This window comes from Neisseria lisongii (genome assembly GCF_028463985.1).
Lineage (GTDB): Bacteria > Pseudomonadota > Gammaproteobacteria > Burkholderiales > Neisseriaceae > Neisseria > Neisseria lisongii.
On record NZ_CP116766.1, the window covers coordinates 516,009 to 571,758 of the forward strand.

Annotated in this window: 56 protein-coding genes and 1 pseudogene (1 of these 57 running past the window's edge); 26 read left to right on the forward strand and 31 right to left on the reverse strand. The window is 53.6% G+C overall.

All coding sequences use genetic code 11. From position 1 onward, the window contains the following. Window positions 1-334, reverse strand: the 5' portion of a protein-coding gene (locus PJU73_RS02305; protein WP_371871487.1) for an NfeD family protein. It extends 98 nt beyond the left edge of the window; 334 of the gene's 432 nt are visible here — the first part of the coding sequence; it begins with the start codon at window positions 332-334; its stop codon lies beyond the left edge, outside the window. A gap of 66 nt (window positions 335-400) precedes the next feature. Further along, complete coding sequence (locus tag PJU73_RS02310; RefSeq protein WP_237090829.1) at window positions 401-1,018, reverse strand: LysE family transporter; 618 nt, start codon at window positions 1,016-1,018, stop codon at window positions 401-403. Between the two features lie 72 nt (window positions 1,019-1,090). On the opposite strand from PJU73_RS02310, the gene PJU73_RS02315 reads away from it, so the two are divergent. Then, window positions 1,091-1,609, forward strand: a complete 519-nt coding sequence (locus PJU73_RS02315) for a hypothetical protein (protein WP_371871489.1) — start codon at window positions 1,091-1,093, stop codon at window positions 1,607-1,609. 183 nt (window positions 1,610-1,792) lie between these two features. On the opposite strand, the gene PJU73_RS02320 is transcribed toward PJU73_RS02315, so the two are convergent. Beyond that, window positions 1,793-2,245, reverse strand: a complete 453-nt coding sequence (locus PJU73_RS02320) for a c-type cytochrome (protein ID WP_237090873.1) — start codon at window positions 2,243-2,245, stop codon at window positions 1,793-1,795. Between the two features lie 136 nt (window positions 2,246-2,381). Between PJU73_RS02320 and PJU73_RS02325 the strand changes: the two genes are divergently transcribed. Beyond that, the gene (locus tag PJU73_RS02325; protein WP_237090830.1) at window positions 2,382-3,206 is read left to right on the forward strand and encodes an SDR family oxidoreductase; all 825 of its coding nucleotides are present in this window, start codon (window positions 2,382-2,384) and stop codon (window positions 3,204-3,206) included. Here the strand turns inward: PJU73_RS02325 and PJU73_RS02330 are convergent. After that, entirely contained in the window at window positions 3,199-3,354 is a 156-nt protein-coding gene (locus PJU73_RS02330) for a hypothetical protein (RefSeq protein ID WP_237090831.1), read from the reverse strand. The two genes, PJU73_RS02325 and PJU73_RS02330, sit on opposite strands and share 8 nt — an antisense overlap. A 40-nt stretch (window positions 3,355-3,394) precedes the next feature. Between PJU73_RS02330 and PJU73_RS02335 the strand changes: the two genes are divergently transcribed. From PJU73_RS02335 to trxA, 8 genes are all read left to right on the forward strand, one after another. Then, window positions 3,395-3,868, forward strand: coding sequence for a Fur family transcriptional regulator (locus tag PJU73_RS02335; protein WP_237090832.1), 474 nt, complete (start codon window positions 3,395-3,397; stop codon window positions 3,866-3,868). Next, window positions 3,856-4,785 (forward strand): CobW family GTP-binding protein, encoded by a 930-nt coding sequence (locus tag PJU73_RS02340; RefSeq protein ID WP_237090833.1) that lies wholly within the window; start codon window positions 3,856-3,858, stop codon window positions 4,783-4,785. Before PJU73_RS02335 ends, PJU73_RS02340 begins: the two co-directional genes overlap by 13 nt. An 84-nt stretch (window positions 4,786-4,869) precedes the next feature. Beyond that, window positions 4,870-5,916 (forward strand): ABC transporter permease subunit, encoded by a 1,047-nt coding sequence (locus PJU73_RS02345; RefSeq protein WP_237090874.1) that lies wholly within the window; start codon window positions 4,870-4,872, stop codon window positions 5,914-5,916. Between the two features lie 93 nt (window positions 5,917-6,009). Continuing rightward, window positions 6,010-6,183 carry a hypothetical protein gene (locus PJU73_RS02350; RefSeq protein ID WP_237090834.1) on the forward strand — a complete coding sequence of 58 codons (174 nt, stop codon included), beginning with the start codon at window positions 6,010-6,012 and terminating at the stop codon, window positions 6,181-6,183. Between the two features lies 1 nt (window position 6,184). After that, window positions 6,185-7,210, forward strand: coding sequence for an ABC transporter permease (locus PJU73_RS02355; protein WP_237090835.1), 1,026 nt, complete (start codon window positions 6,185-6,187; stop codon window positions 7,208-7,210). Between the two features lie 179 nt (window positions 7,211-7,389). Next, on the forward strand, window positions 7,390-8,934 hold the full coding sequence (locus PJU73_RS02360; protein ID WP_237090836.1) for a fatty acid--CoA ligase: 1,545 nt from the start codon (window positions 7,390-7,392) through the stop codon (window positions 8,932-8,934). A 21-nt stretch (window positions 8,935-8,955) separates the two neighbouring features. Beyond that, entirely contained in the window at window positions 8,956-10,500 is a 1,545-nt protein-coding gene (locus PJU73_RS02365; RefSeq protein WP_237090837.1) for an ABC transporter ATP-binding protein, read from the forward strand. A gap of 97 nt (window positions 10,501-10,597) precedes the next feature. Next, entirely contained in the window at window positions 10,598-10,930 is a 333-nt protein-coding gene (gene trxA, locus PJU73_RS02370; protein WP_237090838.1) for a thioredoxin TrxA, read from the forward strand. Window positions 10,931-11,189: 259 nt separating this feature from the next. Here the strand turns inward: trxA and dsbD are convergent, their stop codons facing one another. Beyond that, window positions 11,190-12,983: a protein-disulfide reductase DsbD gene (gene dsbD / locus PJU73_RS02375; protein ID WP_237090839.1), complete on the reverse strand. Its 1,794-nt coding sequence runs from the start codon at window positions 12,981-12,983 to the stop codon at window positions 11,190-11,192. Window positions 12,984-13,183: 200 nt separating this feature from the next. Further along, entirely contained in the window at window positions 13,184-13,957 is a 774-nt protein-coding gene (gene folE2 / locus PJU73_RS02380; RefSeq protein WP_371871488.1) for a GTP cyclohydrolase FolE2, read from the reverse strand. 365 nt (window positions 13,958-14,322) lie between these two features. Between folE2 and PJU73_RS02385 the strand changes: the two genes are divergently transcribed. From PJU73_RS02385 to kdsA, 5 genes are all read left to right on the forward strand, one after another. Then, window positions 14,323-15,480 carry a trans-sulfuration enzyme family protein gene (locus PJU73_RS02385; protein ID WP_237090841.1) on the forward strand — a complete coding sequence of 386 codons (1,158 nt, stop codon included), beginning with the start codon at window positions 14,323-14,325 and terminating at the stop codon, window positions 15,478-15,480. Window positions 15,481-15,786: 306 nt separating this feature from the next. Beyond that, the gene (locus PJU73_RS02395) at window positions 15,787-16,566 is read left to right on the forward strand and encodes a ferredoxin--NADP reductase (protein ID WP_237090842.1); all 780 of its coding nucleotides are present in this window, start codon (window positions 15,787-15,789) and stop codon (window positions 16,564-16,566) included. 287 nt (window positions 16,567-16,853) lie between these two features. After that, window positions 16,854-19,118, forward strand: coding sequence for a DNA internalization-related competence protein ComEC/Rec2 (locus PJU73_RS02400; RefSeq protein ID WP_237090843.1), 2,265 nt, complete (start codon window positions 16,854-16,856; stop codon window positions 19,116-19,118). A gap of 330 nt (window positions 19,119-19,448) precedes the next feature. Then, window positions 19,449-19,832, forward strand: coding sequence for an aspartate 1-decarboxylase (gene panD / locus PJU73_RS02405; protein WP_237090844.1), 384 nt, complete (start codon window positions 19,449-19,451; stop codon window positions 19,830-19,832). Window positions 19,833-19,872: 40 nt separating this feature from the next. Further along, on the forward strand, window positions 19,873-20,715 hold the full coding sequence (gene kdsA / locus PJU73_RS02410; protein WP_237090845.1) for a 3-deoxy-8-phosphooctulonate synthase: 843 nt from the start codon (window positions 19,873-19,875) through the stop codon (window positions 20,713-20,715). Between the two features lie 205 nt (window positions 20,716-20,920). Here kdsA and PJU73_RS02415 read toward each other — a convergent pair whose 3' ends face one another. From PJU73_RS02415 to PJU73_RS02425, 3 genes are all read right to left on the reverse strand, one after another. Next, complete coding sequence (locus PJU73_RS02415) at window positions 20,921-21,517, reverse strand: hypothetical protein (protein WP_237090846.1); 597 nt, start codon at window positions 21,515-21,517, stop codon at window positions 20,921-20,923. A gap of 124 nt (window positions 21,518-21,641) precedes the next feature. Next, on the reverse strand, window positions 21,642-23,117 hold the full coding sequence (locus PJU73_RS02420) for a S41 family peptidase (protein WP_237090847.1): 1,476 nt from the start codon (window positions 23,115-23,117) through the stop codon (window positions 21,642-21,644). A gap of 104 nt (window positions 23,118-23,221) precedes the next feature. Next, window positions 23,222-25,054, reverse strand: a complete 1,833-nt coding sequence (locus PJU73_RS02425) for a murein hydrolase activator EnvC family protein (protein ID WP_237090848.1) — start codon at window positions 25,052-25,054, stop codon at window positions 23,222-23,224. 194 nt (window positions 25,055-25,248) lie between these two features. Between PJU73_RS02425 and PJU73_RS02430 the strand changes: the two genes are divergently transcribed. From PJU73_RS02430 to ruvX, 3 genes are read left to right on the forward strand one after another with little or no spacing between them, the layout of a single operon-like run. Beyond that, a complete protein-coding gene (locus tag PJU73_RS02430) occupies window positions 25,249-25,794 on the forward strand; it encodes a CreA family protein (RefSeq protein ID WP_272903535.1) in 546 nt (181 codons plus the stop codon). An 8-nt stretch (window positions 25,795-25,802) separates the two neighbouring features. Then, a complete protein-coding gene (locus PJU73_RS02435) occupies window positions 25,803-26,351 on the forward strand; it encodes a YqgE/AlgH family protein (protein ID WP_237090849.1) in 549 nt (182 codons plus the stop codon). Continuing rightward, a complete protein-coding gene (ruvX, locus tag PJU73_RS02440) occupies window positions 26,344-26,802 on the forward strand; it encodes a Holliday junction resolvase RuvX (RefSeq protein ID WP_237090850.1) in 459 nt (152 codons plus the stop codon). Before PJU73_RS02435 ends, ruvX begins: the two co-directional genes overlap by 8 nt. 222 nt (window positions 26,803-27,024) lie before the next feature. On the opposite strand, the gene PJU73_RS02445 is transcribed toward ruvX, so the two are convergent. The 3 genes from PJU73_RS02445 to PJU73_RS02455 form a co-directional block, all read right to left on the reverse strand. Then, window positions 27,025-27,513 carry a DUF456 domain-containing protein gene (locus tag PJU73_RS02445; protein ID WP_237090851.1) on the reverse strand — a complete coding sequence of 163 codons (489 nt, stop codon included), beginning with the start codon at window positions 27,511-27,513 and terminating at the stop codon, window positions 27,025-27,027. Between the two features lie 149 nt (window positions 27,514-27,662). Continuing rightward, window positions 27,663-29,201, reverse strand: coding sequence for a phospholipase D family protein (locus PJU73_RS02450; protein WP_237090852.1), 1,539 nt, complete (start codon window positions 29,199-29,201; stop codon window positions 27,663-27,665). 282 nt (window positions 29,202-29,483) lie between these two features. Then, on the reverse strand, window positions 29,484-30,887 hold the full coding sequence (locus PJU73_RS02455; RefSeq protein WP_237090853.1) for an MFS transporter: 1,404 nt from the start codon (window positions 30,885-30,887) through the stop codon (window positions 29,484-29,486). A gap of 290 nt (window positions 30,888-31,177) precedes the next feature. Between PJU73_RS02455 and PJU73_RS02460 the strand changes: the two genes are divergently transcribed. From PJU73_RS02460 to PJU73_RS02470, 3 genes are read left to right on the forward strand one after another with little or no spacing between them, the layout of a single operon-like run. After that, entirely contained in the window at window positions 31,178-31,957 is a 780-nt protein-coding gene (locus PJU73_RS02460; protein WP_237090854.1) for a (Fe-S)-binding protein, read from the forward strand. Next, complete coding sequence (locus PJU73_RS02465) at window positions 31,954-32,655, forward strand: LutC/YkgG family protein (protein ID WP_237090855.1); 702 nt, start codon at window positions 31,954-31,956, stop codon at window positions 32,653-32,655. The genes PJU73_RS02460 and PJU73_RS02465 overlap by 4 nt, the downstream gene beginning before the upstream one ends. Then, entirely contained in the window at window positions 32,652-34,091 is a 1,440-nt protein-coding gene (locus PJU73_RS02470; protein WP_237090856.1) for a LutB/LldF family L-lactate oxidation iron-sulfur protein, read from the forward strand. Before PJU73_RS02465 ends, PJU73_RS02470 begins: the two co-directional genes overlap by 4 nt. Window positions 34,092-34,173: 82 nt before the next feature. Here the strand turns inward: PJU73_RS02470 and PJU73_RS02475 are convergent, their stop codons facing one another. The 9 genes from PJU73_RS02475 to PJU73_RS02515 form a co-directional block, all read right to left on the reverse strand. Further along, on the reverse strand, window positions 34,174-34,893 hold the full coding sequence (locus tag PJU73_RS02475; protein ID WP_237090857.1) for an SDR family oxidoreductase: 720 nt from the start codon (window positions 34,891-34,893) through the stop codon (window positions 34,174-34,176). A 161-nt stretch (window positions 34,894-35,054) separates the two neighbouring features. After that, on the reverse strand, window positions 35,055-36,401 hold the full coding sequence (hpnE, locus tag PJU73_RS02480; RefSeq protein WP_237090858.1) for a hydroxysqualene dehydroxylase HpnE: 1,347 nt from the start codon (window positions 36,399-36,401) through the stop codon (window positions 35,055-35,057). Between the two features lie 2 nt (window positions 36,402-36,403). Then, window positions 36,404-37,261: a presqualene diphosphate synthase HpnD gene (gene hpnD / locus PJU73_RS02485; RefSeq protein WP_237090859.1), complete on the reverse strand. Its 858-nt coding sequence runs from the start codon at window positions 37,259-37,261 to the stop codon at window positions 36,404-36,406. A 144-nt stretch (window positions 37,262-37,405) separates the two neighbouring features. Then, entirely contained in the window at window positions 37,406-37,723 is a 318-nt protein-coding gene (locus tag PJU73_RS02490) for a DUF2322 family protein (RefSeq protein WP_237090860.1), read from the reverse strand. A 112-nt stretch (window positions 37,724-37,835) separates the two neighbouring features. Continuing rightward, window positions 37,836-38,462: a uracil phosphoribosyltransferase gene (upp, locus tag PJU73_RS02495; protein WP_237090861.1), complete on the reverse strand. Its 627-nt coding sequence runs from the start codon at window positions 38,460-38,462 to the stop codon at window positions 37,836-37,838. A gap of 128 nt (window positions 38,463-38,590) precedes the next feature. After that, window positions 38,591-38,899, reverse strand: a complete 309-nt coding sequence (gene grxD, locus PJU73_RS02500) for a Grx4 family monothiol glutaredoxin (protein ID WP_237090862.1) — start codon at window positions 38,897-38,899, stop codon at window positions 38,591-38,593. Window positions 38,900-38,991: 92 nt separating this feature from the next. Continuing rightward, window positions 38,992-40,254 (reverse strand): RsmB/NOP family class I SAM-dependent RNA methyltransferase, encoded by a 1,263-nt coding sequence (locus PJU73_RS02505; RefSeq protein ID WP_237090863.1) that lies wholly within the window; start codon window positions 40,252-40,254, stop codon window positions 38,992-38,994. A gap of 31 nt (window positions 40,255-40,285) precedes the next feature. Next, a complete protein-coding gene (locus PJU73_RS02510) occupies window positions 40,286-41,185 on the reverse strand; it encodes a DUF1853 family protein (protein WP_237090864.1) in 900 nt (299 codons plus the stop codon). A 71-nt stretch (window positions 41,186-41,256) separates the two neighbouring features. Further along, complete coding sequence (locus tag PJU73_RS02515; RefSeq protein WP_237090865.1) at window positions 41,257-42,066, reverse strand: RNA methyltransferase; 810 nt, start codon at window positions 42,064-42,066, stop codon at window positions 41,257-41,259. Between the two features lie 197 nt (window positions 42,067-42,263). Here PJU73_RS02515 and PJU73_RS02520 point away from each other — a divergent pair, with 197 nt between their 5' ends. The 4 genes from PJU73_RS02520 (at window position 42,264) to PJU73_RS02535 (ending at window position 45,545) form a co-directional block, all read left to right on the forward strand. Beyond that, on the forward strand, window positions 42,264-43,046 hold the full coding sequence (locus PJU73_RS02520; protein ID WP_237090866.1) for an inositol monophosphatase family protein: 783 nt from the start codon (window positions 42,264-42,266) through the stop codon (window positions 43,044-43,046). A gap of 190 nt (window positions 43,047-43,236) precedes the next feature. After that, on the forward strand, window positions 43,237-44,340 hold the full coding sequence (locus tag PJU73_RS02525; RefSeq protein ID WP_237090867.1) for a conjugal transfer protein: 1,104 nt from the start codon (window positions 43,237-43,239) through the stop codon (window positions 44,338-44,340). Continuing rightward, window positions 44,337-44,798 carry a low molecular weight protein-tyrosine-phosphatase gene (locus PJU73_RS02530; protein ID WP_237090868.1) on the forward strand — a complete coding sequence of 154 codons (462 nt, stop codon included), beginning with the start codon at window positions 44,337-44,339 and terminating at the stop codon, window positions 44,796-44,798. The genes PJU73_RS02525 and PJU73_RS02530 overlap by 4 nt, the downstream gene beginning before the upstream one ends. A gap of 93 nt (window positions 44,799-44,891) precedes the next feature. Continuing rightward, entirely contained in the window at window positions 44,892-45,545 is a 654-nt protein-coding gene (locus PJU73_RS02535) for a cytochrome b/b6 domain-containing protein (RefSeq protein ID WP_237090869.1), read from the forward strand. Window positions 45,546-45,651: 106 nt separating this feature from the next. On the opposite strand, the gene PJU73_RS02540 is transcribed toward PJU73_RS02535, so the two are convergent. Together PJU73_RS02540 and PJU73_RS02545 are read right to left on the reverse strand one after the other, a co-directional pair. Then, a complete protein-coding gene (locus tag PJU73_RS02540) occupies window positions 45,652-46,896 on the reverse strand; it encodes an NAD(P)/FAD-dependent oxidoreductase (RefSeq protein WP_237090876.1) in 1,245 nt (414 codons plus the stop codon). A 190-nt stretch (window positions 46,897-47,086) separates the two neighbouring features. Continuing rightward, window positions 47,087-47,305, reverse strand: coding sequence for a tautomerase family protein (locus PJU73_RS02545; protein ID WP_237090870.1), 219 nt, complete (start codon window positions 47,303-47,305; stop codon window positions 47,087-47,089). A 139-nt stretch (window positions 47,306-47,444) separates the two neighbouring features. On the opposite strand from PJU73_RS02545, the pseudogene PJU73_RS02550 reads away from it, so the two are divergent. Next, a pseudogene (locus tag PJU73_RS02550) lies at window positions 47,445-48,176 on the forward strand (IS30 family transposase). 47 nt (window positions 48,177-48,223) lie between these two features. On the opposite strand, the gene PJU73_RS02560 reads toward PJU73_RS02550, so the two are convergent. The 8 genes from PJU73_RS02560 to PJU73_RS02595 all read right to left on the reverse strand — a co-directional run bounded on the left by PJU73_RS02560 (window position 48,224) and on the right by PJU73_RS02595 (window position 55,633). Continuing rightward, on the reverse strand, window positions 48,224-49,357 hold the full coding sequence (locus PJU73_RS02560) for a glycerate kinase (protein ID WP_237090944.1): 1,134 nt from the start codon (window positions 49,355-49,357) through the stop codon (window positions 48,224-48,226). Window positions 49,358-49,498: 141 nt separating this feature from the next. Next, window positions 49,499-50,389 carry an NAD(+) kinase gene (locus PJU73_RS02565; RefSeq protein ID WP_237090879.1) on the reverse strand — a complete coding sequence of 297 codons (891 nt, stop codon included), beginning with the start codon at window positions 50,387-50,389 and terminating at the stop codon, window positions 49,499-49,501. Window positions 50,390-50,420: 31 nt separating this feature from the next. Next, window positions 50,421-50,990: a ubiquinone biosynthesis accessory factor UbiJ gene (locus tag PJU73_RS02570; protein ID WP_237090880.1), complete on the reverse strand. Its 570-nt coding sequence runs from the start codon at window positions 50,988-50,990 to the stop codon at window positions 50,421-50,423. Window positions 50,991-51,024: 34 nt separating this feature from the next. After that, complete coding sequence (locus tag PJU73_RS02575; RefSeq protein ID WP_237090881.1) at window positions 51,025-51,798, reverse strand: NAD-dependent epimerase/dehydratase family protein; 774 nt, start codon at window positions 51,796-51,798, stop codon at window positions 51,025-51,027. After that, window positions 51,795-52,400, reverse strand: a complete 606-nt coding sequence (locus PJU73_RS02580) for an LOG family protein (protein ID WP_237090882.1) — start codon at window positions 52,398-52,400, stop codon at window positions 51,795-51,797. Before PJU73_RS02580 ends, PJU73_RS02575 begins: the two co-directional genes overlap by 4 nt. A 45-nt stretch (window positions 52,401-52,445) precedes the next feature. After that, window positions 52,446-53,093, reverse strand: a complete 648-nt coding sequence (locus PJU73_RS02585; protein ID WP_237090883.1) for a TetR/AcrR family transcriptional regulator — start codon at window positions 53,091-53,093, stop codon at window positions 52,446-52,448. Window positions 53,094-53,181: 88 nt separating this feature from the next. After that, the gene (gene murB / locus PJU73_RS02590; RefSeq protein WP_237090884.1) at window positions 53,182-54,213 is read right to left on the reverse strand and encodes a UDP-N-acetylmuramate dehydrogenase; all 1,032 of its coding nucleotides are present in this window, start codon (window positions 54,211-54,213) and stop codon (window positions 53,182-53,184) included. A 43-nt stretch (window positions 54,214-54,256) separates the two neighbouring features. Beyond that, the gene (locus tag PJU73_RS02595; RefSeq protein ID WP_237090885.1) at window positions 54,257-55,633 is read right to left on the reverse strand and encodes an MATE family efflux transporter; all 1,377 of its coding nucleotides are present in this window, start codon (window positions 55,631-55,633) and stop codon (window positions 54,257-54,259) included. Window positions 55,634-55,750: the final 117 nt, after the last annotated feature.

Below are 55,750 nucleotides of genomic sequence, written 5' to 3' on the forward strand. Positions count from 1 at the left end.
CAGCCTGCGCCTGCCAATGCGTGCCGCGGTAGGCAACTTCGTAGCGGCCGTCGTGCAGCCGCTGCAGAATTTGGACGCTTTGTCCGATATCCAAATCATTGTCGGCCTGTTTCTCTGTCGGGCGGCGGCGTTTCAGCCAAGTGTGGACGCAGGCGATGCCGAGTGCGGACAACAGGGCGGCGGTAAACAGCGGTATGGACACGCTGTCGCTAAAGAAGGCGGCAACCAGCCCTGCGCCTGCAGCAGCCAAGCTGACCACCAGCAGATAAACCGTGCCGAGAAACAGTTCGGTAATCAGGATTGCGGCGGCAATCACCAGCCAAGTCGTCATCATCTCTCTCACTTCTGTTGGTTGCAACAGCTAATCATAGCATATTCGTTGGGTGAGGCCGTCTGAAAATCAGGCAAATGTCCGAAAAATCAAGTAAATCCCGAAACCGATAAAAAAGCATCCGGACACATTGTCCACATAGCGGCCGTAGCGGCTGTAAAACCGTTTGACCGCTCCGCCTGAAAACAGAAAGGCGATTAGGGCAAAATAGGCGGCGGTTTCCACCAAAAGCAGCAGTAAAACGCCCGCCATCTGCTGTTCGGAAGCCATATCTGCCAACACCGCCGACATCACGCTGCCGAAATACACCACCACTTTGGGGTTGGACAGATTGACCAACAGCCCTTTTTTCGCTTCCTGCCACGGGCGGACGGTTGCGGCGGCATCGGGCGCATATTCCTGAAACTGCACGTTTTCACGGGTTTTCAGCATTTTGCTGCCCAAATACATCAAATAAGCAGCACCGAGGCACACCAAAACGGCATTGAGCAGCGGAAACGTGTTGAACAGCAGCGACAGCCCGAGCATGGTGGCACATGCCCAAAACATCACGCCGCAGACGATTCCGGCGACGGCAAACAATGCCGTTTTGCGGCCGTAAAGCGCCGCCGTGCGGGCAATATAGAAAAAATCGGGGCCGGGACTCATCAGCCCGAGCAGGTGGACAATCACAATATTCCAAAGCATGGTTTTCAAAAACAGTTCAACAAAGGGCAAAGGATTGAATATAATAAGCGGCTGTTTATCATGTCAATCACAATCAATATGAAAAAATACATTATTTTACCGGTGGCGGCATTGCTCGCAGCCTGCGGCGGCAAAACCGACGGCGAAGCCGCAGCGCAGCTTGCGCCCAAGCCCGTGTTTCGTGTGAAATACATCGATACCGCCGCCCTGCAGGGTTTGGCGTTGGAGCAACCCGAAAACGGGCAAGACGAAGCGGGCAAGCCGGTGGCTGATTATCTGATTGCCGGCATGGAGCAGCCCAACCATATCCGCCTGACCGGCAAACACAGCAACGATTTGGAAGCGATTAGCGGAAAATGTTTGGAAGCGGGAAAAACCGACTGGCAAGCGCAAAGTGTGTGCCGCACATTATTTGAGCAACTGGTTGCCAACATTGCCGAAGATGCCGATAAATTAAGCGATTATTTAATCGGCCATGCGGGATTGCAGCCGCAGCAGAGCGGAAGCGGTTATGCGGCGGTGCAAAACGGGCGTTATGTATTGGAATTGGACAGCGAAGGCCGGTTTACGTTCCGACGGCGGCATTATTAAAAATTGTATGGTGAAATAACCTCAAAGCACGCCATCGTTGGCTTCGGCTTGCCGACTTGTATTGCTTTGGCGTTATTTCACTATAAAACGCTTGTTTCTTATCAACAAGGCCGTCTGAAAACGGGGATTGGTTAGCGAACCCCGTTTTCAGACGGCCTGCGTTATCCGCAATATTTGTCGGAATTACTGTTTCGGCATACGGAAACTGTCGTGGCAACTTTTGCAGCTTGCGCCGACTTCGCCGTAGGCGGCTTTGATGACTTGCAGATCGGCGGTTTGGGCGGCTTCGCTGAGTTTGGCGACGGCGGCTTCAAACTGCTGTTGCGCAGCGGTGAAATCGGCCGGTTTTTCCCAAATCGCAGGCAAGGCTTCGCCGTTGCCTTGCGGGTCGGTTTGGAAGAAGTCAAACGGCTTTTTGCTGTTGGCGGCAAAAGTGGCGGCGGCCTGTTTGAATTTTTCCACTTCGTAGGTTTCTTCGCCTTTGACCATTTTGCCCATGGTCATAAAGTCGGGCATCATGGATTTGAACGCAGCAGAGCGGTCTTCGGAAATCGGGCCTTTGGGCTGTTCGGGCTGGCTGTTGCCGCAGGCGGCCAAAAGCAGCAGGGCGGCGCTGAGGAGAATCGGGGTTTTGATGTTCATGGTTTGTTCCTTATCGGGATGGCTTGTTTTCTGTGATATGATGTTTTCAGACGGCTTTGCAAGCAACAGGCCGTCTGAAAAAAAACCTAATCATACCTGAAAACCGTGTTAAAAAACGAAAGGAAAAATTATGGCGATTCTGATTACCGGCGCTTCGGCGGGTTTCGGCGAGGCGATGTGCCGCACCTTTGCGGCGGCCGGTTATGCCGTTATCGGTGCGGCCAGACGGGTGGAGAAACTGAATCAGCTAGCGGCGGAATTGGGCGGTAATTTTTATGCTTTGCAGATGGATGTTGCCGATACGCAGTCGGTGCGTTCGGCTTTGGACAGCCTGCCCGAGCCGTTTCGGGAAATCGATTGCCTGATCAACAATGCTGGTTTGGCCTTGGGCTTGGACGCTGCCCACGAAGCGGATTTTGCCGACTGGGAAACCATGATTCAGACCAATATTGTCGGGCTGGCGTTTCTCACCCGCCAAGTGCTGCCGCAGATGGTGGCGAGAAAAAGCGGCTATATTATGAATCTGGGTTCGATTGCGGGAACGTATCCTTATCCCGGCGGCAATGTGTACGGCGCAACCAAAGCATTTGTGCGCCAGTTCAGCCTGAATCTGCGTGCCGATTTGGCGGGAACGGGCGTGCGGGTGAGCAATATCGAGCCGGGTTTGTGTGGTGATACCGAGTTTTCCCAAGTGCGGTTTAAAGGTGATGGCGAACGGGCGGCGAAAGTGTATGAACATACGCAGTTTATCCTGCCGCAGGATATTGCCGACACGGCGTTGTGGCTGTATCAGCGGCCGGCGCATATGAATGTGAACACGGTTGAAATCATGCCGGTATCGCAGAGTTTCGGCGCATTGCCGGTGGCAAAAAATCCGCCGCCGACAGAAAAAGTGCAGGATTTTGATAAACAGAGTACGTCGCTGTTTGCCAAAATCAAAGCGTGGTTTAAATAATGCCGATGGGAAATATCAGCAAGGCCGTCTGAAAACCCGCTTCGCTCGTTTTGGTGAAACCTTCGGTTTTAGCTGCGCAGAAACCCGCTTCGCTCGTTTTCAGACGGCCTTGTGTCGGCGGCAAAGGCTGCGTGTTATAATGGAACATCTCACAAAATGCTTTACCGGTTCACAATCCACCAATGCTTATGAATAAATTCAAACAGAAAATTCTTGCTCAGGCGCAGCACAACGGGGCGCAGGTAACGGCTTTGCGCGAACAGGTGCTGGACATTATTTTGCAGCAGACCGGCGTGATTAAAGCCTACCATGTTTTGTCGCAGATGCAGCAGCAGAGCGAGGGCGTGGTTGCGCCGCCGACGGCATACCGTGCCTTGGATTTTTGGGCGGAGCAGGGCGTGTTGCACAAAGTGGCGGCGGTCAACGGCTATGTATTGTGCAGCCACGCCCAGCACGAATGCAGCGACCATTGCCACGCCCATGACGAACAGTCGCACCACCATAGCGCATTTATTTTGGTCTGCACCGAATGCGGCACGGTGGACGAGCAAACCCTCAGCAGCGAATGGGCGGCATTGTGCCGCGGCGTTGCTGAAAGCGGTTTTGTCCTTAAAGAAGAACATGTTGTTTTAACAGGAATCTGCAGCAAATGCCGACAATAAATAAAACCAAAGTCCACCTGATTTCCGGTTTTTTGGGAACAGGCAAAACCACCGCCCTCAAAAGCCTGATGGCACAAAAAGACCCTGACGAAAAATGGGTGATTATTGTTAATGAGTTCGGCGAAATCGGCATTGACGGTGCTGTGTTGAGTGATGACGGCATTCCCGTGGCGGAAATCGCCGGCGGCTGTCTGTGTTGCACCGCCGGGTCGCAAATGGGGGCGACCGTTCAAAAAATGCTGCAGGAAGCCCAACCCGACCGCCTGATGATTGAGGCCAGCGGCTTGGCGCACGCCGCCAGCGTGATTGACGAATTGAAAGCCAAACCTTTGGGTGATCTGCTCGAAGTGGCGGCGGTGTTTACCGTGGTCGATCCCCGCCAGTTTATTTCGCCCGATTATGCAGGACAGGCTTTGTATAAAGACCAAATCGGCGTTTGCGATGTGTTGGTGGCGAGCAAAACCGATTTGTGCAGTCCCGAACAGTTGGCGGAATTTCACGAAAAAGCGGCCAAGCTGTTTCCGCCCAAAGCCAAAGTGGTGGAAGTGCAAAATGCCCGATTAGACATTCAGTGGCTGGATATTCCCGTTACCGAAAAATCCCGCTACCGCCTCAAAGCCTTGCCAGATAACACGATGGGTTATCAGTCGGAAGGGTTTACATTCCCCGCCGGACAGGATTTCGACGGCGAAAAGCTGACCCGCTTTTTTGACGAGTTGCCCAATATGACCGAAGGCTTGGTGCGTGCCAAAGGCGTGTTCCAAGTATTGGGAACATGGGTATGGCTCAACTGGGTGGACGGCCGCTGGGGCGCAAGCCAAGTATCATGGCGGCGGGATTCCCGTTTCGAGCTGATTGCCAAATCGTTTGATGCCGATTTGATTGAGCAAACCTTAAACGAGGCGCTGGAAAAATAAAGCAAGGCCGTCTGAAAAATGAGTGAACCCGATTTTCAGACGGCCTGTCGTGAATTCACCATCGTCGATAAACAAAGGCAGGCTATGTGGCGTTATATCCTACAACGCTTATTACTCTTAATCCCCACGCTGCTCGGCATTTTGGCGGTAACGTTTGCGATTATCCAATTTGTCCCCGGCGGACCGGTGGAACAGATGGTGCAGCAACTGACCCAAAGCGGCGCAGTCGGCGAAGCGGCAGCGGGTTCGGCGAATGTGCTGAAAAACGGCGCACTCAGTGCCGACGATTTGGCGGCGCTCAATGCGCTCTACGGTTTCGACAAACCGCCGCTGACCCGTTTTGCCGATATGGTGGTGCGGTTTGCCCGTTTTGATTTGGGCGAAAGTTTTTTCCATCATCAAACCGTATTCGAGCTGATCAAAGAAAAAATGCCCGTGTCCATGAGTTTGGGCTTGTGGACATTTGTTTTGACCTATCTCATCTGCATTCCCTTGGGCATTGCCAAAGCCGTGAAAGACGGCAGCCGTTTTGATGCACTTACCGGCGTGGCGGTGCTGGTCGGCTATACCGTGCCGCCGTTTGTTTTAGGGCTGGTGCTGCTGGTGTTGTTCGGTGGCGGCAGCTTTTGGGCATGGTTTCCGCAGGGAGGCTTGGTCGGCGACGATTTCGACACATTGTCGCAGGCAGGAAAAATCAAAGATTATCTGTGGCACATCGCTCTTCCGATTACCGCTTCGGTAGCGGGTAATCTGGCCGTGATGACGCTTTTGACTAAAAACGTTTTTCTCGAAGAAATCCGCCGCCAATACGTCTATACCGCCCGAGCCAAAGGCTTGCCCGAGCGGCAGATTTTGTGGAAACACATTTTCCGCAACGCCATGATTCCGCTGATTACCGGTTTCCCCGCCGCCTTTATCGGCGCATTTTTTACCGGCAGCCTGCTCATCGAAACCCTGTTTTCGCTCGACGGCTTGGGGCTGCTTTCCTACGAAGCGGTGATGAAGCGGGATTATCCGGTGGTAATGGGAACGCTGTATGTGTTCACCCTGATGGGGCTGCTGGCCAAACTGTTGTCGGATATTTCCTATTCGTGGATTGACCCGAGGATTCACTTTGACGGACAGAAATAGATTGCGGCGATTTGCGTGCTGTTGTGAGCATTGCAGAACCCCGCTTTGTTTATTTTCAGACGGCTTACGATATTTGATGGAGTAGTTTTAAGAATGAAACGTTTAAAAGACATTTCAGCCGAAAGTCGGGAATATCAAAAAGAAGCAAATAAAGTGGTCGATATTCATTTTCAAAATGATGAAGCAACCAAACGGCTGGTGATGCGCAGCGCCAAAAGGGTAATTGCTGCACATAAAGCCGAATTGGAAAAGTTGGCTTATAAATGATATGAACAATCTTTCCCAAAACACGGTATGGCAGGCATTTAAGCGGCACAAGCGGGGGCGCTGGGCGTTGAATCTGTTGCTGCTGCTGTTTGCGGTTGCCCTGCTTGCGCCGCTGTGGAGCAACGACAAGCCTTTGTGGGTGCATTATCAGGGCAAAAACTATTTTCCGCTGGTTCACGATTATCATGAAACCGTGTTCGGCGGCGATTTTGCCACGCCTGCAGATTATCTCGATCCGCTGATCCGCCGCAATATTACCGAGGGCGGCAATTTTGCCGTGTATCCGCCCAATCCTTATGCGGCGGATACTTTAAACGATTTCGATACCGCCCCCAATCCCGACAGGCCGTCTGAAAAACATTGGTTGGGAACGGACGACCACGGGCGGGACGTGTTGGCACGGCTGGTGTACGGTTTTCGGGATTCGCTGCTGTTTGCGCTGCTGCTCACCGCCGTAACCACCGCCATCGGCGTGGTGGTCGGAGCGGTGCAGGGTTATTTTGGCGGCAAAACCGATTTGCTGATTCAGCGTTTTCTCGAAATCTGGAGCGGATTGCCCGAACTGTATCTGCTGATTATTCTGTCGTCTTTTTTTAATCCGAGCCTGCTGATTTTATTGGTTTTACTGTCACTGTTCGGTTGGGTCGGGCTGTCGGACTATGTGCGGGCGGAGTTTTTGAAAAACCGTCAGGCGGATTATGTGTTGGCGGCAAAAAGCATGGGCGTGGGGCCTGCTGCAATTATGTGGCGGCATATTTTGCCCAACAGTCTGACACCGGTGCTGGCGTTTTTGCCGTTCCGCATTTCCGGAGCGGTTTTGGCGCTCACCAGCCTTGATTTTCTCGGCTTGGGCGTGGGCGCTTCGCAGGCCAGTTTGGGTGAAATGCTCTCGCAGGGCAAAGACAATCTCGATGCGTGGTGGATCGGCTTGCCGACCATAGCCGTGCTGACGCTGATGCTGGTTTTGCTGGTGATGATCGGTGAGGGCGTGCGGCTGGCTTTTGACGTACGGGCGCGAAAAGGGTAGCATGACGGGCTTTTGATGCCGTCTGAAAACCGAGTATATTGTGAATTCACTTTAAATTCACTTTAGCGGATTTTTTGCGCAACTTAATTTGTATCAATCGGAAACGGGCAGAAACGATATGGACCGCCGGAACACGCCGGTATGAAAAGTGTTTCAGCGACATTTGAATTGAGAATAAAATGAATTATATTTATAACAATTTATATGAAATGCTCAATGCCGCTTGCCGCAAAAACGGCGGCGGTGTGGCGTTGTTTGACGATAAAACCAAAATCCGCTACCGCGAATTAAAACAGGAAGTCGATTCGGTTGCCGCCTATCTGCAGGATATGGGGGTCGGTTTCGGCGACAAAGTGGCGATGTTGGTGAGCAATTCCACCGAATTTATCTCGGCATATTTTGCGGTTACGGCGCTGGGTGCGGTCGCCGTGCCGATGAATATCTTTTTGAAAAACGAAGAAATCGTTTACATTCTCAATAATTGTCAGGCGCAGTTTCTGCTGGCTTCGGCGGGTTTGGCAAAAGAGCTGAAAGGCGTGAAGCAGCAAACCGCCCTGCAGCGTACTGTTTGGATCGGCGGCATGGAAGCGGCGGAAACCGGTGATGTAGATTTTGCCGAAGCGCAGCGTTACGCCAAGCAGCCGGATTTGAGCCGTCAGCCGCAAATCGATGATTTGGCACATATTATCTACACTTCCGGCACCACCGGACACCCGAAAGGCGCTTTAATCAGCTACCGCAACCTGTTTGCCAATCTGCACGGCGTGGAGCAGGTGTTTAAAATTTCCAAAAAAGACCGTTTTGTCGTCTTTTTGCCGATGTTCCACAGCTTCACGCTCACGGCGATGGTATTGTTGCCGGTATTCTCGTCCTGCTCGATTATTCTGGTGAAATCCGTATTCCCGTTTTCCAATGTACTCAAACAGGTATTGTTCAAGCGGGCAACCGTCTTTTTGGGCGTACCCGCCATTTATACCGCCATGGGCAAAGCGCATATTCCGTGGTATTTCCGCTGGTTCAACCGGGTACGCCTGTTTATCAGCGGCGGCGCACCGCTGGCGGAACAGACCATTACCGATTTTAAAGTCAAATTCCCTAAAGCCACGCTGGTCGAGGGTTACGGCTTGAGCGAATGCTCGCCGGTGGTGGCTGCAAACACTTTGGAAAAACAGAAAGTCGCCAGCGTCGGCCGTCCGTTGCCGGGCTATCAGGTCAAAGTGGTGGACGAAGAATTGGTCGAATTGCCGCACGGCGAAGTGGGCGAATTGATTGTCAAAGGCGATTCGGTAATGCAGGGCTATCTGAATATGCCCGATGCCACCGATGAAGTGATGAGCAACGGCTGGCTGAAAACCGGCGATTTGGTTACCGTGGACGATGAGGGTTTTATCTTTATCGTTGACCGCAAAAAAGATTTGATTATTACCAAAGGCCAAAACGTTTATCCGCGCGAAATCGAAGAAATCATCTACAAACTGGAAGCAGTGGAAGCTGCAGCGGTAATCGGCGTGAAAGACCGTTATGCCGATGAAGAAATCGTGGCGTTTATCCAACTGAAAGACAAAGCCGAGCTGGACGAAAAAACCGTCCGCAATTATCTGCGTCAGCACTTGGCGAATTTCAAACTACCCAAACAGATTGTGTTTGAACAAGAATTGCCCCGCAACGCCACCGGCAAAGTATTGAAACGGGTATTGAAACAGCAGCTTGAAGCCCAAAGCTGATTTTCAGACGGCCTGCTCGATATGGAAACCATTTTAGAAATCCAAGGCTTAAACGCCGCCTTTCCCGACAAACAGGTGCTGCACGACATCAACCTGAAGGTAGCCGCCGGCAGCCGTTTGGCAGTTGTCGGCGAGAGCGGCAGCGGCAAAACCGTATTGGCGCAGGCAATCATGCGGCTTAATCCGGCGGTGCGCCTGCAAGGCCGTCTGAAATTCGCCGGCGAAGATTTGCTGAACCTGTCTGAAAAAGCCCTGCAAAAGCGGCGCGGGCGGGAAATCGGCATGGTGTTCCAAGAACCGATGACGGCACTCAATCCGGTGATGACTGTCGGCAAACAGATTGCCGAAGTGCTGACCCTGCATTTGGGGCTGAATGCCAAACAGGCGTGGTTTCGTGCCGTTGAATTGCTTGAAGAAACCGGCATTCGGGACGCAGCCGAAAAAGCCAAAGCCTATCCTTTCCAACTGTCGGGCGGGCAGCGCCAGCGGGCGATGATTGCCATGGCGGTGGCGGGCGAACCCAAACTGCTGATTGCCGACGAACCGACCACCGCCCTCGATGCCGTGGTGCAGACCCAGATTTTAGATTTGTTGGCACGCCTGCAACAGCAGCGCAATATGACCCTGATTTACATCACCCACGATTTGAATCTGGTGCGCCGTTTTGCCGACAGCGTTGTCGTGATGCAGCAGGGCAGAATTGTCGAGCAAGGCAGCGCACAAAGCCTGTTTGCCGACCCGCAGCACGAATATACCCGAATCCTGCTCGGCAGCGACCAAACCCGCCACGCCGCCCCGTTGCCCGACAATGCGCCGATACTGCTGGAAGCACGACAGCTTGCCGTTGCTGTCAAAGAATCCGCCGGTTGGTGGAAAAAACGCAGCAAAACCCTGCTCGAACCGTTGGACTTTACCCTGAAAAGCGGCGAAACCTTGGGCATTATCGGCGAGAGCGGCAGCGGCAAAACCACCTTGGCAAAAGCCGTTTTGCGGCTGATACCGTTTGCAGGCCGTCTGAAAATGCACGGTCAGGATTTAAGCAGACAATCCCGCCGTGCCGTGCAAATCGTGTTTCAAGACCCGTTTGGCGCATTCAATCCGAGAATGAATATTTTTGAAACCGTATCCGAAGCCCTGCGGATACACGAACCCTCGTGGACAGCGGCGCAAAAACGGCAGCGGGTAGCGGAAGTATTACAGCAGGTCGGTCTGGACGAAGAAGCCATGCAGCGTTTCCCCCACGAATTTTCCGGCGGCCAGCGCCAGCGTATCGCCATCGCCCGTGCATTGGCCGTACGTCCCGAAATCTTGGTTTTAGACGAACCGACCAGCGCACTGGACAAACAATGGCAGCAGCAAATCATCGACCTGCTCGCCGAATTACAGCAGCAATACCGCCTGAGCATGATGATTGTCAGCCACGATTTAAACGTGATTCACGCCCTGTCGCACCGGGTGATGGTGCTGAAAGAAGGCAGGGTTGTCGAAGCGGGGGATTGCCGAAATGTGTTTGCCAATCCCCATGCGCCCTATACACAAAAACTATTATCCGGCTTCACCCCTTGAAATTTCGGGCATTTGCCCTTATTCTAGCCGACAGTCAGCGCCGGACAGACAAGATCACCGGCCGCAACACCCATCTCCATTTTAAAAAGGAAAGAACATGAGCAGCGAATTGGTTTTACACACTACCGACGCAGATTTCGAACAAGACGTTTTAAAATCCGAAGTTCCCGTATTGCTGGACTTCTGGGCGCCATGGTGCGGCCCTTGCCGCATGATTGCCCCGCTGTTGGACGAAATCGCCGCCGAGTTTGAAGGCCGTCTGAAAGTGGTCAAAATCAACATCGATGAAAACGAACAAACTCCGGTAAAATTCGGTGTACGCGGTATCCCAACGCTGATGGTGTTTAAAAACGGCGAAAACGTCGCTACCAAAGTCGGTGCATTGGCAAAAGGCCAACTGAGCGCATTCGTTACCGCTTCCATCGCCTAACCGGCGGATTGGAAAGACAGCAGGATAAACGGTTGGTTGCCGTTTATCCTGTTTTTATATGGTAGGTTTACTATACACAAAAATCAGGAAGAAGATGTGAACAGCTTGTGGAAAAGCTGATTATCGGATTGAACGGAAAAGGTAAATCGGTATTGATGAAAAACTAGGCAGTGGGTTGTTGCGGGGAAAAACGTTAAACATAAGCCGTCTGAAAACGAGCGTCGTGCGTTTTCAGACGGCTTATGTTTTTCATACCAACTTAACGGCTGTTTTGTTTGTACCACTCGATAAACTGTTCGGGTGGTACAAAGCCTAATAAGGCTTCGCTGTGGCTACCGTCAGGATGAATAACAAATACGCCCGGCGGGCCGAAGAGGCCGAAGGATTTCAGCAGCGCCCGATGTTCGGGGGTGTTGGCAGTTACGTCGATTTGGAAGAAGCGCTGCATATCGACGGCTTCATGCACTTGCGGCTGGTTGAGGGTGTAGGCGGCCATTTCTTTGCAGGATACGCACCAGTCGGCGTAAAAGTCGAGCATCACCGGTTGGTCGGGTTGCTGTGCAAAAGCCTCGGCAATGGCCTGTTGCAGTTCGGCGGTGTCGGTAAAGACTTTGCCGTAGTGGGCGGTTTCTCTGCTGCTTGGCGGACTCAGGGTCAGGAAATGGTGCAGGGCGGTGGCTTGGCTGCGGTAGCTTTGCCAGCCGAACCAGCCGCCGCCTGCAAGCAGAAAAATGCCCAACACGGCGCAAACGGTTTTCAGACGGCCTTGCTCGCGGGACATTTGGCGCAGCAGCAGGGCAGCGGGTACGATAAGCAGCAGGGTGTAGAGTGCGGCAGTCAGAGCGTAGGGCAGGTGCGGTGTGGCAAGATATACGGCAACGGCGAGCAGGATAAAGCCGAAGGCGTATTTGATGCCGATCATCCAGCCGCCGGCACGGGGCAGGATATGGCCGCCGAAGGTGCCGATAATAATCAGCGGCACGCCGGTGCCGAGTGCTAAGACATACAGCGCCAAACCGCCGAGTACGGCATCACCGGTCTGGCCGATATAGCCCAAGGCAAATGCCAGCGGCGGGGCGACGCAAGGGCCGACAATCAGCGCCGAGAGCATACCCATAATAAAGACCGAGGCGATTTTGCCGCCGGAGAGTCGGTTGCTTTGGTTTTGGAAATAAGATTGGACGGAGGCGGGCAGTTGGATATCAAACAGGCCGAACATCGACAGCGCCAGCACCACCATCAGCGCAGCGGCGGCAAGGACAATCCACGGCTGCTGCAGCCAGACGGTAAGCAGAGCGCCGGTAAGTCCGGCAATCACGCCGACCAGCGTATAGGTCAGCGCCAAGCCCTGCACATAAACATTGGAGAGCAAAAAGGCACGGCGTTTGTCGGTATTTTTATCGCCGACAATAATCCCCGACACAATCGGCAGCAGCGGATACATGCAGGCGGTAAAGCTCAAGCCCAAGCCGGCGAGAAAAAACGCCAACAGGTTGGCGTTTAAAGTGTCCCAAGAAAGTTTGAAACGGCTAGAAGAGGCAGCAGGTTTGCTGGCGGGGCGTGCCGAATCAGGTTGGGTAAAACGCTCTTTGGCGGAAGCAGCATCTTCACCCGGCGGCTGATACAGCCCGTTGCCCTGAATATCAAATTCGGTCGTTACCGGCGGATAGCACACGCCGACTTCGGCGCAGCCCTGATAGTTCAAAACCAGTTTGTAGGCGGCAGACGGGCGGTTTGTGTAGGGCCATGCGGCTTCGGCATTGTGGTGGAACACGGTTTGTTTGCCGAAAAATTCATCGTTTTTCTCTTCGCCTTGGCTGAAAGATGGTTCGCCCAACAAAGCAGCAGGTTCGGTTTCAGCAGTGATTTTGGCTTGGTAGAGATAATAGCCGTCGGCGATTTTGAAACGGGCATGGACACCTTGGTCGCTGACTTCAAGCAGCGGCGAAAAGGCTTCTTCGGGCGGCAGCAGCTGGGAAGCGTCCACCGTATCCGCCAAAACCGGAGCGGAGAGGGAGAGCAGTGCGGCGAGAAAATAGAGGATTTTTTTCATGTAAGTTTCCTAGTGATTTCTGTTTCCTGTTGCAGGTGGGCCGATACGCTGCGGCCGTTGTTATAGTGAATTAAACGCAAAACAGGCGGGCTTGTCTTTGTTCGGACGCAAACAAGGCCGGTTTACCTGCTTTGTGTTTAAGCCACTATGGACAATGCCGTCTGAAAACGCAAAATCCGGTTTTCAGACGGCATTGCAGCTTACGGATAAGCAATATAGGCGTAAGCGGAATGGTTGTGGATGGATTCGAAGTTTTCGCTTTCCACCACGAAGCGTTCAATGCGTTTGTCCGCCATCAAAACCGTTGCCGTATCGCGTACCAAATCTTCGACAAACTTCGGATTTTCATAGGCTTTTTCGGTAACGTATTTTTCATCCGGGCGTTTGAGCAAACCATAAAGCTGGCAGCTTGCCTGTGCTTCGATATAATCGATGATTTCTTCGATGCCGATTTCGGCGCAGGCATCGAGGCTGACGGTAACGTGCGAACGCTGGTTGTGTGCGCCGTATTGCGAGATTTCTTTGGAACACGGGCAGAGGCTGGTAACCGGCACCATTACTTTCATGCTGTAACGGTAAGCGCCTTTTTCGATTTCGCCGACCAAGGTAACATCATAATCCAGCAGCGACTGAATGCCCGAAACCGGCGCTGTTTTCTTGCGGAAAAACGGAAACGAAACTTGGATTTTGCCCGAATGCGAGTCCAGCAGCACCAGCATATTTTCAGTCATGCGGCGCAATTCGGCAAACGACAGCGCCGCTTCCTGCTGTTCCATCATCGCCACAAAGCGGGACATATGCGTGCCTTTTTGCTCGGCGGGCAGATAAACCGTCATCGTCAGGCGGGCAACGGTTGCCTGTTCGCCCTCGGCAGTATTCAGGCGGATTGGGAAGCGTAAATCTTTGATGCCGACCTGATTAATCGGCAGGTTGCGTAAATCACGGCTGGATTGCACGTCTGCAATGGCGTTCATGCGTATTTTTTCCTTCATTTAATGCTATCGTGAATTCACTTTAAAAGTATTACGGCGTTGGCTCGCCTAGCCGTACTACCTGTACTGTCTGCGGCTCGCCGCCTTGTACTACTTTTAAAGTGAATCCACTATTAAGATGCGGTGTTTCAGGGCGGGAGCAGCCGTCTGAAAAGGATTGATAACCAGTTCGGTTTCTTATTTTAAGGTTTCCGATTATACCACTTGTGCCGGAGAAGCCAAAAGCCAAATCGGCGATTTTAATTGATTGTTACTATTTTAAAGATAGTGATAGAATAAGCAGCATTCACCCGCCCGACAGAGCCATTTTTAAATCAATATCTTATTGTCTGAAAAAGGAATAGACGATGGAATTTTCCACCAAAGCCATACATTCCAGCTACGACTGCGACGAACACAACCGAGCCCTGATGCCGCCGATTTACCAAAACAGCATGTTTGCCATGCACGGCATCGGCGAACAGACACCTTACCGCTATTCCCGCCTGAGCAATCCGACCCGCCAAGTCTTGGAAGACACCGTTGCCGACTTGGAGCAGGGCGTAGCGGCGTTTGCCTTTTCCAGCGGCATGGCGGGCATTGATGCCGTGTGGCGCACCTTTCTAAAGCCGGGCGATACCGTGGTTGCCGTATCCGATATTTACGGCGGCGCTTACGATTTATTGGTTGATGTGTATGCCAAATGGGGCATCAATGTCGTATTTGCCGATTTGAGCAATCCCGCCAATTTAGACGATATTCTTGCCAAACAAACTGTCAAACTGGTATGGCTGGAAACGCCGTCTAACCCGCTCTTGCGGCTGGTGGACATCAAAACACTGGCAGAAAAAGCCAAAGCCGCCGGTGCGCTGGTCGGCATCGACAACACCTTTGCCACCCCGTATCTGCAACAGCCGCTGACGCTGGGCTGCGATATTGTGTTCCACTCCGCCACCAAATACCTGTGCGGCCATTCCGACGTATTGATGGGCGTGGTAGTGGTGAAAACCCCCGAATTGGCCAAACCGCTGCACAACATGATGGTCAATACCGGTGCCATTGCTGGTCCGATGGACTGCTGGCTGGTGTTGCGCGGCATCAAAACCCTTGCCCTGCGGATGCAGGCACATTGCCGCAACGCATTGGAGATCGCCAAACGGCTGGAAAGTCATCCCGCCATTGAGCGGGTGTTTTACCCCGGCTTGCCGTCGCACGAACATCACGAACTGGCAAAAGCCCAAATGCCCAAAGGCATAGGCGGCGTAGTAACCGTTTACCTGAAAAACGACAGCAAAGCCGCCGCCGACAGCGTGATTCAAAACATGAACATCGTCAAAATGGCCGCCAGCCTCGGCGGCGTGGAAAGTCTGGTCAATCACTGCTATTCCCAATCCCACAGCGGCGTGCCGCATGATGTAAAAATGCAGATGGGCATCAAAGAAGGCCTGCTGCGCTTCTCCATCGGCGTGGAAGACGTAGAAGACATCTGGCAGGACATTTCCACCGCCTTAAACAGCACACTGTAAACCCGCCGTGCAAGCAAGGCCGTCTGAAAATCAGTTTTCAGACGGCCTGAGACCTTTGCAAAACCCTAGATTTGAGTACAGTTCGAAGTTATAGCAGCACAAAAATCGAAGATATATCATAAAGATAGTCAAGATTTTGAGCAGCGCATAACGAAGAAATGTACCAAAGATAGGGAATTTGCAAAGATCTCGGCCTTTGATGATTGTATTGTGGGAGGCAACGAAACAGCCAACCTTGCCGAACATTCCGCAATAGTGAATTCACGGTATAATAAACCCGTTTAAAATTCTGATTGGAACACAGACATGGCAGCCGCCCCCGAAGCCAAATTTACCGAAGAGCAAGTGTTGTGGGTCAAACAGCATACGCCCAAACTGATGACATTTGCCATCACCCGCCCCGAAGCCTACCGCTTTTCCGCCGGACAGTTTTCCCGCTTGGGCTTTCGGGACGGCGAAGGCTTCATCTGGCGCGCTTACTCAATCGTATCCGCCGAATACGCCGACACGCTCGAATATTTCGCCGTCTTAATTGAAAACGGCCCGATGTCGGCAAAATTCGCCGAAATGAAAACCGGCGATACTATTTTGCTCGACAAAACCGCCACCGGCTTTCTGTTGCCCGAACGTTTCCCCGACGGCAAAGACTTACTGATGCTCGCCACCGGTTCCGGCATCGCCCCGTTTTTATCGATTTTAGAACAACCCGAAATCTGGCAACGCTTCGACCGCTTAGCGCTGGTACATTCCGTATCCTATGTCGGCGAACTGATTTTCAACGACCGCTTGGCAGCGCTGGCAGAACACCCGCTTATCGAAGAATATTTCCACAAATTCCACTTTATCCCCGTAACCACCCGAGAACAAACCGGCCACACCCTCGGCGGCAAACGGATTCCCGAATTGCTCAAACAAAACATCTTAGCGCAGCAACTGGGCTGGCAGTTCAACCCGACAGACACCCGCTTTATGGTCTGCGGCAACCCCGAAATGGTCAAAGACACCCTGCAAACCCTGCTCGATCTAGGCTACACCATGCACCGCAACCGCTTACCGGGCCAGATTTTATTGGAAAACGGGTTTTAATTCGACCACAATCAAAAACACTGTAGCGTGCTTGCCTCAGCATGCACGCGCTGTAAATATTATGCTAAAGCCGTCTGAAAATTAATTTTCAGACGGCTTGTTTTTATGATTATTTGCTAAACTTCCTTTATTATTTTTATAATTCAAAATAAAAACAAAATGATAATATCGTGAATTCACTTTAAAAGTATTACAGCGTTGGCTCGCCTAGCCGTACTACCTGTACTGTCTTCGGCTCGCCGCCTTGTACTACTTTTAAAGTGAATCCACTATAAAGGAGAGAAATCATGCTGATGCCGTATCTGCTGCCGTGTTGGGTGTTGGGGGTGGCGGTTTCGTTTGCGTTGCCGTTTGTGCCGCATTGGGCGGTATGGGCGGTGGTTTTGTTTGGGCTGGCGGGATTGGCGCTGCGTTTTCGTTGGCTGATTTGGGTGTTGGCGGCGGTGGCGGGCATGGCTTACGGGGTGTGGCGGACGGAGTCGGCTTTGGCGGAGCAGTGGCCGCTGGTGCAGCGGGAGGCGGCTTTGACGGTGGAGGTGGTGGATTTGCCGTATGCGGATAGCCGCAAAACGCAGTTTCTTGCTCGGGCTTGGTGTGATGATGGGCGGGTGTTTCAGTTGTTGTTGTCGGATTACGGGAAACGGGATTGGCCGGTGGGCAGCCGCTGGCGGGTTGGGGCGAAGCTGCGTCCGGCGGTGGGGGCGGTGAATATTCGGGGTTTGAACCGTGAAACGTGGGCTTTGGCAAACGGTATCGGCGGGGTGGGAACGTTGGCAAAGGGGCGGCAGCGTTTGGCGGCAGGTTCGGCTTCGGTTTGGGCTTTGTGGCGGGAAAGGATACGCCGGAGCTGGCAGCGGTCGGTGTCGCCGGAATACGGGTTTTCAGACGGCATGGCGTTGATGCGGATGTTGAGTATCGGTGAACAGTCGGCGCTGCGGCCTGCGGTGTGGCAGGCGTTCCGGCCTTTGGGGATGACGCATTTGGTGAGTATTTCGGGGCTGCATGTTACGATGGTGGCGCTGATGTGCGGCGGTTTGATGAAGATGTTGCTGCGCTGCTCGCCATATTTGCCGCAGCGGCCGAAGCGTTGGGTGTTGGTCGGCGGTTTGTTGGGGGCGGCGGCGTATGCGGCCTTGTCGGGGTTTTCCGTGCCGACGCAGCGCAGTGTGCTGATGTTGGCGGTGCTGGCTTGGGCATGGCTGCGGGGACGGGGTGCAACGGCGTGGTCGGGCTGGTGGGCGGCGCTGGCGGCGGTGTTGCTGTTTGATCCTTCGGCAGTATTGGGCGTGGGAACGTGGCTGTCGTTCGGTTTGATTGCGAGTTTGATTTGGGTGTCGGCAGGGCGGCTGGGCAGGGCTTCGGGAGCGGAAAAGAATATTTATGCGGGTTTTCAGACGGCCTTGCACGGGCAATGGGCGGCAACGGTGGGATCGTTGGTGTTGCTGGGCAGTATTTTTGCTTCGTTGCCGCTGATCAGCCCTTTGGTGAATGCCTTGGCGATTCCGTGGTTTTCGTGGGTGCTGACACCGTTGGCGCTGCTGGGTTCGCTGTTGCCGCTTGCGCCGTTGCAGATTTTGGCGGCGGCTTTGGCGGAATATACGCTGCGGGCGCTGATGTGGCTGGCGGATTTTGCGCCGGAATGGGCGGTGGCCGTGCCGCCTGTGCCGCTGCTGGCGTTGGCGGCGGTGGCTGCTGCGGCCGCCTTGTTGCCGAGGGGCAGCGGTATGCGGCTGTGGGCGTGGCTGGTGTTGGCCGGATTTGTGTTTTATCGTCCGCCGCCGCTTGAGGAAGGCCGTCTGAAAATGGCGGTATTGGATGCCGGACAAGGCTTGTCGGTGTTGCTGCAAACCAAGGATCATGATTTATTGTTTGACACGGGTACGGCCGCTGCGGCGGCGACGGGCATTGTGCCGAGTTTGAACGCTTTGGGCATACGCCGTTTGGACAAACTGATTTTGTCGCACCACGACAGCGACCATGACGGCGGTTTTCCCGCCGTGCGCCGAAATCGGACAATCGCCGATTTGGCGGCGGGGCAGCCTGAATTTTATGCGGCGGCGCAGTTGTGCGGCGAAACGTCGTGGTGGTGGAACGGCGTGTATTTTGAATTTTTGCGGCCGGCGGGAAAAGTGAGCAACGATGATAACGACCAAAGCTGTGTGCTGCGTGCCGTAGCGGGCAATCAGGCGGTGATGATTACCGGCGATTTGGGGCAGAAGGGCGAGGCGGCGCTGGTGGCGAAATACGGCGAAGCCTTATACAGCAGCGTGTTGGTGTTGGGACACCACGGCAGCAGCAGCGCTTCTTCCGGCGTGTTTCTCAATGCCGTATCGCCCCGTTATGCCGTGGCTTCCAGCGGCTATGCCAACAGCTACCGCCACCCGACGCAGGAAGTGCAAAACAGGGTGCGGGCGCACGGCATTAAATTGCTGCGTACCGATTATCAAGGTGCGTTGCAGTTTGAACTGGGCGGCAGCGGAGAAATCTTTCAGGGCAGCATGAGGCCGTACCGTTTTTATTGGCAGAAAAAACCGTTTGCCGCTGTGCCGTAGCGTCGGCGGTTTGAGCGTATCGCCGTAAATCAGGTTATAATGCGGGGCTTTAATGTTTACCTGAATGACCGGAGTGTGTTATCTATCGGTTCCCTGTCTCATCGGCGGGACAGGGTTCGTTGCCGATGACTTCGGGTTGTTCCGCTACTAAACGAAACGCTCTGTTTTCAGACGGCATGCCGTCTGAAAATCCTGTCAGACCTACTATAGTGGGTTCACTTTAAAAGTAGTACAAGGCGGCGAGCCGTAGACAGTACAGGTAGTACGGCAAGGCGAGCCAACGCCGTAATACTTTTAAAGCGAATTCACGATAAGATTTAAAGGAAACCCATGTTCCGTACCCTGTTGGGCGGCAAAATCCACCGTGCCACCGTAACCGAAGCCGATTTAAACTATGTCGGCAGCATTACTATTGACGAAGATTTGCTGGATGCCGCCGGTATCTGCGTCAATGAAAAAGTCGCCATCGTCAATAATAACAACGGCGAACGCTTGGAAACCTACACCATCGCCGGCAAACGGGGCAGCGGTGTCGTGTGCCTCAACGGTGCCGCTGCAAGGCTGGTGCAGAAAGGCGATATTGTGATTATCATGTCGTATGTGATGCTTTCCGAACCCGAAATCGCCGCCCACCAACCCAAAGTCGTATTGGTGGATGGGCAAAACAAAATTCGTGAAGTGATTGCTTACGAACCGCCGCACACCGTTTTATAGCCGCAATTCCCCCAATCCGTCCCATAATGAAAGGACAGCCATGAATATCCAAATCAACCATCTGAATGTCGGCAACGATTTACCGTTTACCCTGTTTGGCGGCATCAACGTCTTGGAAGACCTCGATTCCACGCTGAAAGCCTGCGAACATTATGTTGCCGTTACCCAAAAACTCGGCATTCCCTATGTGTTCAAAGCCTCGTTTGACAAAGCCAACCGCTCGTCTATCCACTCATTCCGAGGTGTCGGCTTGGACGAAGGCCTGAAAATCTTTGAAGCGGTGAAGCGGGAATTTAATGTTCCCGTGATTACCGATGTTCACGAACCGTACCAATGCCGCCCCGTTGCCGAAGTCTGCGACGTTATCCAACTTCCCGCCTTTTTGGCACGCCAAACCGATTTGGTGGTCGCCATGGCGCAAACCGGCAATGTTATCAACATCAAAAAACCGCAGTTTCTCAGCCCGTCGCAAATGAAAAACATCGTGGAAAAATTCCAAGAAGCCGGTAACGACAAACTGATTTTATGCGAACGGGGCGCAAATTTCGGCTACGACAATCTGGTAGTCGATATGCTCGGCTTCGGCGTAATGAAACAAAGCTGCGGCGGCTTGCCGATTATCTTTGACGTAACCCATTCCCTGCAAACCCGTGCCAGCGGCGCAGCCGCTTCTGGCGGCCGCCGCACACAGGCCTTGGATTTAGCACAGGCGGGCATGGCCACCCGCTTGGCCGGCCTTTTCCTCGAAGCCCACGCCAACCCCGACCAAGCCCGCTGCGACGGCCCCAGCGCCTTGCCGCTGGCGCAACTCGAAGATTTCCTGATTCGGGTCAAAGCCGTGGACGACACCGTAAAATCGTTTGCACCGATGGTGATTGAATAAATTAAGTAATGGAATCAAAACCATGCCGTCTGAAAAGTGATTTTCAGACGGCATGTTCTAGTTAAAACATCAAATTTTCTGTACAAACCTGTAAGCTACTGTCATTAATCTACTTAATTTTTATACAATTTCCCTTGTCATTCTCACACAGGCGGGAATGAGAGTCGAGTTAAATGTAGAGTGTGCTAAAAATTTGGTTAATTCACTATGGTTTTTGTACTGTATCTTCCAGAGTGTTGAGGAATTTTTCTAAATCTTGCTTGAGATAAGTCATCCGATCGCCGCTTTCCTCATCGGTCAGTTCCAACATACCCGGCTTGTTATCTACAACAAGCATCTTGACTTTAGCCGTACTTTTCTTCCCGATTTCTTTCTTGTCCTGCTGTTCTCTGCCATCTTTCACAACCCGATAATCGGCAATAGTCTGCTGAAGAGCCTGCCGCTTTTCATCAAATGTCCAAGTGAATTCCTGTTTGATGATAATGGGTTTTCCTTCGGCCTTCACTGTCAAGAGCATGATGTCCACACCTGTGCCGTCGGGGTACATAGCTGTCGTGTTAATCAGCGAACCTTCTTCATTTGCTTCCGCATCACCCCAAAATCCGTATAAATCATTTTGTCCGACTTTGTCGGCAATGTACATCCTGTCGGCCTGCTCTGCGGTGGCGGAGTTTTGTTTAGGTTCGGCGGATGCGGACGGACTGAGGAATATCAGGCTTGATGAAACCATTAAGGCGGGCAAGATACTTTTTAAAATCTTCATGTTGTTTTTCCGGTTAAAATAGGGGCGGATATTTTCCATATCCTCAACCTGTTTAATGAAAAACAAGGTGAGGGTTCTAAAGTCCGGCACGCGGACAAGAGACCATCTGAAAAACGGTTCGGCGTTTTCAGACGGCCTTTTTTTTTAAGGATGTGGATGTGGCTTATTTATCGTCATCTTTATCGTCTTTCTTGTCTTTTTTCACTACCGGTTTTTTGGCTGCCAGACCTAAAGACTTCTGCCATTGGGCGGGGTCTTTGACCAGTTCCAAGGCTTTGCGCAGTTGGTCGTCTTTGGCCGGATTCGGGGTGCGGCGGGCGATGATGTCTTCTTCTTTTTCTTTGTCGGTTTTCGGTTTTTTTGCTTCGACGGTTACTCGGTCGGCGGCATCTTCGTTGCTGCTGTTTACGTCTTCGCCGCCGAGCGGATTGCCGATATGGCCGACCAGATCGGCTTCACGGCTTTCGTAGGTGCGCTCTTTGTCTTTGACTTCTACATCGGGAACGATGCCTTGTGCCTGAATCGAGCGGTCGTTCGGGGTGTAGTAGAGGGCGGTGGTGATTTTCATGGCTGTGCCGTTGGACAGCGGAATGACGGTCTGCACCGAGCCTTTGCCGAAACTTTGGGTGCCGACAATCACTGCCCGTTTGTGGTCTTGCAGTGCGCCGGAAACGATTTCGGAGGCGGATGCGGAACCGGCGTTAATCAATACGGTCATCGGAATGGTTTTCAATTCTTGCGGCAAGCCGGTGAGCGGGTCGGATTCGCCGAAGATGGTGTAGTCTTCCGGTGTGGCTTTCAGGCTCATGCCGGCTTTGCCGTCCCGCCCTTTGGTGCTGACAACGGGGGCGTTGTCTTTCAGGAAGGCGGCGGAAATGCCGACTGCGCTGTTGAGCAGACCACCGGGGTCGTCACGCAGGTCGAGGATGATGCCTTTGAGCGAGCCTTTGTTTTGTTTGATCAAATCTTGGGCGGCTTTGTTGAGGGCTTCGACGGTTTGCTCTTGGAACTGGGTAATGCGGATATAGCCGTAGCCCGGTTCGAGCAGGTGGTGGCGCACGCTTTTGACTTTGATGATGGCACGGGTCAGATTGACGACAATCGGTTTGTCGGCGTTTTTGCGGGACAGGGTGAGGGTGATTTTGGTGCCGGGTTTGCCGCGCATTTTTTTCACGGCTTGGCTGACGGTCATGCCTCGGGTGGATTCGTTGTTGATTTTAACGATAAAGTCGCCGCTTTTCACACCGGCACGTTCGGCGGGAGTATCTTCAATCGGGGCAACGACTTTGACGAAGCCGTCTTCCTGTCCGATTTCCATGCCCAAGCCGCCAAATTCGCCTTTGGTGGATTCTTTCAGGTCGGCATAGCCTTTTTTGTCCATATATTCGGAATGCGGATCCAGCCCGCCGACCATGCCTTTCATTGCGCCTTCAAATAATTCGCTGTCGGCTTTGTCTTGATAATAGTTGGCTTTGATCTGGCCGTACACTTCGGCAATCGCTCGGATAGACTGCACCGGAAACGGTTCGTCTTTTTTCTCTTTTCCGGCGGCGAAACTTTGTACGCTCAAACTCAGTGCAATGCCGCTGAATGCGCCGAGGGTGTAGATGGCAACTTTTTTCAGGGTGGGTTTCATCATATCGGATGGAGCTTTCTGTGTGTCGTTCCGCCGTTTGGGCGGAATAGTTGTTGTGCAGATTTTCAGACGGCCTGATGCCGTCTGAAAAGTGTTTGTCGGGCGGGTTAATTAATCCACGAGAGCGGATTCATATTGCGGCCTTTGTTGCGGATTTCCAGATACAGGCCTTCTTCGCCGCTCGGAAGTGTGCCGCTGGTGCCGAGTTTGTTGCCTGCGCCGACATTATAGCCTGTGGATACGTTAATTTCATTTAAACCGGAATACACGCTGACATAATTGTCGCCGTGGTCGATTACCACCACATTGCCGTAGTCTGCCAGTTTGTCGGCATAAACCACGCTGCCGGCGGCAATGCTGCTGACGGTGCTGTCTTTCGGTGCTTGGTAGAACACGCCCCGCCATACTTCGCCGCCGCTGTCCCGGGTTTGGCCGAACAGGCCGGCCGGTGTGCCGTTAATCGGTTTGCCCAAACGCCCCTGCATACGGCTGAAGCTGTTGGCGGCGGTTTGTGCCGCCGCTGTCGGCGCTTTCAGTTTCATGTCTTCTTCGGTCAGATTGGAAAGGGCGGCCTGTTCGGCTTTGCGGGCTTTCTCGGCGGCCTCCAAACGTGCCTGCGCCGCTTTTTTGCGGGCAAGGGCTTCCTGTTTGCGTTGCTCGGCTTTGCGTTGTTCCAAATCGCTCAATAAATTATTCAAACGCTGGTCGTTGGCTTTCTGCTGCACGACTTTTTGCGCTTCTTTCGCCATTTGGGCATTCTGGCGGCGGCTTTCGACTTGTTCCGCCGTATTGCTTGCCCCCTGTTTTTTCAACGCCGCCTGCGCTTTGCTTTGCAGGTTTTTCAGACGGCCTAATTCGGCGTTGAGACGGTTTTCCTGCGCCGCCAGCGCTTTTTGCTGTTTGTTTAAATCCGCCATTACTTTTTCATTGGCCTGATTGATGTAGCGGGTGTAACGCAGGAAGCGGGTTTTCTGACCCGGTTCGGCATTTTTCAGAAACAGTGCCACGGCGTTGGGGCTGCTGTTTTTGTAATTTCCGGAAACAAAACGGGAAATCTGCGCCCGTGTGTTGGCGATTTCGGTTTTCAGACGGTTGAGTTCGGCATTGGTTTTTTGGAACTTCGCCCATGCGTCCCGCTGCTGGCGGTTGACATCGGCCAGATTGATTCTGGCCTGCTGCAATTCTTTCAGATTGGTGCTGACTTTGATCAGCAGGGCTTCCGATTGGCGCAGCAGCGCTTTTTTCTCTTCCGCATCACGGGTAGCGGCGGCAACGGCGGCACGCAATTCGGCGGAATCTTCGGTTTTGGCGGCGGCATTTTTCGTTTCCGCTTCAGCGGCTTGGGCCTTGCGGTTTTTCACATTTTTGGCGGCCGATGTTTCTTTGGCTGCTTGGTGTTTTTCAGCAGCCGCTTCTTTGGTATTTTGACGCTTGTCGGCTGCGGTTTTTTCAGCCGGATTTTTTTTGCCGTTTTTGGTATGGGTTTTGCCGTTGTCGGCGGTTTTTTCACTGTTTTTGGCTGCTTCGGCATTTTTTTCGGCACGGGCGGAGCGTTTGCCGTTTTTCTCGTTTTTCGGCTCGGCTGCGGCTTTGTCTCGGGCGTTTTTAGCGTTTTTGCTTTTGTCCGCTTTGTTGTCGGCCTGATTGTTTTTTTTCACAGCATCGGCTTTTTTTTCTGCTTGAGCTTTGCTCTGCTCGGCGGCTTTGCCTTTTTTAGCAGCGGCATTATCCGTGCGGCTGTTTTTGGCGGCACGTTCTTTGGCCGGTTCTTGGGCTTTTTTGGTTGCGGCATCTTTGCCTTTTTTCGGTGCTGCTTTTTCAGCTTGCGCCGCCGCTACGGCTTTTTTGGCGGGAGCTTTTTTGTCTTTGGTGTTGTCGGCGGCGTAGCCTTGGGCGGAAAAACACACGAGCAGGGCGAGCAGAAGGGATTTATAGCGCATGATGGATTCTGTTTCGGGCGAAATAAGATAATGCTGGGATTATACTGTCCGTAAGGCCGTCTGAAAACCGGATTGTGAAATTCTTCGGTATTGTTTTCACGTGAATTTGCGATATGTTTGCGATATGCTTGTAATCCGCCGAAACGGCCTTATATTTGAAAATATTTACCGCAATGTCTTGAGGAAAACGAACGATGATAAAAAAACTGGCTTTGATTGCTGCGCTGGCTCTGGCCGGCTGCGGCGGCGATTCGGATAAAATCGGTACGGCGAGTACGGTGTTCAATATGCTCGGCAAAAACGACCGTATCGAGGTGGAAGGTTTTGACGACCCCGATATCAGCGGCGTGTCCTGCTATATTTCCTATGCCAAAAAAGGCGGCCTGAAAGAGACGGTGAATCTGGAAGAAGATGCCAGCGATGCGTCGGTGGCGTGTGTGCAGACGGCGGAACATATCCGCTATCGTGAAGCCGATGTACTTAAACCCAAACGGGTGTTCAAACGCAGCGCCAGCGTGGCCTTTAAGAGCCAGCAAATTATCCGTTATTACGATGCCAAACGCAAAGCCTTTACCTATCTGGTTTACAGCGACAAAATCATCAACGGTTCGCCGAAAAACGCTCTGAGTGCCGTATCCTGCTACGCCAATGCTCCGGCCGATGCCAAACAGATTACCGGTATGCCGGACCACAGCATTTTCGGCACCTGCATCGTGGAAACCGCAGCGGCGAAATCATAAGGAACGCTATGGATTTAACCAATCATTTTCTGATTGCCATGCCCGACACCGACGATCTGTTTTTCGCACAAAGCGTGGTTTATCTTTGCCGGCATGACGAAGACGGCGCAATGGGCGTGATTATCAACAAGCCTTCGCCGATTACGATGGACATGATTTTCAGTGCCAGCAACCGCAATATTCCGCTGCGTATGCAGCACGAAAACGTGATGATGGGCGGGCCGGTGCAGATCGATCGGGGCTATGTTGTGCATACACCGGTGGGCAACTGGCAAAGCTCGGTTACGGTTTCCGACGACATCGCCCTGACCGCTTCGCGAGACGTGATTGAAAACTTGGAAACGCCCGAAAAAGTCGGCAAGGCATTGATCAGCATCGGCTATTCGAGTTGGCATAAAGGCCAGTTGGAAAAAGAACTCGCAGACAATCTGTGGTTGGTGGTCGAAGCGGACGAACAGATTTTATTCGATATGCCCTACGAACACCGCTATGCCGCCGCCTTTGCCAAACTCGGCATTTCCCCTTCCGCCTTGGTTCAAGGAGCAGGCCATGCTTAATGCACCCGAAGGCACGACGCTGGCATTCGATTTCGGCGAAACCCGAATCGGCGTAGCGCAGGGTGATGTCCGCCTCGGCATCAGCCACCCGCTGGCAACCGTTACCGGCGCAAGCAACGATGCCAAATTCGATGCCATCACCAAACTGATTCAGGAATGGCAGCCCAAACAGCTGCTGGTCGGCTTGCCGACCCACACCGACGGCAGCGAACACGAACTCACCCGCCTGAGCCGGAAATTCGGCCGCCGCCTGCACGGACGTTTCGGTTTACCAATTTACTGGGCCGACGAACGCATGTCGTCCCTCTACGCCGAAAGCCTGCTTTCCGAAGCCCAAGTATTCGGCAAAAAACGCAAAGCCGTATTGGACCAAGTCGCCGCCCAAGCGATTTTGCAGGTGTTTTTCGACAACGGCGCTTTGGAATATTTCAACGGCAGGGAAGAAGATTAACGTCTTGCAGCGATTGGCAAAGCAAAGGCCGTCTGAAAATCAGATTTTCAGACGGCCTTGGTTTTATATAGTTAAAACACCGAATTTTCTGTACAAATCGGCAAGCTAAGTTGGCCCACCTGCACTTTGTTCCCCGTCCCGCTGGCGGGAAGGGGTTAGGGGAAGGGTGGCTCGCTGTGGTGTCATATTTTTTCGGTTGATTTACTATAGTGGAAAAATCCATTAAAACCAGCTTGCCACCCACATCATCAGCAGTGTTAAAACAATGGTCAGGGCGCAGCCGACTTTGGCAACTGTACCGATAATAAAGCCGATAAACGTACCAATACCGACTTTACCCGCTTGCCAAGTATCTTTTCGGGCGATCAGTTCGCCGAGCGCAGCACCAATCATCGGGCCGAACAAGAGGCCGGGCAGAGAGAAAAATGCCCCCGCAACGCCCCCGATAAACGCCCCCCAAACGGCGGGTCTGCTGGCACCGGTGTATTTTGCCCCCAACATACCGGCAACATAATCCATCGCCGTACCGATAATGGCGACGATGGCGAGAAACACAATGCTTGCCGTGCCGTAGATTTGGTAATCGGTCGCATAAGCCAGCAGCCATGCACCGCCAAACATCAGCCCCAAACCGGGAATGGCGGGGTAAACCGTACCGGCAAGGCCGAGAGCAACGGCAAGCAGAGCGAGGATAATCAGGGCGGAAGTCATGTTCGGTGTGTTCCTTAGTCAATCGGTAGTGTGCAATATGCGGTTTTCAGACGGCTTTATCAAGGTTCGAATGGCAGTTAGCGGGAAATTTATTGTGCAGGTTTGGGCAGAGGCCGTCTGAAAATCATGATTTTCAGACGGCCTCGGTGTTACAGCAGTCCTTCAATCGGTAGGTAGGACAGGATTTTGGCGGTTACCCGTTTCCAGAAACCGGCTTCGGGTTCGGTGGTGTAGTGTTTTTTGTCGTCCGGATGTTGCCAGTGCAGGCGGCGGTTTTGGTCGAGGGTAACTTTATAGGCATAATCGGGGGTGGTGTTGGCGAGGGTGCGGTACATAATGCCGGCGATTTTGGGGCTTTCGATGACAACGCCCATTTCGGTGTTGAGCCGTTCGGAACGGGGGTCGAGGTTGAATGAGCCGATGAAAACCCGTTTTTGGTCCACGATAAAGGTTTTGGCGTGCAGACTGGTGGCGGAATTGCCGGTCAGACCCCGGTCTTTGGTTTTGGGAACGGCATGATTGGGCTTGAGTTCGTAGAGTTCGATGCCGGACTGCAGCAGCGGTTTGCGGTATTTGGCGTAACCGGAATGCACGGCGGCGACATCGGTTGCTTGCAGCGAATTGGTCAATACGGTTACGGCTACGCCTTCTTTTGCCAATTCGGAAAGGGTTTCGACACCGGATCGGGTTGGTACGAAATAGGGCGACACCAGATACAGGCTTTTTTCAGGTTTTTGCAGAGCGGCAAACAGGCGTTCGCCGAGCGGCTCTTGATGGCGGGAACGGTTCAGGCCTTTAGCGGGGTCGTCGCTGATGAGTTCGGTTTGTGCGTCAAACCATTTGATGCTGTTGTTTTGCAGCGAGCGAAATAAATCGGATGCCTGTAATTCTTGGCGGTAGCGCTCCAAAATGTCTTTTTTTTCTTGCGCGCTGTATTCCAGCTCTTGAATGCCTTGTTCGATATTGCCTTTTTTGATGATGTCGGCGGCGGGGTAGGACGAGCCGCTGGCCCAGTAGCGGTCGAAATCTTCCGACACTTCGCCGACCACCCGGCCGACAGCGAGAATGTCTAAATCGGCGAAAACGGTGTCTTGGTGGACTTTGAAATATTCGTCGCCGATATTGCGGCCGCCGACAATGGTGGCACGGTTGTCGGCGGTGAGCGATTTATTGTGCATACGGCGGTTGAGGCGGGGAAAGTCGGTCAGGTAGCCCAAGGCTCGCCATTTGCGGTTGGTAAACGGGTTGAACAGGCGGATTTCGATATTCGGGTGGCTGTCGAGCGCCAGCAAAACATTGTCTAGACCGTTGGTGTTGTTGTCGTCCAGCAGCAGCCGCACCCGCACGCCCCGTTCGGCGGCACGGTGCAATAAGTTGAACAACATTTTGCCGGAATAGTCGTTGTGCCAGATATAATATTGCAGGTCTAAGGTGTAATCGGCGCTTTCAATCAGGGCGGCCCGTGCCAAAAAGGCTTCGTGGGCATCATTGAGCAGGTAGATTCCGGATTTTCCGCTGTTTTGACTGTTTTGGCGGTAGGTGTTCAACACCCCGTCCAAACGGGGGGCGGAATCGATTTTGAGGTAGCTGCTTTCGCTGCGGCCTTCCAAAGACGGCAGCGAGGCGCAGGCAGTCAGGCCGGTGCAGACGGCGGTATAAATCAGGAAACGGGAAGAATATTTTTTCATATCAATCGGGTTGGGATTTTTCGGAAACCTGACTCGGCATAGGCCGGCTGCAATGGTTTGGGCTGAACAGAAACCCGCTGCGCTTATTTTTATAGTTCATTCATTTTAAAATGGATTAACTATAGAGAAACTTCGGTTTTCAGACGGCCTCAGTACTTTATCCGCCCGCTAAGGCCGTCTGAAAACTGCAGGTTTCGCCAAAACAAGTAAAAAAGCGGGTTGCTGCGCCGCCCAAACCGGTTTGTTCGAAATCGGCTGGGAAACATCACGCCGCATTGTACCTTATTTTTGGCTGCGTACCGTCAAATTGCGGCCGTCTGAAATGTGCAGGCGGCTGAAAATGAAACCGGCGGCAAAGGTGATGATGCCGATGCCGATAAAGGTCAGCCGAAACGCCCAATGCAGATCGCTTTGCCCGATGTCGCTTTTGCGCCACGCCTGCAGCATCAGTGCGCCGACGGCAATGCCCAAACTGATGGCAAGCTGCTGATTGACCGCCATCAGGCTGTTGCCGCTTCCGGTTTGATAGGGGCGCAAATCGGCGAGCGTGAGCGTGTTCATGGCGGAAAACTGAATCGAGTTACATGCGCCCAAGGTCAGCAGCAATACCGCCCATACTGCAACCGGCGTATTCGGGTCGGGCAGCGCCAGCAGAATCATCAAAATGCCCAAAATCCGAGTGTTCCAAATCAACACCTTGCGGTAGCCGAAACGTGCCATCAGCGGTTTGACCGCAGGTTTGATCAGCAGCGAGGCGAGGGCAATCGGTGCAATCAGCCAACCCGACAGGCTTGCACCCAAGCCGAATGCCACTTGAAACATCAGTGGCAGCAGAAACGGCACCGAGCTGATGCCCAAGCGGCTGAACAGGTTGCCGAACAGCCCTAGCCGGAAAGTGCGCACTTTGAACAGATGTCCGGCATAAATCGGTTCGGCAACGCTTTGCGCATGGCGGCAATACAGCCACATCAACGCAGCGCCGCCCGATGCCAGCAGCGCCGGAAACAGCGATACGCCGGTATGGGAAACGATTTCCACCGCCAAAGTCAGCGAACAGGCGGCACCGGCAAACAGCAGAAAGCCGCCGACATCCAAACTGGTTTTGTCGCCCCGAATATCGGGCATAATCCGCCAGCCGATAACCAGCCCCAGCACGCCGATTGGTACGTTCAGCAGAAAAATCCAGTGCCACGAAGCGTATTCCACCAGATAGCCGCCTGCCAGCGGCCCCAATACCGGCCCGATTAAGGCCGGCATCACCGCATAATTAATGGCGTTGAGCAGGCGGGATTTGTCGTATACCCGTAAAATTGTCAGTCGGGGAACGGGAACCAGCATCGAGCCGCCCAAACCCTGCACCATGCGTGCCAGCACCAACATCGGCAGGTTCACCGCCGAGGCGCACAGCAGCGAACCGAAAACAAACAGCCCGACTGCGCCGAAAAAGATTTTTTTCGTGCCGTAACGATCGACCAGATAGCCGCTCAGGGGAATCAGCAGCGCCACCGTCAGCGTATAGACAATCACCGCCGACTGCATATTCAGCGGCGATTCGTTCAAATCCTTGGCAATCTGCGGCAGCGCCGTGTTGAGAATGGTCGCATCGAGCATCTGCATAAAAATCGCCACCGCTAGCAGCAGCGGCAGCCAGCGCGAGGGCGTGGGCATATTGGGGGAAGCGGGCATAATCGGTTCTTTCCGGCAGATGAGGCCGTCTGAAAATCGGCTTGGGCGTTTCCGGTGCGGAAACGGCAGATTAATGCCGTATTTTTCCACTTTCGCAATATATTTTCAAATTAGACTTGACCACCTACAGGCAATTACTTAAAGTACGCTCTTTGTATTTTACCGAAATACGGTAAATAAACATGATAACCGTTTGTATTTTAAACAGATGTGAATGCAGCAGCGCCTGAGCATTTTCCGACAAACGGCTGTCGGATATACCTAACCATTCAAAAATAAGTCAATGCAAAATGAGCACAAGAAACCCTACCCCAATCATTCGCTATGACAGCGTCCCGACCGATGCTTATTTCTTCGGAACCTGCGTTTTGGACATCTTTATGCCCGAAGCAGGTATGGACGCAATGACGTTGATCGAACAACAAGGTATCCGTATGCACTTCCCGATGGGGCAAAGCTGCTGCGGCCAGCCCGCCTATTCCTCAGGCCGCCCGAAAGAAGCGTTTGACGTGGCCAAAGCCCAGCTCGATTTGTTTCCCGAAAACTGGCCGATTGTCGTACCGTCCGGCTCTTGTGGCGGCATGATGAAACACCACTGGCCGACCCTGTTTAAAGGCACGCCTTACGAACAGAAAGCCATTGAGCTTTCCGAACGGGTGATTGAGTTTACCCATTTTCTGCTTGCCATCGGCTACCAGCCGCAGGACAAAGGCGAACCGGTCAAAGTGGCCGTTCATACTTCCTGCGCCGCACGCCGTGAAATGAACGTCCACCTTTCCGGCTGGCAGCTGATTGACAGCATGGAAAATGTCGAACGGATTGTTCACGACCACGAAAGCGAATGCTGCGGTTTCGGCGGTACATTCTCGGTTAAACACCCCGACATTTCCGGCGCAATGGTTACCGACAAAGTCGCCGCCCTTAAAGCCACCGAAGCCACCGAAATCATCAGTGCAGATTGCGGCTGTATGCTCAACATCGGTGGCAAAATTGCCAAAGACGAGCCGGATATGCCGGCACCGAAACACATCGCCACCTTCTTATTGGAACGCACCGGAGGCAAAGCATGAGCGCACGCGACAATATTCTGGCCAAGCTGAAAAAAGCCGATGCCTATCCGATGGCCGAACCCGATACCTTTGGCTACTATCAAACCCACGAAATGACTTGGGACGACGAAGTAAGCCGTCTGAAACACTGGGCTGCGACCATGCGGGCGGTCAAAACCGAAATCTACTGGGTGAACGAACACAACTGGCAGGAAGTGTTCCGCCAAGCCGCCGAAGAAAAAGGCATCCGCAACATCGTTTTGCCGCACCAAACCGGACACGGTCAAAAAGCCAAAGCCGCCCTTGAAGGTACACAGATTGAAGCCTTGGATTACGATCGGGTGATTGACGAGTGGAAAGACGAATTTTTCACCCAAGTCGATGCCGGTTTCAGCGGCTCGAAATGCGGCATTGCCCGCACCGGCACCATCATGCTCGAATCCAGCCCGCAAGAGCCGCGCAGCCTGAGCCTTGTACCGCCGATTCACTTTTGCCTGTTTGATGCTGCAAAAATGTACGGCGAGTTCCACCACGCATTGGCAGGTGAAAAATTATTGGAAAACGGCATGCCGACCAATCTGATTCTGGTTTCCGGCCCATCCAAAACCGCCGACATCCAACTCACACTGGCATACGGTGCACACGGCCCGCGCGATTTAGTCGTATTGGCCCTGTTGCCCGCACACATTTCCCCAGCCGACTTGGAGGAACAAGCATGACCCAAACCATTCAATTCCACATGAAACCGGAAACCTTCAAGCAAAACAGCGCCATTTCCCTGCAAGACCAACCGCTGCGCAAAAGCCTGCGCACGGCAATGGACATGCTGATGACCAAGCGCAAAGCCGTTTTGACCGATGAAGAAGAACTGCAAAATCTGCGTGATTTGTGCGAACACGTCCGCCAACGCTCGCTGTCCAAATTACCGGCGCTTTTAGAAGAGCTGGAAGCCAACCTGACCCGCTTGGGTGTCAAAGTCCACTGGGCGGAAACTCCGGCCGAGGCTTGCCAAATCATTCACAACATCGTAACCGCCAAAAACGGCAAACTGGTTGTCAAAGGCAAATCCATGGTCAGCGAAGAAATCGAGCTGAACCACTATCTCGAAGACCAAGGCATCAAAGCCATTGAAAGCGACTTGGGCGAATTCATCGTCCAAATGGCGGGCGAAAAACCGACCCATATCGTGATGCCGGCGATTCACAAAACCAAAGAGCAAGTCAGCGAACTGTTCCACAAAAACCTGAATACTCCGCTGACCGACGACGTGGACCAACTGACCGGCTTTGCCCGCCAAGCCCTGCGCGATATTTACCGCACCGCCGATGTCGGCTTGAGCGGCGTTAATTTCGCCGTCGCCGAAACCGGCACCCTGTGTCTGGTCGAAAACGAAGGCAACGGCCGCCTGTCCACAACCGTGCCGCCGGTACACATTGCCATTACCGGTATCGAAAAAGTAGTGGCGAAACTGTCCGACATTCCGCCGCTTTACAGCCTGTTGCCCCGTTCCGCCATCGGCCAGAACATCACCACCTATTTCAACATGATTACCGGCCCCCGCCGCAGCGAAGAATTAGACGGCCCGCAGGAAATGCACCTCGTTTTGCTCGATAACGGCCGCAGCCAAGCCTATGTTGAAGAACAAATGCGCCGCACCCTGCAATGTATCCGCTGCGGTGCCTGCATGAACCACTGTCCGGTGTACACCCGCATCGGCGGCGCAGCCTACGGCACCACCTATCCCGGCCCGATCGGCGAAATCATCTCGCCGCACCTGCTCGGCTTGGACAGCACCCGAGACTTGCCGACCGCCTGCACCATGTGCGGCGCTTGTGTCGAAGTATGTCCGGTACGCATTCCGATTACCGAACAAATGCAGCGCCTGCGTGTCGAAGCCCAACGCCCGCCCGAAGAAAACGTCCCACACCCGATTCGGGGTCAAGGCGCATCGCACACCTTCGGCGAACAACTCGCATGGCGCACTTTCGACGGCATTTTCAGCGGCAAAAAAGCCTACCGTGCCTTCGGCTGGGCAGTCAGCAAATTCCGTTCGTTTACACCGAGCAAACAGCTGGGCTGGACGGATAACCACGTCCCAATGAAACCGGCGAAGAAAACCCTGCACGAACTGGTTGCAGAAAAGCGTAAACAGTAATTTTTACTGACACAAACCGAGGCCGTCTGAAAATCACGATTTTCAGACGGCCTCGGTTTCATTTGTAGCAACGGTTTACAGTTTACAAATAAACGATTTCGCCGCTTCTGCCTTGGCTTTCTTGGCTTACCCACCAGATAAACTGCGGTAATACGTCTTCGTAGTTTTTGCGTTCGTTTTTGGTTTCGCCGGGGTGGGATTTGATGCGTTGTGGGGAGTTAATCGGGCCGGGGACGAGGACGTTGGCGCGCAGGTTGGGGAAGCGTTCCCATTCGTCGGCGATGACTTTGCACAGGTAGTTGAGTGCGGTTTTGGAAGCGCCGAAGCCGCCCCAGTAGGCTTTGGGGGTTTCGCCGTGGCTTTCGCCGACGAAGATGACGGAGGCGTCGGCGGATTCTTTCAGCAGGGGGAGCATGGCACGGGTCAGGCCCATGGGGGCGACGGTGTTGATGCGGTAGAGTTTGACCCAGTCGGCAACGGTTTGGAAATCCAGCGGTGAGAGGGCGTTGAAATAGCTGGCGCAGTGGACGATGCCATCGAGTTTGCCTTGTGTGGCTTCGGCGATGGTGGCGGCGAGTTGGTCGAACTCTTTGTCTTCGGCGCTTAAGAGGTCGAAGCAGATGGCAAACGGTTCGGGATAACCGGCGGCGACGATGTCGTCATAGACTTTTTCCATGCGTTTTTGGTGGCGGGCAATCAGGACGACGGTTGCGCCGGCGGCGGCGTAGGCTTTGGCGGTTTGTTCGCCCAGACCTTGCGAAGCGCCGGTAACGATGATGGTTTTGTTGTGTAAGGCTGACATGTTTTTTCCCTTTGGCTTTGCTGTAACAGGTGGTATTGGTTTACTGGATTGTATATAAAATTCAGTGATTTAACTATATTTTGGCGTTGGCTTGTTTTGTCCTATTTTTAGTGAAACCCGCTATAAATCTTTTAGTTGCGCAGAAACTTGCTTTGCTTGTTTTAGCTTCGCAGAAATTCGCTTCGCTCATTTTCAGACGGCATGGTGTTGTATAAATCGTTTAAACACAATTCGGCGGCACGCATACCGGATTGTACCGCAGCTTCTAAGGTTGCGGGATAGTATGGATGCAGATAATCGCCGGCGGGGTAGATATTGCGGTGTTTGAGCCATGCGGTGTCGTAATTCGGGCGGTGGACGCTTGCGGCGGCGGTGGCCCGTTTTTCGGTAATCACCTGCACGGCTTGCGGCTCGCCGATATGCGGGAACAGGCGTTGTATGTCGGCATGGACTTTTTGCGCCCACTCTTGGCGGCTGAACGGATATTGTTCGGAAACGCTGATCACAGCGGCGATTTCGTTGGGCGGTAAGCCGAGTGCGCCCCGTTCGATCAGCCAGTGTGCCGTGCCGTCGGCAAGGCCGGTCATGGCGGCGGGGAGTTTGACGGCTTGCGGATAGCGCAGGTAAACGGTGGTAATCGCATGATAGGCGGTTTGGGCATAGGCCGTCTGAATTTCGGGCGGGGTGTCGCTCGGCAACAGGGCGGCGGCGTGATAAGGGGCGGTTGCCAGAATAACGGCATCGAATATTCGGCCATCCACACCGACTGTACCGTTTGCCTGCGGTTCCAGTTTGGCGACACGGGTGGCCAGATGAATGCCGCAGCCGTGCCGTTTGAGATAATTCAGGGCGGGGCGGACGGCGATGCTGCTTAAATCCTGCTTGGGCAACAGATAATCGCTGTCGCTTTTTGCGGCATTGATGCTGTCTTGCAACACTCGGGCGAGCAGCCGGAGCGAGGCGGTATGCAGCGGGGTATTGAGTGCGCCCAACACCAGTGGCTGCCAGAATTGGCTGATCAGCAGGCGGGGCGTGCGGCGTTGTGCAAGCCAGTGGGCAACGTTGATGTCGGCTTGGTCGGAACGTCGGCGCTGCAGGGCGTGCATATCGGCCAGCAGTTTGAGTTTCAGCCGCAGCGGTGTGTTTTCGGCACGCAGTATGCCGGACAGAATGTGCCACGGTTTGGGCAATGGTGAGGCCGTCTGAAACTGCAAACCGTCGGAGATATGCCATTGCAGCGGCTGCCGCAGGAAAGCATCTGTTTCCCGTACGCCGATTTTCTGCAGCAGTGCTAATGTGCTGCGGTATGCGCCGATTAAAATATGTTGGCCGTTGTCTAAAAAGGAAAAACCGTGTTGTTCGCCGGTGAGCGTACGCGCTCTGCCGCCTGCCTGCCGTCCTGCTTCAAACAGGCTGATGTCGGCGTGTTCTGCCAGTGTAACGGCGGCGGACAAACCTGCCCAGCCTGCGCCGATAACGGCAATTTTGGGGCGGGAGATATGATTCATTTTCAGACGGCCTCGGGGTGGAAACCCAGCATCCAGGTTTTCAGGGCAATGCGTTTTTTGCGGGGCGAGGGGATGGCGATTTTGTAGCGCAACACATTTTCTGCGCCGTCCCGCTCGATTTCCTGCAGCAGGGCATAATAAATCGCCGCCATCACCAAACCGGCTTTCTGCCGTTTTTTGTCGATTTTGGGCAATGCAGACACGGCTTGGTAATAAATGCTTTTGGCCCGTTTGATTTGAAACGCCATTAGTTCGGCAAATTCCGGCGTGGGGCGGCTTTGCAGGATCACGGCGGCGGGAACGTTAAACTGCTGCAATTCCGCCATCGGTAGGTAAATCCGTCCGCGGCGGGCATCTTCGCCTACGTCCCGAATAATGTTGGTCAGCTGCAAAGCCAAGCCGGTTTGGTCGGCAAACAGCAGCGTACGCTCGTCGCTGAAACCCAAAATCCGGGCAATCAGACAGCCAACCACGCCGGCGACACGGCGGCAATAGCGTTTCAGTTCGGCAAAATCGGCATAGCGTGCCTGCTGCAAATCCATCTGCATACCGTCTATCAGTTCCGCCAATTCGCTATGCGGAAGCTCAAACTGCGTACGCACGGTTTGCAGGGCTTGATTGACGGGGTGTTCGGGCGTGTGGCCGCTAAAGACTTTGTCTAAATCCTGCCGCCACCATTCCAGCGTAATGCGGGCGATTTCGGCTTGACTGCATTCATCGACCACATCGTCCAATTCCCGGCAAAAGGCGTACAGCACCGTCATGGCATCCAGCTGCGCCTGCGGTAGGAAGCGGAAGCCGGAGAGAAAACTCGAGCGGCTTTGAAAAGCCTTTTGGCGGCAATAGTCGAGGGCGGACACGGTGGTTTCCAGTGGGTAATCGGTAAGACTGGGTCTCAGCCGGATGGGAAAGGCCGTCTGAAAAACTCGCTTCGCTCGTTTTGGCGAAACCTTCGGTTTTAGCTGCGCAGAAACTCGCTTCGCTCGCTTTCAGACGGCATGGGGTCATGCGGTTTGCGGTTGCAGCAGCAGGGTTTGGTTTTCAGCTTTGACTTGAAACAGCAAATCGATATTCGGGTGTTTGCCGGGGTTGGCTTGGGCATCGGCAACGTGTTCGGCAAACAGCTGTAAACCCCGCTCGGCGGCTTGGGCGTTTAATACGCCGTCAAATTCCTGCGACAGGGCGTGGTAGAGTTTGAGCGAACCGAGTTTGCCGGGGGCGGCGGGAATATGGTGGACGGTTTCGCCTTGCTGATTGCAGATATTCAGGCCGCTCAAGTGGTCAATGGCGGGCATGGCGGCGAGGTTTTCTTGAAAAGTCATGGTTTTTTCCTGTTGAGAGGGTTTGAGGCCGTCTGAAAATCAGGTTTTAGCTGCGCAGAAACTCGCTTCGCTCATTTTCAGACGGCCTTGTGATTGAGGGGTTTCATGTTACTCAGCGGGTGCCGAAGATTTTGTCGCCGGCATCGCCCAAGCCCGGAATGATGTAGCCTTGTTCGTTGAGGTGGCTGTCGAGGGCGGCGGTGTAGATGGTTACGTCGGGGTGGGCTTCATTGACGAGTTTCACGCCTTCGGGGGCGGCAACCAGCACCAGTGCTTTAATCTGGCGGCAACCTTTGGATTTGAGCAGGTCGATGGTGGCGACCATCGAGCCGCCGGTGGCGAGCATGGGGTCGATAATCAGGGCGGGGCGCTGTTCCATGCTGTCCACGAATTTTTCAAAGTAAGACACGGGTTTGAGCGTGGTTTCGTCCCGCTGCAGGCCGACTACGCTGATTTTGGCGGTGGGAATCAGGTCCAATACGCCGTCGAGCATACCCAAACCGGCACGCAGAATCGGCACAACAGTCAGCGTTTTGCCTTTGATGCGGTCGCCTTCGATTTGGCCGCACCAGCCGTCGATCAGGTATTTTTCGATTTCAAAATCCCGGCTGGCTTCGTATGCCATCAGGCGGGCCAGTTCGGTGGTGAGGGTGCGGAATTTGTAGGTGCTGCAGTCGGCTTCCCGCATCAGGGTCAGTTTGTGGCGGACAAGCGGGTGATCGACAACGGTAACGTTCATGGCTTTCTCGGAATATGTGGTTTGCTGAAGGGGAAATTATATAACTAAACGCTGTAAACGGCTATGGTGGAAAATACGCAAATGCCGTCTGAAAACCGGTTTTCAGACGGCATCGGTATCAATCCGGCTTAGGCTTTGAGCAGGTCTTGCAATTCGCCCGCTTCAAACATTTCCATCATGATGTCGGAACCGCCGACAAATTCGCCGTTTACATACAGCTGCGGAATGGTCGGCCAGTCGCTGTATTCTTTGATGCCTTGGCGCACTTCGTCGTTTTCCAATACGTTGACGGTTACATAGTCTTCGCAACCGGCGGCGTTGAGGATTTGCACGGCACGGGAAGAAAAGCCGCATTGCGGAAACTGTTTGGTGCCTTTCATAAACAATACGACACGGTGGGTGGTTACGACTTCTTTGATTTGTTCTTGAATGCTCATGTCTGTTCCTTTTTCAAATGTTCGGATTGAGTTTTGCCATTATACGCAAATTATGAGAATTTAAAATGCTTCTTTTGCGTCTGAGTGCATTTTCAGACGGCCTTGCGCTGCAATACGGCGGCAAAGAAGCCGTCGGTTTGGTGGGCGGCGGAATCGAGGCGCAGGTATTTGCCTGTGTCCAAGCCGGTTTTGGCGGCGGCAAGCAGGGCGGCGCAGTCGATGAGTTCAAAGTCGGGGTGTTCGCTCAAAAAGCGTTCGACCTGCTGCTCGTTTTCTTCCGGCAAAATGCTGCAGGTGGCATAAACCAAGCGGCCGGCGGGTTGCACCAGTTGCGCAGCGGCGGCAAGAATGCTGTGTTGCTGCTGCAAAAGCTGGGCGAGGCTTTCGGGCGACTGGCGGTATTTCAAATCGGGATTGCGCCGCAGCGTGCCTAAGCCGGAACACGGTGCGTCCACTAAAACACGGTCGGCTTTGCCGTTTAAGCGGGCAATGCGGCTGTCGTGTTCGCTGCTGATGCGTTCGGGGTGGATGTTGGTCAGTCCGGCACGGGTCATGCGGGGTTTGAGGTTGGCAAGGCGTTTTTCGGCGATGTCGAAGGCGTAAATGCGGCCTTTGTTGGCCATTTGCGCACCGATTGCCAGCGTTTTACCGCCTGCACCGGCACAGAAATCGACCACGATTTCGCCCCGTTTGGCACCGACCAGCAGCGCCAGCAACTGGCTGCCTTCGTCCTGCACTTCGACGCTGCCGTCTAAAAACAGTTCGTGTTTGTTGAGGGCGATTTTGGTCGGAAGGCGGATGCCCCACGGCGAATACGGTGTGGCGGCTGCGTCGGCGGCTTCGTTTTGCAGGGCCGCGAGGACTTTGTCGCGTTTGTTTTTCAAGGTATTGACCCGAATGTCCAGCGGCGCAGGGCGGCTGACGCTGCGGCCGAAGGCGAGAATGTCGTCGTCGTTCCAATGGCGGCGCAGGCGCTCGATGAGCCATTCGGGCAACTCGGCGGCGGTGGCGAGGCCGTCTGAAAATTCGCTTTTGCGGGCTTTGAGATTGCCGAGAAAGGTTTGTTCTTCTTCATCGAGCAGGTCTTGGATTTGTGAAATATTGACACTGCGGCCGAGTACCAGCGCTGCCAGTGCCGCTTTGCGGGCTTGGGCGTGCGGCCGGCGCAGGGCGGCGGCGATTTTTTGGTAATGGCGCAGGGCGGCAAATGCGGTTTCCGCAATTTCGTGGCGGTCGTGGCGGCCGAGTTTTTTGTGTTGGCGGAAATAGGCGGACAATACGCTGTCGGCGGGCTGTTTGAACGTCAGCATTTCTGCCAGCAGGCGGGCGGTGTGGTCGAGTTGGATCGGGGTCATGGTGGTCGGTATGTTGAATAGTGAATGGCGATTATACGGGATTTTCGGCGCTCGCAAAGTGGCGGGTTCGGTTTTCAGACGGCATGGCTTTCATGATGCGCAGGATTTCGTGCCAACAGCCGTCGGGGCGTTGTTCCAACACGGCAACCAAGCCGCTTTCTACGGCGGTGATTTCGGCGGCGGACAGGGTTTGTTCCGCTTTGATTCTTGCCGGTGCCAGATAGGCCATGCGCTCGAGCAGACAGTAGCGGCGTTCGGGGTCGGGCGGACACTCGTCCCAACGTTCGAGATATACGCCCCGCCAGCCGTAGGGATTGAGCGGCGGCTCGAAAGTTTGCTGCGCAGCGGGGAAAAAGCCGATGCCCCGTACAATCGAGGCGGTTGTCAAATCGGTGGGCAAATGGTGTGCTGCCAGCGTGTGCAGGCCGTTTGAAAACTTAAACAGTAATAATTGCTGCGGCAATTTGGCGGCTTTGTCGGCCAAACGGTCTTGGCGGTTGAGTCCCTGCAAGGTTTCATATTCGCCGTTTGCGCTGCCGTAGTATTTGCAGGTCAGCTCGATATGGTAGGCTTCGCCGTTGAGCTTGGCGATAAAGTCGGCGGCACCCAGCGTCAGACCTTGGGCGGAGACGCTGAGGTTGTGCGCCAACAGTTCGCTATGCGGCGCATGGGCAAACCAGAATGCCAGCAGCTGTTCGGCGTATTGCCCCAAACGGTGGTGGAAAGGGCGGTGTGCTGCCAAATGGGTTTCCAAAGGCTGCGGGTTTGCGTCTAATGACAACAGGTAGCGGAAACCTTGTTCGCCCAGCAGCGTGCGCACGTTTAACTCGCAACCGCTGCGCCACAGGGGCGGGGCGGTCAGCAGCGAGGCTAAATCGCGGACGGCGGGGCGGGTGAGTTTCCACCAAAGTGCGTCCAAAGCGTAATTCATGGGGTTTCCTTATGCTCGGTCGGGTTTTCAGACGGCATGGCTGTGGTTTTATGCCGTCTGAAAATGCGGTTTTAGTCTTTCAAATGCTGTTTGACCGTGTTGAAAAAGCCGCGCAGGATATCGATGTCTTCGGTTTGCGTGTTGGCACGGCCGAACAGGCTCTGCATACGCCGCATCAGGCGTTCGCTGTTGCGGCGTTGGAAAAAACCGACATCATTCATCAGCGATTCCAAATGGGCGACCATGCCCGTGATTTGCTCGTGGGTGGCGGCGTGGTCTTCCTGCTGCAAATGCGTCATCGGCACATCGGTCTGGCTGAAAATTTCGTAACACACCACCTGCACGGCTTGGGCAAGGTTGAGCGAGAAATAATCGGGGTTGCCGTTGATCGTCATCAAACGGTTGCACGACTGCACTTCTTCGATACTCAGTCCGAACGTTTCGTTGCCGAACACCAGTGCCACCGTTTCGCCACGCTGCGCAGCGGCAAGCAGTTCGGGAACCAGCCGGCGGGGCGTTTGCAGCGGCGCAGTGATTTCCCGGCGGCGGCTGGTGAGGGCGCAGCTGAGGGTGGTGTCGGCCAGCGCTTCGTCCAAAGTGGCGGTAATGCGGGCATGGTGCAATACGTCGGCGGCACCCGAGGCGAGAATGAAACTTTCTTCGGGCAATGCGAAATCCTGCGGATTGTCGGGATCGAACTGCGGCGGCGTTGCCGTCATCGGTGTGGTCATCAGATTGGGTGCGACAATCACCAAGTCATGCAGCCCCATGGTTTTCATCGCCCGTGCCGCCGAGCCGATATTGGCGGGGTGGCTGGTGCGGGTGAGAACAATACGGATATGTTTCAGATAATCGGGTAAAGCGGGTTTTTCGGAAATCATGTTTTATTTTCGGTTTAATCGGGAATCGGGTATAATGCTGCTCGTTCTGTTTTTCAGACGGCCTCGTTTTGCGTTTATGCCGTCTGAAAATCGTCTTGATATGTTCTTTAACAGCATTGGAAACGTGAAAACGTTATTAACGATGTGCAGCGCAGGCCGCACGTCAGAGTGTATTGTACCCGATAAGAAAGAAAACCATGAACCCGATTTTGAATACCGCCTTTAAAGCCGCCCGCCGTGCCGGACAAATGATGACCCGAGCCGCCGGCAATCTCGACAGCATCAAAGTGGACAGCAAGTCCTTTAACGATTTCGTTTCCAGTGTTGACCGAGAGTCCGAACTCATCTTGGTTTCCGCCCTTCAGGAAGCCTATCCCCACCACAAAATCACCACTGAAGAAAGCGGCGTTCACGGCAACGAGCGTGCCGAATACGAATGGATTATCGACCCTCTGGACGGCACCACCAATTTCCTGCACGGCCACCCGCAATATGCGATTTCCATGGCGCTGCTGCACAAAGGCGTATTGCAGGAAGCCTTGGTATATGCCCCCGAACGCAACGACTTATACATGGCCTCGCGAGGCAAAGGCGCACTGCTCAACGACCGCCGTATCCGTGTCTCCAACCGCATCGAACTCAACCGCTGTCTGATCGGCACAGGTTTTCCCGTTGTCAATCAAAGCATGATGGACCGCTATCTGGCGATTTTGAAAGACTTCTTGTCCAAAACCGCCGGCGGCCGCCGGGAAGGCGCAGCTTCTTTGGATTTGTGTGCCTTAGCCGCAGGCCGCTTGGACGGCTTTTTCGAGTTCAACCTCAAACCGTGGGACGTGGCCGCAGGCGCACTGATTGTCAAAGAAGCCGGCGGCATCGTAACCGATATGCAGGGCGATGAAAGCTGGCTGGAAACCGGCAATATTGTTGCCGCCAACCCGAAAGTATTGGCACAAATGCTGCAGGTTATCGCAGCCCATTGATCACATGGTGTGAAAATAAATTGTGTGAAAGATAAGTCGGCGGTTTATCCTGAGTTGGGATAAACCGTTTTTATTTTGGTTCCTATATGGTATCCATATTATCCGAGGTCTGTTGCCTTAATATAGAAAATAAGGCATTTTAGTTATATAATTCTCCAATCTTTTTCCAACCGCTCCCCCAAAAAATATCATGATTACCCCGTTTACTTTTACCGATACCCGCCCTTATCCGGAAACTCCGGTCAAAAACAATCTGCTGCTGCATGCTTCTTCGTTGGCGCACAGCGGTTCGGCAGCGCAGCGCAAGCTGTCGGAAGAATCGCTGCAGACCGAGATTCGGGGCATGTTGCAGCAGAATTATTATCTAGGCTTGTCGGTGGCGATGAGCATGGTCGGCGACAGTGAAAGCTATCGGGTGTTGCTCGGCGAGCTTTCCCAAGTATTGGGGGCGGAGCAGGAGGGCGAAGTCCAATGGTTTGCCATGCCGCTGATTTTAGTGGCGGGCAACAATCAGCCGCAAACCTTGCCGCTTAATGTGCCGCTGGCGGAACTGGCGGCATGTTTGGAACATTATCCGCATCTGCGTGCGCTCAACAAAGCCGCATGGTTACCGTTTTTGGTGTCTTCCACCGAATTGAGCAGCGTCAATGCCGGCGACTGGTTTGCCGCCAAACACAATACCGAAGCGGCGCAGGCGTTTGCCGAACGCTTTAAGCCGTCTGAATTGGCATTGCCGGAAGGGCAGTCGGTGCATGTGGTGTTTGCTTTGGGTTACGGCGATGCGGAAACCGCCAAGGCTTTGGGGCAGAATTTACTGCAGGCGGGTTTGCCGCTGATGCAGGTGTGGCAGCAGGCATTGGCAAAAGAGGGCGTAACCCTGTTTGTTAATCCGCTGTCGCCCGATGCCGTGTTACCGGCGCTGGCAGAGGGCAGCCATATGCGCCAACGCATGGCGTTGGACGTGTTTTCCGCCAATGCCATTCGTGCCATCCGCCTGCAAAGCCCCCGTGTCGGCGTGGTAGTGGCAGCGCAGCAGGGCGGACGCTTGGTGTTCGGGTTCAATGCCACCGACAGCGCATTCGAGCTTGAACCGCAAATTTTCACTTGGGCATTGTCGCCGACCGACAATGTCGCTTTGATTCAGCAGAATTTCTTGGATTTGATGGCAGAATGCCGTGTGGAACATTTGTATTTCCTGCACGATGTGTTGCCTGAAAACAGCCCGTTGCCGACTTACGCCCAAGCCCTGACCCAAATCGGGCATAATCCGTTTTTTGCCGAAACCGCCATATGAAGCCGCAACAGATTTTATTCGTCTGTCTCGGCAACATTTGCCGCTCGCCGATGGCGGAATACGTGTTCCGCCACCATGTAAAACAGGCGGGCTTGGGCGGTACAATCAGCGTTGCCAGCGCCGGTACGTCCGGCTGGCACGACGGCGAAAATATGCACAAAGGAACGCAAAAAGCGCTGGCCGCACACGGGATAAACCACAGCGGTTTTACCAGTAGCAAAGTCAAACCGGACGACCACCGCCGTTTTGACTTCATCATTGCGATGGACGACAACAACCTCGCCGAACTCGAACGCCTGTTCGGCAGGCAGCCGGAAAAAATCTTCAAACTCACCGACCTGATTCCCGAATCCGGCTACAACCATGTTCCCGATCCGTGGTACACCGGCGATTTTGAAGAAACCTTCCGTCTGGTCGATGTCGGCAGCGTGGCATTGCTGGATAAATTGGCGGGTTAAATAAAATACATCAAACAGGCCGTCTGAAAATCAAGTTTTCAGACGGCATCTCGTCTTTTCCTTATTACACGGTTCAAAAAGATTGGACAAACAATGAAACAAAAAATCAAAATCTGGGACGTGCCGACACGGCTGTTTCACTGGCTGCTGGTGGCCGCCATTGCATTTATGTGGTTCAGCGCCAAAACCGGCGGCAGCCTGCTGGCATGGCATCTGCGTTGCGGACTGCTGATTCTGGGGCTGCTGATATTCCGTCTCTGCTGGGGATTATGGGGCAGCGACAGCGCACGCTTCACGCAGTTTGTCCGCAGCCCGAAACAGATTTTGCGTTACCTGAAAGGGGAACAACCCGAACCGGCGGGGCATAATCCGCTGGGCGCACTGATGGTGGTGGCGCTGTTGCTGGCAGTGGCATTTCAAGTTTTAACCGGCCTGTTTTCACCCGACAGCAACACTTTTATCTACAACGGCTATCTGAATGCGTGGGTTGATTCGGCAACAGGCGACAAACTGCACACGCTGCACCTTGCTTTTTTTAACGGACTGCTGGCATTGATTGCCGTACATATCGCTGCAATTTTAGTGTATAAATTTGTGAAAAAACACGATTTAATCCGCCCGATGATAACCGGCTGGCGGGAATGGTCGGGCAACGTGCCGCCACTGAAATTTGCCGGAGCAGGCAAATTGGCAGCAGCCCTGCTGATTGCCGCCGCTATAGTGTGGGCGGTTGCCAATATCGCCTGAACAGAAAACGTGAGGCCGTCTGAAAATCAGATTTTCAGACGGCCTTGTATGTAAACAACGCAGTTATTTCTTACAAGTCAAACAAGTTAACACAGTTCCCAAAATCCTAACGCAATTCCGCTGGCCCCACCGTTTCCGCCAATGCCGCCAGACGGCGTTCGGATTTGGCAACATACGGATTATCGGTATCCCACGCATAGCCAGCCAAAATAGCACTGATCATGCGGGTGATTTCCGGCGTGCGCTGCTCGTCGGCATAGATCACATCTTGGAAACGACCGTCATACCAACCATTTACATAAGTGCGGAACGCATCAACGCCGCTCATCAGCGGCTGCACAAATTCTGTTTCCCAATCCGCCTCTTCGCCCCGCAACTGTTTGCCCAATACATCGCAGGCCAGTTTTGCCGAGTGCATGGCAATGGTTACGCCCGATGAAAAGACCGGATCAAGAAATTCCGCTGCATTGCCCAGCAGCGCAAAATGCTTGCCGTATAAGGCTTTCACATTGGCAGAATAGCCGGTAATGCAGCGGAAGGGCATTTCATTGTCCCAATTTGCATTTGCCAAAACCCGTGCCAACATCGGCACTTCCGCCGCATAGCGTTTTACAATCTGTTCCGAATTTTCCATATTTTCAAAACGTTCGGGCAGACCGACCACGCCGATAGAACAGCGGTTGTCGGCAAACGGAATCAACCACAGCCACACATCGCGATATTGCGGATGGGTGGAAATCAGAATTTTATTGCGGTCAAACTCAGAATCACTGATATTGTCATCAATATGGGTAAAATGCGCTTGGCGTGGCGGCAGATCGGAAGGCGTGTCCAAATCCAACAAACGGGGCAGTACACGGCCGTAGCCGCTGGCATCCAACACAAATTTCGCCTGCAGAATATAGTTTTCACCCCGTTCGGTTTCAACTGTCAGGCAGGCAGTTTCAGCATCAAACGCCGTTACACTTTCGCCAAAACGCACATCTACGCCCTGTTTGGCGGCTTCTTCAATCAAAATTTGGTCAAAACGATCCCGCCGCACCTGAAACGTCGTACCCGGGCCGTTGCTGAATTTATCGGTAAAGTCAATCTCGGTATAACGGTTGCCCCAAGTAAAAGCCGCCCCGTTTTTAAACTGAAACCCCGGCTCGGCCTCAACCGCAGGCAGAAACCCTGCCGCCTCGATAAATTCCATACAGTGCGGCAGCAGGCTCTCGCCGATTACAAAACGGGGAAAATGCTGCTTTTCCAATACACACACATTAAATCCCTGCCGTTTCAGCAATGCCGCCGCCACCGAACCGGCCGGCCCCGCCCCAATAATCGCCACATCGCATGTTTGCCGTTCCATCATGGTTTCCTTTTCTGAAATATCTTATTGAAATTCGGATTCTGAAAACAGAATTATAGCCGTTTATCCGAAAGATGATAGGGGGATAATTTTGTTTTTTGTCAAAAGAAATGGGAAAAGCATTAAAAAAATATAGTGGAATAACCCTCAAGCAGTATTACGGGCAGTAGGATACATTAAGCTAATTAAGTTATTTTGATTTAGCCGCTTCGGCACGTCTGACGCTGACGCTTTTGCCGCTTATGCCCCAGTTGTCCATATCGACTTCATCAATCACGACGACGGTGGTTTCGGGGTTTTTATTGAGCACCCGTGATAATAATTTGGTTACGCCCTGAATCAGTTCGGCTTTTTGTTCGACACTCGGCGCTTCGTTGCCGCCGGTTACTTTGATATTGACGTAAGGCATGGTTTTTCCCTGAATTGTTGAACAGACGGGAAGAATAAAGGATTTGAGCGGAGCGGATTCGCCTATCAAGCGCAACATTGCAAAACAGAAAAGGTCAGTATGCGGCAGCATACTGCCTTTCCTGACAAGAAAGATTGCAATGAGCTACACACAACTGACCCAAGACGAACGATACCACATTCAGCATCATTACCGCCGGCAAACCATCACACAAATCGCACAAACGCCGGACCGCCAATGCAAACAGAAAAAGCGTTCCCCCTACAAAATGACCGGACAACTCATCGGCCACATCAACACCCTTGTCTGTCAAAAACTCAGCCCACAGCAAATATGCGGATACCTCGAAAAACACCACCAGACTAAGCTCTACCACAGCACTGTTTACCGCTACCTGCACCAAAACAGGAACAATGGCAGGACATTGTGGCAACACCTCAGAATATGCAGCAAACCCTACCGTAAAAAATACGGCGGCAAAACATGGGTCAAAGGCAAAGTTCCTGACCGTGTCGGTATCGAACACCGTCCCGAAACCGTCAACAAAAGGATGCGCATCGGCGATTGGGAAGCTGACACCATCATCGGCAAAGACCAAAAAAGTGCATTGCTGACCTTAGTCGAACGTGTTACCTGTTACACCATTATCTGTAAGTTGAAGAACTTCAAAGCCGAAGACAACGAATGAAAATACCAATGGATTGATACGCCGATACTTCCCGAAACAGACGGATTTCAGGAAAATCAGCAGGTTCAGGATGAACTGAACCACCGGCCAAGAAAAACACTTGGCTATGAAACGCCAAGTGTTTTATTCTTGAATAGCTTCCAACCTTTGTTAACTGATGTTGCATTTGAAAATCGAAAGTAAGGCCGTCTGAAAATGCAGTTTTCAGACGGCTTTATTTTTGATAATTCCTATCTGGAAAGCGTCATCACGCGGGCAATATTCTGCGCTGTCGAAATCAAATTTTCACGGGCATTTGCCAAGACCTGTTCGAGCGGGGCGGTTTGGCGGATAATCGGGAACACGGCATCGATTCCGTGTTCATAAACCACCTCGTAATCTTCATGCAGACAGCCGACCACGGCTATAACCGGTTTGCCGTATTGTTTGGCAGTCTGCGCCACGCCGACGGGCGTTTTGCCGTGTATGCTTTGCGCATCCATGCGGCCTTCGCCGGTGATAACCAAATCTGCTTTCCGGATATGCGCCGCCAGATTAACAGTTTCCATCACAATTTGAATGCCTGATTGCAGGCGGACGTTTGGCAGTGTCAGTAAGCCGCCGCCCATACCGCCGGCAGCGCCTGCACCGGCGTGATTACGGATATCAGTTTCGCAGCAATCGGCGATGATGTCGGCAAAATGTTCCAAGGCTGAATCCAGTTCGGCAACGATTTGCGGTGTCGCCCCTTTTTGCGGCCCGAAAACGGCAGCTGCGCCTTTTTCGCCGCACAATGGATTGTCCACATCGCAGGCAACTTCGATTTGCGTATGCTGCAAACGTGAATCCAAGCGGCTGAAATCGGCTTGGGTAATTTGGTGCAGATTGCCGCCGCCGAAAGGGATTTCCTTGCCGAATTTATTGGTAAACGACACGCCCAGCGCCTGCAGCATACCGGCACCGCCATCATTGGTGGCGCTTCCGCCGATGCCGAGAATGATTTTTTCGACACCTTCGTCAAGAGCCGCCAAAATCAGTTCGCCCGTGCCGTAACTGGTGGTCAGCAGTGGATTGCGTTGCTCGGGTGCGACCAAATGCAGCCCCGAGGCCGCCGCCATTTCAATCACGGCGGTTTTGCCGTCGCCGGAAATACCGAAACCGGCTTCAACCGTATTGCCCAAAGGTGCGGTTACGGCAACGGTTTTCAGACGGCCTTGCGTGGCATCAATCAGCGACTGAACCGTGCCTTCGCCGCCGTCGGCCATTGGGATTTTGACATAGCGGGCATCGGGCAGAATTTTTTTGAAACCGGCTTCCAAAGCGTCCGCCACTGCGCCTGCGCTCAGGCTCTCTTTAAATGAATCGGGAGCAATCAGAATATTCATCATACGGCTTTCGTGAGGCCGTCTGAAAATCGGCGTTGCTTGTTTTCAGACGGCATATGACTAAATATATTGTGAATTTACTGTGGTGATATGAATAATTTTATATAAAACAATGATTAATCAATCATTTTTCGTTGCCGTTTAAACCAACTGTTCGCCCCAGTGCAGTTTTTGGCGCAGGGTTTTGAAGTATTGGTAGTCGGTCGGATGCAGAACCCGCAGGGGGTTGTGGTAGCGGCGGATGCTGACACGGTCGAAGTTGTGGAGGTCGGCGTAAGACTGGCCGTCGAAATGCACTCGGGCATCGCCGCTTTTGGTAATCAGGATTTCGATTTCGCTGGTGTCGGCAACGGCAATCGGGCGGTTGGTCATGGATTGCGGGCAGATGGGAACCAGTGTGAAGGCTCTGAGGCTGGCCTGCAGAATCGGGCCGCCGGCGGCGAGGGCGTAGGCGGTCGAGCCGGTGGGGGTGGAGACAATCAGGCCGTCCGAGCGTTGGGTATAGACGAATTCTTGATTGATAAAGACTTCAAATTCAATCATATGTCCGGCTGCACCCCGTGAGATGACGGCATCGTTGAGTGCCAGCGAGCGTTGGATTTCTTCGCCGTCCCGGGTGATGGCGACTTCGAGCAGGATACGCTCTTCGGGCAGGTATTTGCCTTCTAAAACGGGCGTGAGTTCGCCGATCATGCGGTCTCGGGAAATTTGGGTCAGAAAGCCGAGATGGCCTTGGTTGATACCGATGATGGGAATGGCTCGGGGGGCGATTTCCCGTGCAACGGAGAGAAAAGTGCCGTCGCCGCCCAAAACAATCACAAGGTCGCAGTATTTGCCCAATTCGGTTTTGCCGACCGGCTGGCAACGTTCGGCATCGGCGGGGTAAACGGTGTTTTCGGCGATACCGTCTTCGTCGAGATAGACGGTAAACTGTTCTTGGTGGAGAAAGTCAATCAGGGTGTGGGCGGTCGGCCGGATTTCGGGGGTGCCGGGGCGGGTTACGATGCCGATGTTTTGGAAAGGGCTTTTCATGTCGGTTGCGGCTTTGTTTAAGGGTTGGGGTTTACAGCCAGATGTCCCGTTCGAGCCGGTCGAGGCGGGCGTTGAGGCGTGCCACGTCGTCCCGCAGGCGGTCCACTTCTTCTATCCATGCTTCGAGGGTGGCGGCATCGGGAACGGGGGATTCGGGTTCTCGGGAAAATTCGCCGATTTGTTCGGCAATGCTTTGGCCGATTTGCTTGACCGTTTGTCTTACGGCGTCGGCTTTTTCGGCAATCAGTGCGCCGGCATTCTCGCCGAACAGACGGTTGAGGTCGGCATGGGCATCATAGCGCAGGCCGCTGAAAATCGGCAGCAGTGCCATGCCGAGAAAAAGGTCGCCGTCGATGCGGATGTCGCCGACACCGGGCTGTTGGTTTTGCAGCAGTTTCTGAATGGTGCTGTTGTGGAAAATGATTTCGGTGTCGGCCATGCCTTGGGCGGCTTCGAGAAAGCCATCTTCGCCGATTCGGCCCTGTATGCGGAAACCGGCAATGCTGAAGCTGACGGTTTTTCCGGTAAATTCGGCAAGATTGCGCTGATGCTGCGGATTTTGCTGAATCAGGTGGTTGATGATGGGAAGTAGGGCGGACATGGCTGCTCGGTTTGAAAATGATGGTGTGGGGATTTTACAGGCTTAGGCCGTACTCGGAAACGGTATTTACAATTTTTCCGCCGCCGCTGTCGCTTTCGTCAAATTCGGGCAGCGGTATGCCGAGTTTGGCGGCTTCGCTGCGGTAAAAAACGGCACGGGGCGGGTGTTCGGCGGCAACGGCGTTTTTAATCCGCTTGCCGTTCGGGTTTAAGGCCGTCTGAAAAAGGGTGCGGACGGCTTCGTCTTCATGAATGAGATTGACCGGCTGTTTGCCGCCTTTGAGCTTGGTTTTTCCCGCCAAGCGGCTGACGGGGTGGCGGCGGGCGGAATAAAGGCCGCCGAGGCGGATAATGTCGATATGCGGCACATCGGCGGCGAGCAGCAGTTGTTCGGCGGCGGCGATTTTGTGGGCTGATTCGGTTTGCGGGTCGGTCGGCGAAGTTTCATCGCACAATCGGACGCTATCGCCGTAAACGCTGGTGCTGCTGCTGAAAATCAGGTGTCGGACGGTCAGCGTTTCCGCCAAGCGGACAACCTTGCCGAGCAAACCGGCGTAATCAGGGCAGGACGAGGGCGGAAGCAGGAAAAACCATGTCGGGTGTTGCCGCCAGTGTTGCCAAAAAGTGTGTGAAAACACATCGGCTTGGTTGAGGTCGGCAATATCCAGCGCCACGGGTAGATTGATGTCGTCCGAAGTCAGGCTGCGTTTGAGCGCCCGCACACGGCTGCCGTGTTCGTAACATTTTTGCGCCAGCGGCCGCCCCAAATAGCCCAAACCGAACACGCCGCAGTCGGGAACGGGGGTCATGCCTGTTCTCCGGCGGTTTTCCATGCCGGTTCCATCCATTTTTGGGATTCGGTAAAACGGTAGTCCGCCATTTGCGCCAGCAGCGTTTGCGGGCAGTCGCTGACGCACAGCAGCTTCATGTTTGCCTGCGGCATAAAGCCGGTATCGGCGGTGTGCTGCATCAGGGCAATCAGCGGGTCGAAAAAACCGTCGGTATTGAGCAGGCCGATGGGTTTGGCGTGGCGGCGCAGTTGCGCCAGCGAGAGGACTTCAAACAGCTCTTCATAAGTGCCGATGCCGCCGGGTAGGGCAATAAAGCCGTCGGCCAAGTCAATCATTTTACTTTTGCGGCTGGGCATATCGGGCGTTTCAATCAGTTCGCTCAAGCCCGGGTGGGCCATTTCTTTTTCCAGCAGAAAAGTGGGAATCACGCCGATGACCCGTCCGCCCTCAGCCAGCGCTGCGTCGGCAACCGTACCCATCAGGCCGATTTTGCCGCCGCCGTAAACCAGTGTGCTGCCCTGTCGGGCGATGGCGGCACCGGCGGCCTGTGCGGATTGGTAATAGGTTTTGCTGTTGCCCAGATTGGAGCCGCAATATACGGCGATGTGGTTTAATGTCATGATGTGTGTCCTTGAGGCCGTCTGAAAATCTGCTTTGCCCGTTTTTCAGACGGCCTGCGTTTGGCTTAAGGCACGGATTTTGTCGTCAAACTCGGCGGTGTGCTGCGCAAGCAGGTAGGGACGCAGCAGGCTGAGGGTGCGGCGGATACCGTGGGCTTTGGAATGCTCGGTGAGCTTGTTTTTGCCCTGCAGCGAGCTGTCGAAGTCGAACCAGTATTTGGTAATCATCCACATATTGACGGCAAGGTCGTTCATGGCGGTCGGGTCGGCGTGGATAATGTTTAACGTATTGAGCTGGTTTAATAATTTCAGCAGAAGCGGCGACACTTTGGCGTGGGTGAAGCCGTTGTGTTCGCCCAATAATTCGGCGCTGCGGGAAAGCAGGGTATTGACATCCCGAAACAGAAAACGGTAATCCCACATCACATCGTAAATACCCGCCATATAGCTGATGGCTTCGCCGACATTGGCCGGTAGCGGCGTGGTGTTGAGGTAATGCAGGATATGTTCGCTGTAGCGCTTGAATAATTGAACGATGATTTCGTCTTTGTTGCGGAAATGGTAATACAGATTGCCGGGGCTGATGCCCAGATGCGCCGCAATATGGTTGGTGCTGATATTGCGTTCGCCTTCTTCGTTAAACAGCGTCAGGGCGGTGTCGATAATATGGTTGTAAGTATGGTTGCGTGCCACGGCATGATTCCTTTGCAGTTGGGTTACAGACGGTAGGCATAGTGCATTCGCTAAAAGTAGGACAAGGCGTGCCAACGCCGCCATGTTTTTAAACTAGGGCGGGAAGCCAGTTGGGTTCGGTTTCAAGTTCGACTTGGAAGGCTTGGCGCACGGTTTGGCGGATATGTTGCGCCAAACGGTAAACATCCTGCCCTGTTGCCTGATTTTTATTGACCAAAACCAAAGCCTGTTTGTCGTGTACCGCCGCTCCGCCGATTTGGTGTCCTTTCAGACGGCATTGGTCGATCAGCCAGCCGGCTGCCAGCTTCACGCTGCCGTCCGCTTGCGGATAACGGGGCATGGCGGGATATTTTTCGAGCAGGGTCTGCGCCGTTTGGGCGGATACAACGGGGTTTTTGAAAAAACTGCCGACATTGCCCAGTATTTTCGGGTCGGGCAATTTGCTGTTGCGGATGGCGCAGACGGCGGCGGAAACATCTTGTGCCGTCGGCGCTCTGCCGCCGCAGCGTTCGGCAACCGCCGCCGCCAGATCGCCGTAACCCAAATCGGCATGAAAGGTTTCTTTCAGCGCAAACACCACGGCGGTAATCACATAACGCCCTTTGCCCGCCTGTTTGAACAGGCTTTCCCGATAGGCAAAACGGCATTCTGCATTGCTCAATTCGACAAATTCCAGCGTGTCCAAATCAAAACAGCGTACGCTGTGAATCACATCTTTGACTTCCACGCCGTAAGCGCCGATGTTCTGCACCGGCGAAGCGCCCACCGTTCCCGGAATCAGGCTTAAGTTTTCCAAACCGCTCAAGCCCAGTTTCAGCGTGTGGCAAACAAAATCATGCCAGATTTCTCCGGCCTGCGCTTCGATGAACACCACTCCGTTTGAGCGGCCGGTTTCCCGAATGCCCTTGTTTTCAAGATGCACGACCAAACCATGATAATCTTCCGTCAGCAGAATATTGCTGCCGCCGCCCAGCCACAACACGCTTTGGCGGTCAAATTCGGGTAGGCGGACAATATCGGGCAAATCCTGCTCATGGCTCAGGGCGACAAAGGCTTTGGCTTTGGCACGCAGCCCGAATGTATTGTAAGGCGTTAAATCGGTATCGAAAGTTGCTTGCATGGGAAATCTTTTTCAGTTAAACAGATTGGGCGGCACACAGTTTTCAGACGGCCTTGCCCGAGAGCAGGGCTTTGCTGCATTTTTCCAGACAATACACCAAAGCCAGCGCCGCAATCGTCAGCGACACAATCAGCGCCGTCCAAAAGCCGTAAATGCCCATCTCGAAATAATACGCCAGCAGATAGCCCGGCAACAGGCCGAAGCCCCAAAACGCCACCGCATGAATCATCATCGGCACATTGGTGATTTTATAGCCCCGCAGCGCATAAGAAGCAATGCACTGCGTACAGTCGGCAAGCTGAAACAGCGCCGCAAACAGCAGCACCGCCGCCGACACCGACACCACCACTGCATCATCGGTGTACATTTCCACCAGCGGAAAACGTAATAATACCAAACCCAGAGCGGTTACAACAGCCAAAGCCCAGCCCAACACCAGCGATACCCCCGAAAGATAGCGTGCCAGCGCAAAATCCCGTTGTCCCAAAGCAAAGCCTACCCGCACCATGCCCGCCGAGCCCACACTTTGCGGCACCATATAAATCATCCCCGTCAGGCTGATTACCACCTGCTGCGCCGCCACATAATCCTCGCCCAGCTTCGCCACCAAAATCACAATAAACGAAAACGCACTGGCTTCCAGAAAATACGACAAACCGATCGGCGCACCCAGTTTGCCGATATTTTTCAACGCCGCCCAATCCGGCTTGCTGAACGCCGTCGTCAGCCCGAAAGGCCGGAAAAAACGCTGTTTGGCAATACACAAACCCAACGCCGCCGCACTAAACCAAAACACCAGCGCCGTCGCCACCCCGCAGCCCGCACCGCCCAAAGCCGGTAGCCCGAATTTGCCATAGACAAACGCATAATTGAGCGGCACATTCAACACAAACGCCGCAAAGCTCACCAGCATAATCACACGGGGACGGTTGAGGCTCGAAGCATAAGCGTGCAGCGCACGGTGTACCATCGCCGCCGGCATCGCCAAACCGGTAAACAGCATATATTGCGCCATCATGTTTTCCACATAATCGCTCAAAGTCAGCCAATTTTGAAACGGCACAATCACCGCCCACATCAGCAGCATCCCAAACAGCCCCAGCAACAGCCCGAACCACAGCCCCTGCCGCCCCGTTTCCCCGACTTCACTGTATTTGCCCGCCCCGAAAAGCTGCGCAATCAGCGGATTAAGCGCCGTCATAATCCCGATAAACGTAATATAAATAGTCGAAAACGCACTGCTGCCCAGCGCCACCGCCGCCAAATCATCTTTCCCCGCACCGCCGGCCATCACCGTATCCACAAACCCGATACCCACCTGCGCCACCTGCGCCAACAGCATCGGCACCGCCAACACGATTAAATGGCGGATTTCTTTTTTAAACACAGGAAAAGCAAAACGGTTGAGGTCGAGTAGCATAAATAAAGTCGCAATAAAAAGAAAAAAGGACAACAGAAACAGCAGGCCGTCTGAAAACAGAAATGCCGGTTTTTGCGCCAAACCGACAATTATAATCCAAAACGCTTAGATATGTTG

What these genes read in the sequence shown, in the direction of transcription:
- PJU73_RS02415 (WP_237090846.1), bottom strand. Translation starts at nt 21,517, where the DNA reads ATGGAAAATATCCGCCCCTATTTTAACCGGAAAAACAACATGAAGATT.
- panD (WP_237090844.1), top strand. Translation starts at nt 19,449, where the DNA reads ATGTTCCGTACCCTGTTGGGCGGCAAAATCCACCGTGCCACCGTAACC.
- grxD (WP_237090862.1), bottom strand. Translation starts at nt 38,899, where the DNA reads ATGAGCATTCAAGAACAAATCAAAGAAGTCGTAACCACCCACCGTGTC.
- PJU73_RS02450 (WP_237090852.1), bottom strand. Translation starts at nt 29,201, where the DNA reads ATGAAAAAATATTCTTCCCGTTTCCTGATTTATACCGCCGTCTGCACC.
- PJU73_RS02365 (WP_237090837.1), top strand. Translation starts at nt 8,956, where the DNA reads ATGGAAACCATTTTAGAAATCCAAGGCTTAAACGCCGCCTTTCCCGAC.
- PJU73_RS02560 (WP_237090944.1), bottom strand. Translation starts at nt 49,357, where the DNA reads ATGAATATTCTGATTGCTCCCGATTCATTTAAAGAGAGCCTGAGCGCA.
- PJU73_RS02570 (WP_237090880.1), bottom strand. Translation starts at nt 50,990, where the DNA reads ATGTCCGCCCTACTTCCCATCATCAACCACCTGATTCAGCAAAATCCG.
- PJU73_RS02535 (WP_237090869.1), top strand. Translation starts at nt 44,892, where the DNA reads ATGAAACAAAAAATCAAAATCTGGGACGTGCCGACACGGCTGTTTCAC.
- dsbD (WP_237090839.1), bottom strand. Translation starts at nt 12,983, where the DNA reads ATGAAAAAAATCCTCTATTTTCTCGCCGCACTGCTCTCCCTCTCCGCT.
- PJU73_RS02420 (WP_237090847.1), bottom strand. Translation starts at nt 23,117, where the DNA reads ATGATGAAACCCACCCTGAAAAAAGTTGCCATCTACACCCTCGGCGCA.
- PJU73_RS02445 (WP_237090851.1), bottom strand. Translation starts at nt 27,513, where the DNA reads ATGACTTCCGCCCTGATTATCCTCGCTCTGCTTGCCGTTGCTCTCGGC.
- murB (WP_237090884.1), bottom strand. Translation starts at nt 54,213, where the DNA reads ATGCAAGCAACTTTCGATACCGATTTAACGCCTTACAATACATTCGGG.
- PJU73_RS02470 (WP_237090856.1), top strand. Translation starts at nt 32,652, where the DNA reads ATGACCCAAACCATTCAATTCCACATGAAACCGGAAACCTTCAAGCAA.
- PJU73_RS02355 (WP_237090835.1), top strand. Translation starts at nt 6,185, where the DNA reads ATGAACAATCTTTCCCAAAACACGGTATGGCAGGCATTTAAGCGGCAC.
- PJU73_RS02505 (WP_237090863.1), bottom strand. Translation starts at nt 40,254, where the DNA reads ATGACCCCGATCCAACTCGACCACACCGCCCGCCTGCTGGCAGAAATG.
- PJU73_RS02310 (WP_237090829.1), bottom strand. Translation starts at nt 1,018, where the DNA reads ATGCTTTGGAATATTGTGATTGTCCACCTGCTCGGGCTGATGAGTCCC.
- PJU73_RS02490 (WP_237090860.1), bottom strand. Translation starts at nt 37,723, where the DNA reads ATGACTTTTCAAGAAAACCTCGCCGCCATGCCCGCCATTGACCACTTG.
- PJU73_RS02545 (WP_237090870.1), bottom strand. Translation starts at nt 47,305, where the DNA reads ATGCCTTACGTCAATATCAAAGTAACCGGCGGCAACGAAGCGCCGAGT.
- PJU73_RS02520 (WP_237090866.1), top strand. Translation starts at nt 42,264, where the DNA reads ATGAACCCGATTTTGAATACCGCCTTTAAAGCCGCCCGCCGTGCCGGA.
- PJU73_RS02525 (WP_237090867.1), top strand. Translation starts at nt 43,237, where the DNA reads ATGATTACCCCGTTTACTTTTACCGATACCCGCCCTTATCCGGAAACT.
- trxA (WP_237090838.1), top strand. Translation starts at nt 10,598, where the DNA reads ATGAGCAGCGAATTGGTTTTACACACTACCGACGCAGATTTCGAACAA.
- PJU73_RS02540 (WP_237090876.1), bottom strand. Translation starts at nt 46,896, where the DNA reads ATGGAACGGCAAACATGCGATGTGGCGATTATTGGGGCGGGGCCGGCC.
- PJU73_RS02575 (WP_237090881.1), bottom strand. Translation starts at nt 51,798, where the DNA reads ATGACCCCCGTTCCCGACTGCGGCGTGTTCGGTTTGGGCTATTTGGGG.
- PJU73_RS02350 (WP_237090834.1), top strand. Translation starts at nt 6,010, where the DNA reads ATGAAACGTTTAAAAGACATTTCAGCCGAAAGTCGGGAATATCAAAAA.
- PJU73_RS02460 (WP_237090854.1), top strand. Translation starts at nt 31,178, where the DNA reads ATGAGCACAAGAAACCCTACCCCAATCATTCGCTATGACAGCGTCCCG.
- PJU73_RS02425 (WP_237090848.1), bottom strand. Translation starts at nt 25,054, where the DNA reads ATGCGCTATAAATCCCTTCTGCTCGCCCTGCTCGTGTGTTTTTCCGCC.
- hpnE (WP_237090858.1), bottom strand. Translation starts at nt 36,401, where the DNA reads ATGAATCATATCTCCCGCCCCAAAATTGCCGTTATCGGCGCAGGCTGG.
- PJU73_RS02335 (WP_237090832.1), top strand. Translation starts at nt 3,395, where the DNA reads ATGAATAAATTCAAACAGAAAATTCTTGCTCAGGCGCAGCACAACGGG.
- folE2 (WP_371871488.1), bottom strand. Translation starts at nt 13,957, where the DNA reads ATGAACGCCATTGCAGACGTGCAATCCAGCCGTGATTTACGCAACCTG.
- PJU73_RS02435 (WP_237090849.1), top strand. Translation starts at nt 25,803, where the DNA reads ATGGATTTAACCAATCATTTTCTGATTGCCATGCCCGACACCGACGAT.
- PJU73_RS02475 (WP_237090857.1), bottom strand. Translation starts at nt 34,893, where the DNA reads ATGTCAGCCTTACACAACAAAACCATCATCGTTACCGGCGCTTCGCAA.
- PJU73_RS02580 (WP_237090882.1), bottom strand. Translation starts at nt 52,400, where the DNA reads ATGACATTAAACCACATCGCCGTATATTGCGGCTCCAATCTGGGCAAC.
- ruvX (WP_237090850.1), top strand. Translation starts at nt 26,344, where the DNA reads ATGCTTAATGCACCCGAAGGCACGACGCTGGCATTCGATTTCGGCGAA.
- PJU73_RS02385 (WP_237090841.1), top strand. Translation starts at nt 14,323, where the DNA reads ATGGAATTTTCCACCAAAGCCATACATTCCAGCTACGACTGCGACGAA.
- PJU73_RS02400 (WP_237090843.1), top strand. Translation starts at nt 16,854, where the DNA reads ATGCTGATGCCGTATCTGCTGCCGTGTTGGGTGTTGGGGGTGGCGGTT.
- PJU73_RS02395 (WP_237090842.1), top strand. Translation starts at nt 15,787, where the DNA reads ATGGCAGCCGCCCCCGAAGCCAAATTTACCGAAGAGCAAGTGTTGTGG.
- PJU73_RS02430 (WP_272903535.1), top strand. Translation starts at nt 25,249, where the DNA reads ATGATAAAAAAACTGGCTTTGATTGCTGCGCTGGCTCTGGCCGGCTGC.
- PJU73_RS02530 (WP_237090868.1), top strand. Translation starts at nt 44,337, where the DNA reads ATGAAGCCGCAACAGATTTTATTCGTCTGTCTCGGCAACATTTGCCGC.
- PJU73_RS02515 (WP_237090865.1), bottom strand. Translation starts at nt 42,066, where the DNA reads ATGATTTCCGAAAAACCCGCTTTACCCGATTATCTGAAACATATCCGT.
- PJU73_RS02510 (WP_237090864.1), bottom strand. Translation starts at nt 41,185, where the DNA reads ATGAATTACGCTTTGGACGCACTTTGGTGGAAACTCACCCGCCCCGCC.
- PJU73_RS02565 (WP_237090879.1), bottom strand. Translation starts at nt 50,389, where the DNA reads ATGAAAAGCCCTTTCCAAAACATCGGCATCGTAACCCGCCCCGGCACC.
- PJU73_RS02455 (WP_237090853.1), bottom strand. Translation starts at nt 30,887, where the DNA reads ATGCCCGCTTCCCCCAATATGCCCACGCCCTCGCGCTGGCTGCCGCTG.
- kdsA (WP_237090845.1), top strand. Translation starts at nt 19,873, where the DNA reads ATGAATATCCAAATCAACCATCTGAATGTCGGCAACGATTTACCGTTT.
- PJU73_RS02330 (WP_237090831.1), bottom strand. Translation starts at nt 3,354, where the DNA reads ATGTTCCATTATAACACGCAGCCTTTGCCGCCGACACAAGGCCGTCTG.
- PJU73_RS02595 (WP_237090885.1), bottom strand. Translation starts at nt 55,633, where the DNA reads ATGCTACTCGACCTCAACCGTTTTGCTTTTCCTGTGTTTAAAAAAGAA.
- PJU73_RS02340 (WP_237090833.1), top strand. Translation starts at nt 3,856, where the DNA reads ATGCCGACAATAAATAAAACCAAAGTCCACCTGATTTCCGGTTTTTTG.
- upp (WP_237090861.1), bottom strand. Translation starts at nt 38,462, where the DNA reads ATGAACGTTACCGTTGTCGATCACCCGCTTGTCCGCCACAAACTGACC.
- PJU73_RS02325 (WP_237090830.1), top strand. Translation starts at nt 2,382, where the DNA reads ATGGCGATTCTGATTACCGGCGCTTCGGCGGGTTTCGGCGAGGCGATG.
- PJU73_RS02360 (WP_237090836.1), top strand. Translation starts at nt 7,390, where the DNA reads ATGAATTATATTTATAACAATTTATATGAAATGCTCAATGCCGCTTGC.
- PJU73_RS02465 (WP_237090855.1), top strand. Translation starts at nt 31,954, where the DNA reads ATGAGCGCACGCGACAATATTCTGGCCAAGCTGAAAAAAGCCGATGCC.
- PJU73_RS02345 (WP_237090874.1), top strand. Translation starts at nt 4,870, where the DNA reads ATGTGGCGTTATATCCTACAACGCTTATTACTCTTAATCCCCACGCTG.